Source organism: Formosimonas limnophila, from assembly GCF_014652675.1.
Classification (GTDB): domain Bacteria; phylum Pseudomonadota; class Gammaproteobacteria; order Burkholderiales; family Burkholderiaceae; genus Hydromonas; species Hydromonas limnophila.
Genome location: NZ_BMZG01000007.1, coordinates 57,672 through 113,659, shown reverse-complemented (window position 1 = coordinate 113,659; position 55,988 = coordinate 57,672). Strand labels below are relative to the sequence as shown.

The window sequence follows — 55,988 nt, the reverse complement described above, 5'->3', positions numbered from 1 at the left end:
TGGCCGCACCTGCACAACGCATCATGCTTTAACCGATGCATTGCAAAATGAATTCCCCAAGGCACTGGTGCAAACAAACCGTGTGTTCGTCGAAGACGGCACGCTTTACACCAGTGCGGGCATCACAGCGGGCATTGATTTGGCACTGCATTGGTTGGCGAAGCACTACGGCGAGCAAACTACCATTCAAACTGCGCGTCACATGAGTCTGTATTTTCGCCGCAGCAGCCATGATCCAGAACTCTCGCCATAGCTCGTCGGGCGCAACCACATGCATCGCACAATCCATAAAGTGCAAGACACCATCAGTGCCAATCCCACATCCCCACACGCGCTTGATGATTTGGCAAAACTTGCACTGGCATGACCGTCCATGACTACCAAATCTCGCTCAAACATGCGTTATTCCAGCAATGGCGAGCGTCAGGATTGTCCCAAGAAAAAGCCGCACTCAATGCAGGATTTTCCTCAGCGCAGGCGTGGCGTCGTTCGCGTGTGCTGCATTCACTCTAATTTGACCGCGCCCCTATCTCCGACACGTTGATTGGTCTATTTGCCATATAATGTAGACCAACATTAGGAGAACACATGACCACGCACGACGCCAGCGCAACCATCGCACAACTATTCATTCACCCCATCAAATCCTGCGCCGCTGTCGCGGTAGATGAAGCGGTGCTCACGCCGACGGGTTTGCAATACGACCGTCACTGGATGGTAACAAAACCTGACGGTCAATTCATCACACAGCGCAGCCATGCACTTATGGCTCTGATTGTGCCGAGCATCCAGAATGGTCACCTCATCATCAATGCTCCGAATATGCCACCACTCGCCCTTTCATTAGTAGCCACGGGCGAACTCAAAACCGCACAGGTGTGGAAAAGCACGGTCAGTGCTTTTGATATGGGCGACTTGGCCGCCGAATGGTTTAGCCTGTTCCTCGGCGAGCCACTGCGCCTGATGCGATTTAATGCTGATCAACCACGTCTGTGCAGCCAAGAATGGACGGGCGAGCACACTGCCACCACCGAATTTGCTGATGGCTATCCACTGCTCATCACCACCAGCTCTGCTGTTGACGAACTCAACCAAAAACTCACAACCCAAGGCCACAACGAAGTTGACCAAAGACGCTTTCGCCCGAACATCGTCTTAGCCGACCTACCCGCACATGACGAAGACCTCATTGATGAGTTACACCTTGACTCTGAGAGTCCCATCGTCATCAAGAATGTGAAACCTTGCGAGCGCTGCCCGATTCCCAGTATTGATCCAGATACCGCGGTCTATCAGCCAGAAGCCGTCGGTGACACCCTACAAACCTATCGCCACGACACACGCCTAAACGGTGCCATAACCTTTGGCATGAATGCCATTGTCATCGAAGGCGCTGAACAAATCGTTCGCGTCGGTCAAACTGTCGGTGTTAACTACGCGTTCTGAAATCATTGGCCTGACCTCGCGTGACTGACACCGATGAGCCAATCTATGGCAAAATGCCGCCACTAATCTAAAAGGAGTTTCCATGACACGTCGCATTCTCGTCATCCATGGCCCTAACCTCAATTTACTCGGTACGCGCGAACCCGAAGTCTACGGCTCACAAACCCTGAACGACATCAATCAGCATTTGCTATCTGTCGCCAGCGACTTAGGCATCACACTCACCCACACCCAGAACAACATTGAAGGCGAGTTGGTCAACGCCATTCACGCAGCACGTGGTCAAGTTGACGCCATCATCATCAACCCTGCCGCTTACACCCACACCAGTGTGGCCATACGTGATGCATTGGCAGGCGTTGCCATTCCGTTTGTCGAAGTCCATTTGTCCAATGTGTACCAACGAGAATCATTTCGCCATCACTCCTACTTCTCCGAAATCGCCATTGGCGTAATCAGCGGACTGGGTGCTTACAGTTACGAAGCCGCTTTGAGGTTTTTGGCGCAGCGCAACACCTAAAACCATTCCAAAGACATACACTCAAACCACTAAAACAGCCATGAACACACTTTGAAGGCACCGAACACTCGTTCTTTTTATCGGGTGTTTTGCTTTTTTAACGTGAAATAATCGAAAATTAAACGCAATTACTCAATGTTCGCTTATAATGCGCCACTATTTGAAAGAAGTATGACACCGCAGCACATCTGCCTGTTAACGGGTATTTGAATGTGCGTGGTGACGGCATTTAACTTGAGGCCTGACCAATGGCCTCATCACTCACCAAGTGCTATTTCTACAAACTTTGTCAAGGCCACCCTAACAAAGTTTCCAATTTAAGCCACAGAAAAAGCAACAACTTGCTTTTTCATATTGATTTTTAAGGAGCTTCACATGGACTTACGTAAACTCAAGACCCTGATTGACCTCGTCTCAGAATCCGAAATTTCTGAACTCGAAATCACAGAAGCCGAAGGCAAAGTACGCATCGTCAAAGGCGGCACGCAACAACAAGTCGTTTACACCACCCAAGCCACCGCCCCAGCCGCTGCGGCTGCAACGATGGCAGCTCCAGCTCCCGCAGCCGCGGTAGAGGCAGCACCCGCCGCACCGACGGGACATCAAGTCAAATCACCCATGGTCGGCACATTCTATGGTGCGTCATCACCTGGCGCGGCGCCGTTTGTCGCTGTCGGTGATACCGTTAAAAAAGGCCAAACAGTCTGCATCATCGAAGCGATGAAACTTTTGAACGAAATCGAAGCGGATGCTGATGGTGTAATCAAACAAATTTTGGTTGAAAACGGCCAACCTGTTGAATTCGGCCAGCCGCTCTTCGTCATTGGCTAAACAATCACACGATTGACCCGTCGGGCGGGCACTCATCCCCGCTCACAGACCAAGCACTGAGGCGGTGCATGATTGCCCGCCCGATGTATTACTATCAGGGACAAAAAATGTTCGAAAAAATCCTCATCGCCAATCGTGGTGAAATCGCATTGCGTATCCAACGCGCCTGCCGCGAAATGGGCATCAAAACCGTTGTCGTCCACTCAGAAGCTGACCGCGAAGCCAAATACGTCAAACTCGCTGACGAATCTGTCTGCATCGGTCCTGCCCCCTCCTCACAAAGCTACTTGAATATGACTGCGATTATCGCGGCAGCTGAGGTCACTGACGCGCAAGCGATTCATCCGGGTTATGGTTTTTTATCAGAAAATGCGGGATTTTCAGAGAAGGTTGAGCAATCAGGTTTTGTGTTCATCGGCCCAACCGCTGACTCGATTCGCACCATGGGTGACAAGGTCGCTGCCAAACAAGCCATGATTGCCGCTGGCGTTCCTTGCGTGCCTGGCTCTCCTGATGCGCTCGGTGACAACCCGACCGAAATTCTGAAAATGGCGCGCGAAGTGAAATACCCCGTCATCATCAAGGCCGCAGGCGGTGGTGGTGGTCGTGGGATGCGCGTGGTTCACTCTGAAGAATCTCTGCTCAACGCAGTTGCCATGACCAAGGCAGAAGCACAAGCGGCTTTTGGCAATCCCGAAGTCTACATGGAGAAGTTTCTCACCAATCCGCGCCACGTTGAGATTCAGATCTTGGCCGACACACATGGCAATGCAATTTATCTAGGTGAGCGCGACTGCTCCCTGCAACGCCGCCACCAGAAAGTCATCGAAGAAGCACCCGCTCCCGGCATTCCACGCAAGTTGATTGACAAAATCGGCGAGCGCTGTGCCCGCGCCTGTGAAAAAATGGGTTATCGCGGTGCAGGAACGTTTGAGTTTTTGTACGAAGATGGCGAATTTTACTTCATTGAGATGAATACCCGCGTTCAAGTCGAACACCCAGTTACCGAAATGGTCACGGGCATCGACATTGTTCAAGAGCAAATTCGCATCGCCGCAGGCGAAAAACTGCGCTACAAACAAAAAGACATCGTCCTCAAAGGCCATGCCATCGAATGCCGCATCAATGCAGAAGACCCGTTCAAATTCACACCCAGCCCAGGTCGAATCACGATGTGGCACGTCCCTGGCGGCCCAGGAATTCGCGTGGATTCGCACGTGTTCACCAACTACTTCGTCCCACCACACTACGACTCAATGATTGGTAAGCTCATTGCCTACGGTGACACCCGCGAGCAAGCCATCGCGCGTTTGCGCACCGCTTTGTCCGAAATGGTGGTCGAAGGCATTTCAACCAACATTCCGCTGCACCGTGAAATGATGAATGACCAAGCCTTTAATGACGGTGGTTTTAGCATTCACTACTTAGAGCACAAATTGGAATTGCGTGGGACTGAGCCTTAACATAGCGTTCGGCTGATCACCGCGTTCAAACCATATACTGTCACTAATTATGGATTCACTGTCGCAGCTGGCGTTGGGCGCGGCCTGCGGTGTCGCTGTAATGGGACGCCGCACTGCTGTTTGGAAAGCCGCCATCTGGGGCGGCATTGCTGGCACACTGCCTGATTTAGACGTGATTTGGGACTTCGGTGATGCAGTCCGCAACATGACTTATCACCGCAGTTATAGTCATGGGTTATTGTTGCTCACACTTCTCGCCCCCTTACTGACACTGCTGGTCTGCCATATTCATCGAGAAAAACACCTATTTAAATACTGGTGCCTAGCTCTTTGGTTGGCGCTATTCACACACCCTCTATTGGATGCCTTTACCATTTACGGCACCCAGATATTTCAGCCTTTCTCAAATCACCCTGTTGCCATTGGCAGCATGTTTATTATTGATCCACTTTATACGCTGCCTTTGGTAATAGGACTTGGCTTCACACTGTCTATGCGGCACTTTAGAGGATTGAAATTCAATGCGATGGGTCTATGGATTTCTTGTGCTTATTTAGCATGGAGTGTTTTGGCTCAGGACTTAGTTGAGCGGGCAGTTCACTCACAACTGAGCAAAGAAGGCACTCCAGAAGCCAGATTTTTTGTCACCCCCACCCCGCTCAACACCATCGCTTGGCGTATTGTCGTCATGCGTGAGGATGGTTATCAAGAGGGCTTTTATTCATTTTTTGATAACGACCAAAACATTCACTTTGACTCATGCAGTAGCCAGCCCGAACTGATGCAAAACTTACAAAACAACTGGGCCGCTCAGCGCATGGCTTGGTTCACACAGGGCTTTTACAGCATCAAACAAATTAATGATTTAGCGGTTTTATCAGATTTACGAATGGGGCAAGAGCCAAACTATGTGTTTGAATTCACATTGGCCAAAAACACGAATGGCCAATGGCAAAGCATCACTCCCGTCCAATCAGACCAAGGTCGGAAAGTAACCACCGAAGAGTTGGACTGGCTATGGGCCAGAATCAAGGGCGACGAGACACCGCCACCCCGTTAAAAAAATTTACTGCACCTCCTTAACTGAGACAAAAATTCAGTTGAAGTTCTCTCTTACCATTACCAAGCTTAATCCATCCGCACCACCACTTTGCCGCGAGTTTTGCTATTGGCAAAATATTCGAGTGCTTCTTTTGCTTCATTTAGTGCAAACGTTCGATCAATTCGAGGTAAATATGATTTTTGTTCAGCAATTTTCGCTATAGCTTCAAGTGTTTTACCATCTTGGTAAGTGGCGACGCCATGCAATTGAACGCCTGCTTTGTGGGCCACTTTGGTAAATTTTCGGAACATCAGAGGCATCAGTAGCTTAAAAATCCACGGCACATTCATACCCATGCGTGCCATATCATCGACACCCGTCATGACTTTGAGCGAAATCACCACACCCGTCTTTTTGAGCAATGGCAAAGACTGCAGCAATGTTTCATCGCCCAGACCGTCGAGTACCATGTCGTAGTGCGCTTTCGGCAAACTCGTCAGAGGCTGTGTTTTATAGTCAAACACGATGTGAACGCCCAACGACTTAAGATATTCAGTATCAGCCACATTGGCGGTGGTATCAACTGTTGCGCCCAAATTTTGTGCCAAAACGATGGCCGCAGCACCGACTGCACCACCACCTCCGTGGATTAAGATGTGTTGTCCACTTTTGACTTGTGCGCGATTCAATGCTTGCCTTGCGCACAATAGTCCCAATGCCGCAGCCGCAGCTTGTTCAAATGTCCAGCTGGCAGGCTTGATGGCGCAAGCATTCACATCAACAGCAATATATTCAGCAACTGTACCGCTCCAAACCAATCCTGTATAAAACATGACTTCATCGCCAACCTTGAAATGGCTAACGCCAGAGCCGACAGATTCAACCACGCCTGCACCATCAACGCCCAAGGCAAATGGGGCTTTATTTGGCGACATAGCTTTCATTTCACCACTAATGATGTGCAAATCAGCTGGGTTGAATGCCGCTGCTTTGAGTCGAACTAGGACTTGGCTGTTGGTGGGCTGCGGTTGTGGCAAATCTTTCAAGACAACAGTATCTAAACCTGCCTTTTTATACTGGGTTAAAACGAGTGCTTTCATAAAGTCCTAACAAAATATTAAAATCAAAAGTGAACAATCATGTGTGGTATTTAAAAAGTAACCTGCTACTTGAATTGGTTTAGCCCAGAGTCACGTTGACGCTGCTTTTATCAATGTAATGGCTTTTTCAGGGCAAGCCGCAACACAATCACCACAAGCATGACATTGATCTGCGTTAACAGCGTAAGCTACTTTCCCTCCGTGAACTGCCAGTTTAAAACGTTGCAAAAAATTAAGTCACGACCGATCTTCTGATTTAATCGGTTGCAACTCAAAAACCTGATAAGGACAAACGCGAATGCAGTCGGCTTTGCCCTCACAACGCTTGAAATCAACGACGGGGGTGAATCTTCCAGCCTCATGTTTGCAAACGGTTTGTGTTTTAGTCATAAATCAATTCCTTTGGCATAATGTTTTTCGTACATGCATAACCAAGTCATTATGCTAAGCCGACAACTTGATGCCAAAACCTTCACGGATAGTCCGTCGCAACAACCATACAATGAACACAATATCAATTAGAGATTGGACGCCAGGTCCCATCAATAAACCTTGTATTCGCGCAGACAGGCTATCACTCGCTGGCATATCAAACATCCGTTGAAAAACGCTGGGCGTACCACTAAAAAGTGTCGCTGTGATGGCTCCACCGTGATCAAAAATAGATACAACAAAATACGTCCAACATGCCAACCACACAGCAGGAAGAGGCCGCTGCCACAGAAACCAAATAAGCGGCAATGTCGCCACCGCTACCACCACATCAATGATGGCAGGGTAAAGCCAAGCGTCAGCATCCTGATGCACCAGTACATTTTGAATCAACGGAACGGCAATCAGCCGTCTCAATTGCAACAGCATCCAAAACGTCATCGAGAATAGAAAAACCTTAGGTAAATGCTCAGTCTTGCTCATAAAAGCCCCCCAATTGATCAGGCTTTAAGCTGTTTCATCGCACTCGCCCAGTCTTCGATGTGATAAACATGCTTAATTTGACCGTTCTCGATCGTGTGAATATCTGTGGTATCAATGCAAAATGATTTAGTGCCATCACATTCAATTCCCATGAAATTGCCTTTGGGTGTACCAGAAGCAATGCTGCGAATAACGACAGTGTTCCCTTCAACCACTTTCTGCTTCGGCTCAAACTTCAAATCAGGGATGAGCTTCCACAAAAATTCAAACTGCTTAATTAACGTGGCTTTGTCTTTGACTTCGTTATTGTTTTGCGACTGAAAATCTTCAGCCAATACACCTGTCAGTACCTCAGTAGGAGTGGTTTCGGTATTGACCGTGAGCGCTTGTTTGTAAAAGGGTGCTAAAACGTCGTGTCCAAATGGATTCATGGCCGTATTCCTTGATTGAAATGATTAAGAAGTAAAATAGAAAATTTTTTATTTAGCCCGCAACTGACCCAGCGCACCAGCCCAGTCTTCTAAGTGATTGGTGTAACTAAGTTTGCCATTTTTGACAGTGTGAATGTCAATGGTCATGACTTTGAAGCTCTTACCTGTGTGAGGCACCCCAAAGAACTCACCCGCTGGTGTGCCAGTCATCTCACTACGGACGACGATTTTATTGCCTTGAGTAATGATTTCTTTGATTTCTAACTTCAGATCTGGAATCATTTGTGCCAAACCGCTGAATGATTTAATCGACTCTTCTTGAGCACGACATTTGGTATCGTTGACGCAAGATTGCCAATCGGCTGTCGTACCGGCCTTGACGTTTTCGGCTACATTGCCTTGAGGTACTGTGAAATTTTTATAAAGTGGCGCGATGATAGTGCGTGCCTGTGCCTCAGTCATTGGCTTGGCATGTGCTGTTGCTGAAAAAACACCAACAGCCAAGAGTGCGGCGGCTAAAACAGAGATTCGTTTGTTCATGATGATTTCCTTTAAAAAGTGTGGATAGACAGTAATGAAAACGTGACACGCTGCCATTGTTATCGTACACTCATCATTAATCAAACGAATAAATTTAATACACCATGAACAAAATTGATTTAAGAAGAATTGATCTCAATCTTTTACTCATCTTTGAAGTGCTCATGCATGAACGCAGCGTGACGCGCACCGCCGAAGCCCTAAACCGCACCCAATCTGCCATCAGTCACGCATTGGCACGACTCCGTGAGCAATTGGGCGACCCGCTCTTAGTCAAGGCTGGTGGTGTAATGCAGCCGAGTCCTTTTGCGTTGCAATTGGTCGAAGAGGTTCGCCCGATACTGCGCAATATTGAGCGGGTTTTGCAACCGCATGAAACTTTTGAACCCCACACAAGCAAGCTCAATTTTCGTATTGCGCTGCCAGATGTCGTGCCCAACTTGTTTCCCTTGATTGCACAGAGCTTTATTCAGCAAGCACCCAATGCTCTACTCGAATGGTGCAACGTGGGTGATAAAGTATTGATGCAAATCGCTGAAGGTCAGGTCGATGCTTGCCTTGCTCCAGCGCATCTGCGCACGGTCGATGGCGTAACATCGTGTGACATGGGCGGTTTAGAATGGGCGTGTTACATGCGTCGTCAACATCCAGCGGCATCGCAAACATGGACCGCCGAATTGTGGCAAAGTCACTCGCATATTGCCGTGCGCGTCGGCGACTCACCGCACAACCCTGTTGGAAAGAGCAGTATCAACGCAGGATTAACAAGGCACGTAGCGATTTGGGTACCAAAATTTTCAGCCATCGCGCCAATTTTGGCTCAAACCGACCTCATCGCCACGATGCCAAAAATTTTGATGCAAGACAGTTTGAGAGAACTAGACTTGGTGCAACGCCCTGTGCCCTATGAGCAGCAACCGATTTCTCAGAGGTTGTATTGGGCGGAGCGATACAACAACGACCCAGCCAATCAATGGCTACGCCAGTTAATCAAGCAGCATTTCGAAACTTTGCAAAGTGCTGTAGAGACAGACTAAACCTGAGCTTCATTAAAAATACTTTAGCGGCTAAAAAGTCAGTACACATCTTCAGGAACAATCTGAAACACATACTCAGACAAGGCATCGAGCACCGCTTGCCCGCGATCATCCTGTGTTTCAGCCAGCGTCTCAAGTGCTGTAATGTATGACTCAACGCGTGGATGCAGTCGTTCAAAACAATGTTTCTGCCATTCTTGCGCTTCCTCAGCAGACAAAGACTCAGGGAAATTTCGAGCACGGTAGCGAAACACTAACTCAGCCAGCCGCTCGTCACTAAAGTGCGGATTGGCTCGTGCGATTTCTTCAGCCGTCATCAAGCGCAGCCGCTCCAGTAACCGTCGTTCCTCCGCAGGGACAAAACCCGCGTACAACGCCTCATCTACATCAGGCACATCATCGAACACCCGATGAAACACATCCGCCCAAACACCGCTTAAATCATGCTGTTGTACACCACGCGCAGCTTTCTCAGCATTTACCATACAGGCACTAACATCCAAACCACAGCGTTCTTGTGCCGCCGCATCTAATACCTTGAGATTAGACACCACCACAGGTGATTTATTCAGATGAATGGTTTTAATCGGCAAACGGCTCACGCCATCGGCCAACTCATCGGCTCGCGTGAACATCCGTGTGCGAATCTCATCCGCATTCAAGGCAAACAACACCGTCGGATCAAAAGCACAGTCCCAAACAATCACCTCGTTTTTATTGGTCGGATGCACACCCAGCGGATAAACCAGCGCCATGTGCGCCCGCTCAGCAGGAAACATGCTCGATAAGTGCAAAAACGGCTTGCGCTCAGACAAGTGCAGTCCAATTTCATCAGACACGACATTTTTCTGTCGCAGTTTGAAATAAAACTCAAATAATTTCGGCTGCTTATCCCGAATCAATCGCGCCAACGCGATGGTCGCCCGCACGTCAGACACCGCATCATGCGCTGCTTCGTGGGCGATGCCGTTCGCCTCGGTTAAATCCGTCAGTTTAAAACTGGTAAACCCCGCTTCATTCTTTGGCCACTCAATCCCTTCAGGGCGCAGCGCATACGTCACCCGCGCTAAATCAATGATGTCCCAACGCCCGCAGCCATTCTGCCACTCACGCGCATACGGCTCAATCAGGTTGCGCCAAAACATAAACCGCGTGATTTCATCATCGTAGCGAATCGTGTTATAACCCACCCCAATCGTGTTTGGCTCGGATAATTCTTGCAAAATCCGCTGCGCAAACTCACGCTCAGGCACGCCATTAGCCAAACACTGCTGCGGCAAAATCCCAGTAATCAAACACGCCTCAGGCTCAGGCAAAAAATCAGGCGCAGGCTGACAAAACAGCTCAATCGGCTCGCCCAACTCGTTCAAATCCGCATCCGTGCGAATCGCCGCAAACTGCGCAGGGCGCGCGCTGCGTGTGTCTTTACCAAAAGTTTCGTAATCGTGCCAAAGAAAGGTGTGCATAGCGTCTCAGAATTATTTGGTGATGAGTCGTGCGATTTTTCGCGCGTTAAACAACAAGACCAGAGCGAATATCGCCTGCAAAAAATTCGCGAAAAAAATCGCTGCTTTACTATTATCTTCGATGAGCAGATTAAAAAATGAAATGCCTTTGCCACTTTCCATGATAGAAAATAGCACGACGTACAGCACACTCGGGGTCGAAACGGCAAACAACCACAGCCCCAATAACGCCACACCCGCCACAGCCAGTTGGTTCGTATTCGTTATGATTTTGTCGTTATGCACCGTTTTTGGCAACAATCGATGCGCCACGCTCATCGGGAACAACCACAACCAAACGGCAGTAGTGGCATAAAGCACCGCACTAAAATAAAAAGAAGAAGCATCCTCTAATGAAAACACCAATCGCAGAGACTGCACCACCTGCAGCCCAAAATAAATCGCCACCAAAGGCACCGCCAAACCAATCACCTGCTGAACCGTCATCGCCACTACTCCTTATATCATTAATCCATAAATTTTTACTATCGGACAAATAGACGATAATAACTTTCATCCGTTTGCATTTTGCGGTAAGCTACACCCAAACCCAGCAAAAAGGAGTCCATCATGCTCACCTTACACAGTCTACTACGCCAAAACGCTCAGACGCTCGCCAAAACAGGCACCTACTACCTCATCCACACCACGGTCGCTGCCGCAGTCGCCTACGCCGTCACAGGCGATTGGCTCACCGCCATCACCCTCAGTTTGCTCGAACCGACGGTGCAGGCATTCGCTTTTTTCTTCCACGAAAAGGTTTGGCAACGCTGGCAAAACAAACACCCGCGCCACACATACACCAGTCAACCCAGCTAAACCCGCACCAACCACTTCAGCCGATGCCTCTAAATCACCTCAGGGCAGTGGCCAAATCACCGCGCCTCGTCAATCCAAGCCTGCTGAATCGCCTCTAAAATCTTCTCACCACCACGCGTGTGGTCATCGTCGAAATCAGGCAACCCCACCACCCAATTGTGCAAATCAGTAAACCGCACCGTCGTAGGATCCACCTCAGGATGCGCCTCACACAACTCAATCGCAATATCCAAAGTATCTGTCCACTTCATCACTCACGCTCCATTTGATTGATTATTAACGTACCACTCGACTCATTCCTCAGCCTGTCAGTCATCGGCCTTAACCTACTCAGACTTTCTCAGCCACGGATTATCCACCCCGTCATCAGCGTCATCAACCTCATCAGAGACAACCGCGCCCCGACCACGCCGCACCTCGCGCAGCATAAACCCATACAACCCCTCAACCTTCTCCCGCGCCCAAGGCGTCTTGCGCAACAGCTTCAAACTTGACTTGATGCTCGGCTCATGGTCAAAGCATTTAAGCGGAATCCGCTCAAACAAACCCGCCCAGCCGTAGTACGCCACCAACTTAGTGAGGATGAATTCGAGGGTTAGGCCGTGGAGTGGGTTGTTGCGTTGCGGATTAGATATGGTCATAAGCGTTTCGAGTAAGTTTCCACTGATGTACAGCTTGATGAGTGGAACGCCATGTACGGTAGTTTTAAGCATTGCCTCACAGATCTGCTGAAACGAGACTATACCCCACCTCGGTTATCGAGTTCCATTGTTTGATCTGCTTCTTCGTTTTCAACTCTCTTTTGCACAAATGCGGAAAAACTATAAAGCAAGCCAAACAGCAACAGCCACGTGCCACCCCAGTAATTTTTGTTAGCCGTCCGACGCAAAACTGCCCGATTTGGTTCATTAACTGGATAATGGACAGTCAGACGCTCTCCAACATCATACCTTCTATGGTCTGTAGGCTCTATAAAAACAAAACTCTGGCCTGACAAATCTTCAAATCGAACATGCGCCGAATAACTCTTGTTTTCGCCCTCTACACGAACCACAACGCCATAGGTCACCTCATGTTTTGATCGCTCAATAAATTCGATAACAAAAACGTAAAAAGACATCAGGATCAAGCCAGGACCGATCCATGTAAATATCACAGCAGATGTTTTTAGTTTTTTCGAATTGATATCAATCACCTGTTAATTCGTAGCGCGTAATATGTGATTTTTTGAGCATTGTGAAGCCTATCTAAATCGGCTATTACTGTGACTTTGCCAACGACCATATATACGGCACAATGCGCCCTCGGTTCATTGAACCCCTAACTTTTGCCGCCTCCAATCAATATCGGCCATGCTATTGGTGGCCTGCCATTTACCGCGTTAGGCCTTTTCATATAAAGATGCGTATTCGACTTTTAAAAAAAATTTCATTTTTAAATAGTTCTCAAACTCATCTATTAGCTCAAAAATCCAATTATATATCTGGTCATATTTTTTGGTAATTATATACTTGACTGGACAAATATTTAAGCGTACAATTTAGTCATCGGTTAAACAACGGCGGCTAAAATGTTTCAAGAATTCGATTCTTTATTTTCAATGATACAAGTTTTCTCTGACGAGAAAAAATGTGTTGATCACTTTCGCGCCGTTCGTTGGCCTAATGGCGTTGCTTGCCCACACTGTGGTTCTGTGTCGGTTTACAATTTGAAAGACGGTACACACAAGTGCGGTGAAAAAGAATGCGCAATGAAATTCAGCGTTCGCAAGGGTACAATATTCGATGATTCAAAAGTGCCTTTGACTAAGTGGTTTATGGCTATTTACTTGGCAACAAATCACAAGAAAGGCATTTCAAGCTGTCAATTAGCCCGTGATATTAAAGTCACTCAAAAAACCGCTTGGTTCATGTTGCATCGTATTCGTGAAGCTATAACCGATAGCCGCGACACACAATTAAGCGGCGTTGTAGAAGTTGACGAAACCTATGTTGGCGGCAAAGAAAAGAACAAACATGCAAACAAGCGTGTTAAAGGTGCTCAAGGTGCTGGCTCTGCTAAGTCTAAAACCGTTGTATTTGGTATGGTTGAGCGAGGCGGTGATTTGCGTTTAAATGTTATTGAACGTGCAAGCGAGCCTTCTATTAAACCTGTTATTCGTAGCAATATCAGCAATACAGCAACAGTCAACACAGACGAAGGCCGCCATTTTAAATGGATGCACCGTGAATACGAGCACAAGCAGGTAAAACATGCATTGGGTCAGTACGTAGATGGTGATGCTTACACAAACACAATTGAGGGTGCTTTTGGCCACTTCAAACGTGCGATTGTTGGCATCTACCACCACGCAAGCGATAAACACATAGGTCGTTACACCGAGATGTTTGCATGGCGTTGGAATCGTCGTGAAATGTCAGAAGGTGAGCGCGTTAATTCTCTGTTAAAATCAACTCAAGGGCGTAAATTGACCTATAAAGCGTTAATCAACAAGTGAGGTAATACATGAGCAATAAGCCAGTGGAAGTTCCAAAAGTTGGCTTTAATGAGGCTTTGCAGCGTATAGCAAAGTTTGATAAAGATAGGCTACCTGATAATTTGAAGCAAAATAGTAAAGAAAAAACCGCACCATCAAAAGACGGTGCGCTTAAAGTCACATCAATTAAATAACGCTAACTGATGGGGACGTGAACGATAGTGCTGACAAACAAACTCGATTTTTCCAAATCGAATACGAATGTATGCTCGAACGAACACATCTTTAATTCTTAGGCTATAACTCATGCCAAGCTCCTTAAAGAAGCCCAGAGCACTTTACTATTGCCTACAGCCAGTATCTGCGCTACAATGTAGCCAGACTCTAATCAAGTCTGGCTGTAGGTGGGACAGGTTACCCTGCTTCACCTTGCCAACGTAGCAACGCTTATATTATGAGCAATGCTGCAAACACAACCAACGCAAAACTAATTGCGAGTGCGCCGAGCGACAAACCAGTCATAGGCTAATCTCCTTTCTTATTAGTGCCTTCCTCAAGGCGTTTGGTTACAAAATTGAATCGCCAACAACGCCAATTGTTGGCGATTCGTCTTTAATGAACTGATATTTACCATAACTTACTGATTTAAGTTCTCCGCGATTTTTAAGATTTCCTAACGTGACCTGAACTGAACGTAGGGTTGTTGCCAATTTTTTGCTAACTTCAGAAAATACTTCGTGGCTATCACGCACAGCACCATCCGATAGCACTTCTAAGATTGCTTGCGATAAAGCACCTTTCGGCTTACTTGCTTTTTCAATTCGTTCCAATGCTTTCAAGTAAATATCATCGGCTTTTGTATTGCTTTTTTCTTTTTGCAAACTTACTACCACTTGGCTTGACTTTAACGCGCTCTCAAACAAAGTGGTAGTCCCTAGCATTGCAATAGTCTGTCTGAGTGATTGAATTTGTTGTTTAAGCTCAACAACCTCTTTCTCTGCATACTCTAAAGCCCGCTCTTTTTCCTGCAGGATAATGTTTAAGTCCGCCATATCAGACCTCCATAATTAAGAAACTGGAGTCATTATACACCAAAGAATCAATCTTGCAAGTTAATTGATTCTTTTGTTTGATTGTTGCCAAAATACAAAAGCCAGCCTTTAAACTGGCTTGCGTCAGAAAACTTAAAAAAGATTAATTTTGTCCAATTAAGTATATAATTACCTATTTTTTTCTCAGTTCAGATGAGTTTGTTTTTTCTCCAATACTAATTGGAGAATCTCTGCCATGAGCAATAGCATTTCTATTATCAACTAATTCATTTATTAACACTTTCGCTGGAAGCTCGATCTGATAGTTAACCACGGCGACATAGTCCACTCACTCGGTTTCCACGAAAACAATTCATTTCTGAACACACGCTCAGGATACTGCGTCATGATGAGGACGCGACCATCTGTGGTGGTGAAGCCGTTGTAGCCGTTGTAGCCGTTGGGTGAAATCGATGCGGTCAAGTTAAATTGAAATTTCCTTTAGCGGACTTTAACTGTTTGCCCATGCTTATTCACAATCAATGCCGTATGCGTTTGCTGTGCAACCTCGCGTGCGCGCACAGCGGCGCGTTGCAGTGCAGCTTGAGCATTGCGAATGTCTGCATCTTTGGCTTGCTCTATGGGTTTTTGGTTCATTGCTCGCTCCAATTTTTCAATACAGCTTGTTCACCCGAGTTATCAAAATGTAACCACGCATCCACCAGCGGTTTGTACACTTCGTGAAAATTCTTTAGTCCCGAATGAAAGCGTCGCGTGATGACATCGCTAGGAATATGATGCCCACCTTGCTTGACCCGCTCGGTAACACGTTCAATCGCAAACTCAGGATTAGGTAACTCAAGAAAAATTAACTTAACGTGATAACCCAAAGTGTGCCATTTTTTGATGGCTCGTGCATAACCGACACCACTTAATGTCGTTTCAATCGCAAAACTATCACCACGCTGTACGTGTTCATCTATCAACTTAAGCATGATTCGACCAGCTTGTACTGCCGCAAGCTCAGGTGCGAACGGTGAAATACCTGCCGCGATGAGGTCTGCATTGATAAAAATGGGGCAGTGTGCCTCGTTTGGTAAAAATTCACGGGCAAAAGTTGTTTTGCCCGCGCCATTAGGCCCTGCAATGATGACTACTTTTTTTTCCATTAATTGACCCACTCCCGCGCATTTTGAAACACTTGCAACCACGGCGACGTGCTCCACTCACTCGGTTTCCACGAAAACAATTCATTTCTAAACACACGCTCAGGATGCGGCATCATGATGAGGACGCGGCCGTCGGTGGTGGTGAAACCATTAAAGCCGTTCGGTGCGCCGTTCGGGTTCTGTGGGTAGGTTTCGGTGTTTTCATGCGCCGCGTTGACATAGCTCAGGGCGACTTTTTTATCTAATTGGACGGCACTGACATCTGCGGCAGTGGCGTAGGCGGCGCGGCCTTCGCCGTGGCTGATGACGACAGGGAGGACGGAGCCAGTCATGCCTTTGAGTAAAATCGATGGTGAGTCGTCGATGCGGACTTGCACGAGGCGGGCTTCGTATTGCTCAGAGGTGTTGCGCACGAATTTCGGCCAGTGGTCTGCGCCGGGGATGAGTTCTTTGAGGTTGCTCATCATTTGGCAGCCGTTACACACGCCGAGGCTGAATGTGTCGGGACGGGCGAAAAATTCGGCGAATTGAGCACGCAGATTGTGGTGGTGCAAAATGGTTTTTGCCCAACCCTCACCCGCGCCGAGCACGTCACCGTAGGAGAAACCACCGCAAGCGACGAGGCCACGCATGTCGGCGAGCGACACGCGCCCTGCGAGTAAGTCGCTCATGTGCACGTCCACTGCGTCAAAGCCGACTGACGCAAAGGCGGCGGCCATTTCGACGTGGCCGTTGACGCCTTGTTCGCGCAGGATGGCGACTTTTGGCTTGTTGGCGACGTTGAGGTATTTGGCGTGTGCATCTGCGGACGGCGTGAATGTGACCACGGGCGTGAGCGGCTCAGGTGCGCGGCTGTATTCTTGCTCCACACAGGCTGGGTTATCACGCAGTTTGGCGATGTGAAATGAGGTTTCCTGCCATGCGGCGTGGAGTTTGGCCAGTGGCAGCTTGAGCTGGGCTTCGCCGTCTTGCCAAATACTGAATTCAGCCGCCGATTGCTCCGTCGGGATGACTTGACCGATGACGTGGCTGTGTGCGCCGAGGTGGTGGCTGCGCAAAACGTTCATCACATCGGCGAGCTGGTCTTTGCGTACCTGAATCACCATGCCGAGTTCTTCGTTAAACAATGCTTTGATGAGTGATTCACGACGCTGCACCGCCATTTGTACGCCGTTGATTTTGAAATCACCTGCATCGGCGGTGTTCGGGTCGATGGTGATGAGGTCAGCGTTGATGGCAACCGAGGTTTGCGCGGCGAACGCCATCTCAGCCACGGCGGCGGCCAGCCCACCGTCGGATTTATCGTGGTAGGCGAGCGCGAGGGATTTTTCGTTTAATTCCTGAATCGCGTTGAATGCGTTGCGCAGCATGTCCGCGTCATCCAAGTTGGGGACAGATTCACCAACCTGCTGTGTGACTTGCGCGAGAATCGACAGCGCGAGGCGTTGTTGGCCTTTCGCTAAGTCAATCAAGACAAGCATCGTGCCTGATTCTTTGGCAAGCTCTGGCGTAAGGGTTTTGTTCACATCCGTCACAGCGGCAAATGACGTGACGATGAGCGAGACAGGTGAGCGGACAGATTGGCCATCCCATTTCGTCTGCATTGACAGGGAGTCTTTACCGACGGGGATAGAGATGCCGAGCGCAGGGCATAGCTCCATGCCAACGGCTTTGACCGTGTCGTAGAGTTTCGCGTCTTCTCCCTCGACGCCGCAGGCGGCCATCCAGTTGGCGGATAGTTTGATTTTGCTGATGCCGTCAATCCGTGCGGCGGCGATGTTGGTGATCGCTTCGGCAATCGCCATGCGACCCGATGCAGGCGCGTCGAGCACGGCCAGCGGCGTGCGCTCACCCATCGCCATCGCTTCACCAAGCGTGCTGGTATAATCGCGCAATGCAACGGCGCAATCAGCCACAGGCACTTGGTACGGGCCAACCAGTTGGTCACGCGCTGTTAAGCCGCCAACCGTACGGTCACCAATCGTGATGAGGAACGACTTACTCGCCACCGTCGGGTGACGCAATACATCAAGCAAGGTTTGCTCCAAATCTAAGCCAACCACATCAATCATTTCACCTTTTGAGGCAACACGTTTAACGTCGCGCGTCATTTTCGGCGGTTTGCCGAGCAAAACATTCATCGGCATATCGACAGGATCGCACGGATTTTGCACATCGTCTCGTGTATCCAAAACTTTGAGTTGTTGCTCCGCAGTCGCTGTACCGATAACGGCGAATGGGCAGCGTTCGCGCTCACAGAAGGACTGAAACAATGCCAACGACGATGGCAAAATCGCCAGTACATAACGCTCTTGCGCTTCATTACTCCAAATCTCGCGTGGCGATAAACCTGACTCTTCGAGGTCAACTTTGTTTAAATCAAAAATCGCGCCACGCTCTGCGCCATGAACGATTTCAGGGAACGCATTAGAAATACCGCCCGCACCCACGTCATGAATACTCAAAATCGGATTCGCCTCACCGAGCTGCCAGCAGCGGTCGATGACCTCTTGCGCACGGCGTTGAATCTCTGGGTTGCCGCGTTGAACAGAGTCAAAGTCGAGCGCAGCGGTGTTTGAACCCGCGCCCATCGACGATGCTGCGCCACCGCCCAAACCAATTTTCATCCCAGGGCCACCGAGTTGGATGAGCAACGCGCCTTCGGGAATGTCTTTTTTGCCAATGTGTTGTGCGCTGATGTTGCCAATACCACCTGCAATCATAATCGGCTTGTGGTAACCGTAACGCACGCCACCGATGACTTGCTCAAACGAGCGGAAATAACCATTCAGATTCGCACGGCCAAACTCATTATTAAATGCCGCACCACCAATTGGCCCTTCGAGCATCACGTCGAGCGAGGAGACGATGCGTTCGGGTTTACTCGCGTCGGTTTCCCACGCACGTTTGGCATCGGGTAGATTCAAATGCGATACAGTAAAACCTGTCAAACCGACCTTTGGCTTACTGCCCTGCCCTGTCGCGCCTTCGTCGCGAATCTCACCGCCCGACCCCGTCGCTGCGCCAGAGAACGGTGCAATCGCCGTCGGGTGATTGTGGGTCTCGACCTTCATCAACGTGTGTGTGAGTTGCTCGTGTTTGCGATAAACGCCGTCCGTATCGGGGAAAAATCGCTGCGTCACATCACCCTGCATCACGGCTGCATTGTCGTCATACGCCACCACGTCGCCCGCCGGGTTGAGCTGGTGCGTGTTGCGAATCATTTTGAACAGACTCATCGGCTGCGCTTGTCCGTCAACGATGAAATCAGCGTTAAAAATCTTGTGACGACAGTGCTCCGAGTTCGCCTGCGCGAACATCATCAGCTCCACATCCGTCGGGTCACGTTTTAGGGTTAAATACGCATCGAGCAGATAATCAATCTCATCATCCGACAACGCCAAACCCAGCTCCCCATTCGCCTGCTCTAACGCTTTTTTGCCATCATTTAACACCGCAACGGTGGTCAATGGCTTGCTCGGTAGGTCATTAAACAATGCCACCCCGTCAAACTCACCCTCAATCACCGTCTCGGTCATGCGGTCATGCATCAGTGCTGCCACAGCACTCACATCAACTTTAGAAGACGAAAACAAACCAGATTTGACCGTCAAACCATACTCAATCCCGCGCTCAATGCGGCGTACATTCGACAATCCAGTATTGTGCGCGATGTCCGTCGCCTTACTCGCCCACGGCGAAATCGTCCCGATGCGCGGCACGACGGTCAAAGCCACCGTATCCACCGCCACATCTTGCCCAGCCTCCCCATAAGTCAAAAGGCTTTGTAGCGTGGACAACTCATCCGCTGACAAAGCCTCGTTAGACCAAACATAGTGCACGTATCGCGACGGCACATCAGTAATCTGGGGGAAATCAGTTGCAAATTTCACCAATAATCGAGACACACGAAAATCAGACAACGCACGAGAACCGCGCAAAATGGTGATGACAGACATGTAAAACCTATTCACAAAGGTGGGGGGAATAAAGGCGGTATTATAGCAGAGGCAAGGGGTCAAAACCCGTGAAAAATTGGGGCATATACAACAGAAAAGATAAGTTTACGAGACGTGAATTGATGACTGATCGCTATGACTTCTGCGCAAAAAAAACACCTATTAAAACCATCACGCGCGACAGTGGTCGCTGAAAATTCTTTGGCGAGTGAGATGAACGACATTTCGTTTGAAAAAAACCTCAAACAACAGACTGTGCCACCCAGCGTTGCTGACTTCCCGTACAAAACAAGCTCAATTCGCCCGCTCCCGCCAAAAACTCGCAAACCGTGGCAATCCTTTTTTCGTCAGCCCACGATAGCGATACGTCACCACCGTACCAATCGCAGGGGGATTTTTGCGCACTTCGTCAGAAAATCCCGTACCGATATTAAACTCCCGCCCATCAGCGGCTCGCACTCGCAGTGCGCCGAGCATGTTGGCGTATTTGCCCTGACCTACGATGTGCTTAATGACTGTGGCTTCGGCGTCGGACAATGGTTTGAGTTTGTACAAAACATCAGAGCGACCCGTGATGTAAGGCGCGCCGGACAAATGCAGCATGAGACCTTCACCACCTGCACGGACGATTTTATCCAAGTCGCGTTGTAACTCGGCGCGGGTATTTAGGCGGTACTGTTTGACCGCGATGAGGTGCGGCTGATGGGCAGTTTTGATGATTTGCTCAATCTGTGCAGCACGTGTAGCGAAGTCACCCTCAGCATCGGGTAGCTCAAATACTATGTATTTGATTTGCCGCCAGTCGTTGTCGTTCGGTATGTTTTGACGAACAGTCCCCGACGTTTGTTCAAATGCGCCACGCGCCAACCACAGCTCGCCATCCAATGATTGCTTGGGAAAGCCATCGGTAAACCACTTTGGCGCATTTATCGTACCGCCGCCACGAAACCAGAGTTTGTCGCCATCCCAGTAGGCGCGAACGCCATCGTATTTTTCACTAATCAGGTAATCACCAACCTCTACACGAGCGGGCAACTCTTTCGCCAACAGCAGCTCAGGCGCGGCCAAAGCTGAGCCAAAACCACTCAAAAACAGGGCAAAACCCACTAAAATTCGATAAATCACGTCAATCCCCCTTGCGAAAAGGCAATGCCGCCATCGCTTCATCAAAATACGCTTCAACGCCGACGCGCTCACGCGCGACGAAATCCGACACCGCCGCCATAAACCGAGAATCAGCCAACCAATGCAGCGAGTACGTCAAAACAGGCTCGAAGCCCCGCACGAGCTTGTGCTCACCTTGCGTACCGGGGTCAAGAAACCGCAAGCCATGAGCAATCGCGTATTCAATCCCTTGGTAATAACACACTTCGAAATGCAGACAATCTATATCCGCCAACGCACCCCAATATCGACCGTATAACGTCTGTGCATCCTTAAAAAACAACGCAGCCGCCAATCGCTCACCCGCAGCATCCACAGCCACCTCCAGCACAATAAAACCAGACATGGTTCGGCCAATCTGCTCAAAAAACGCCAATGATAGATAAGGCCGCTGCCCGCGCACATGGTAGGTTCGCTCATAGCATTGGTAAAAAAACAGCCAATCCTCATGCGTCACATCCGCACCTTCGATGAATTGGCAGACAATGCCCTGCGCTGCGATTTTTCGCCGCTCTGCCTTCACATTTTTTCGTCGTTTCGCGGTGAATGTCTCAATAAACGCATCGAACGAGTCATAAGCCTGATTGCGCCACAAAAACTGACAACCCGAGCGAGTCGCTAACGCAATCGGCAAATCCGCCTGCGCCACCACCGACAAAGTCAACTCATCAACAAACAAACCATGCCAAGACGAAGCCTCCAGCCCAACCGCCAACTGACGCACAGCCTCTAATAAATAAGGCAGGACTTCAACAAGCGCCACACCATCAGCCAACCAAACCCGCTCACCGACCACTGGAGTGAATGGCACAGAACTGACAAAGCGCGGATAGTAATCAAGCCCATGCTCCGCATAAGCCTGCGCCCAACCGTGGTCAAACACGTATTCGCCACGATGATGATTCTTCACAAATAGCGGCAAACACGCACGCGGCACACCATTCTCAAGTAGCAATACATGTCGCGCTGCCCAGCCCGTTTGCACGGAAACCGCCCCACAGGCCTCTAACGCCAGCCAAAACGCCCGCGACAAAAAAGGTGAAGTGACTTTGCCCCACAAGGCCTCGTCCACTTCACCGATAGAATCCAAAAATCTAATCTCAAAAGTCATCGCTGTGCTCAATGCTCATTGGTGTTGTTGATCATCCATGAGTAGCAGAATAACACTTTTGAGCGCAAAACACAGGCTCGTTACCACGCCATCATTTTGCTAATTTGGCCACTTGTCCCGACAAATACGTCCACACAATCTGCGCGGCAGCATTGCTGGTCAGCTCCGCATGGTCATACGCAGGTGCGACTTCCACACAGTCCATGCTAACCCACGGCAAATCATGGGTCTGCTCCAAAATCGTGAACGTTTGATTCGTGGTCATACCCGCAGGCTCTGGCGTGCCAGTACCGGGCGCAAATGCAGGATCAAGATGATCAATATCAACAGTCAAGTACACCGGCAAGCCTTTCGCCGTCAGTCGTGCTCTGATGACGCTCAACACCTCTGACAATTCGCCCAAAGTCTCCAAACCACGCATATCTCTTGCAGTGTAAATCACACCGCCCTGCTCTTTCACATAGTCACGCGCTTCGCGAACCCCAGCCGAGCGAATACCGATTTGGATGAATGATTCAGCATCGACCAGACCCTCTTGTATCGCTTCATAAACCCATGTGCCATGACCCGAAGGTTCGTCAAAATGGGTGTCCCACGTATCGCAATGCGCATCGAAATGCAGCACCGCCAATGGCTTTTGATAATGCGCCCGATAAGCCCGCAATAAACCCAATGTAATCGAATGATCACCACCCAGCCAACACACATGGTGTTTGGCAATGATGTCAGGTATTTGGGCGGCCAATGAGACCCGCATCCCTTCAATACTGGTATTGGGCATCATCAAATCACCGTAATCCGTCACTTCATCAAACGGCGAGACGTCAAAGTACGGATGCGTGCCATCACACAGCATTTGGCTTGCCTGACGAATTGCCGACGGGCCAAAGCGCGCACCGGGGCGATTAGTCACCGCACCGTCATAAGGAATGCCGACCACCGCAAAAGGTTTGTCAGTGACACCATGAGGGATGGCCAAGAAAGTCTGACTGCTTTGATAAGCATAAGGCATAGAATCGCTCCGTGATTCGTTAGGATATGAGCATTGTGAAACCATGCAAGCGCAAGGGCAAGAAAAATTGAAAAAATCACAGAAAGTGGATGGATGACCGTCGTATAACTGGCTGGTTCACCAGACCAATTTATCAGAGACAATACAGCCGTCGCTTTTTGAGCGATATTTTTAATGCAATGGCTATTCAATTATTTTTAAGGAGTACTTTATGACCACACCCACGATTTCGCGCGACCGTATCAAAACGATCGCGCAACGCGAAGCTGCCGCATTTCTCGCCGCTCGCCCAAAATCAAAAGAACTCGCTGAACAAACAGAGCAACATTACCTTTTTGGCGTACCGCTGCATTGGATGGCGGATTGGGGCACGCCAGTGCCGCTGTTTGTTGAGCGTGCTCAAGGCGCGCACTTTACCTGTGTAGACGGCCACTCGTACTCAGATTTTTGCTTGGGTGACACAGGTGCGATGTTTGGCCACAGCCCTGCTGCAGTCGCTGCCAAACTCGCCGAAAAATCCACAGAAGGCTACACCGCCATGCTGCCGACCGCTGCTGCGGCTGTAGCAGGCAAAGCATTGACAGAACGTTTTGGCTTGCCGTTTTGGCAATTGGCCACCACCGCCACCGATGCGAACCGCTTTGTGGTGCGTTGGGCGCGTGCGATCACGCAGCGCAAAAAAATCTTGGTGTTCAATGGCTGCTACCACGGCACGATTGACGACGTGTTTGTGGATTTAGACCCGAACAATCCCGATGCACCACCGACGACTCGTGCCAGTTTACTTGGTCAAGTCTATGATTTGACCCAGTATTCTGACGTGGTGGAATTCAACGACATCGACGCCGTGCGCGCCAAACTAGTGTCCAAAGAATTCGCCTGCGTCCTCACAGAACCCGCCCTAACCAACTGCGGCATGGTAATGCCTGCCGATGGCTTTCTCAAGCAATTGCGCGACGCCTGCAATGAAACCGACACGTTGCTCGTTTTCGACGAAACCCACACCATCAGCGCGGGTTATGCAGGCTACACGGGCTTGTGCGACTTTTTGCCAGACATGATTGTCGCGGGTAAAGCGATTGCAGGCGGTTTGCCATGCGCCGTGTATGGTATGTCTGCTGAAGTGGCCGCAAAAATGCGCGCCGCCAAAGAAGCCGCGCCCCCTGGTCATTCAGGCATTGGCACGACTTTATCGGGCAACATGATTACCATGTCACTGCTCGCCACCAACCTGACAGAAGTCGCGACCAAAGAGGCATTTGAGCAAATCATCGCACAACAAAGCAAACTCTCGGATGGTTTACGTGCGGTGATTGCCCGATACAACTTGCCATGGAACGTCACACAGCTCGGCGCACGCAGTGAGTTTCAGTTTTGCCCCGAATCCCCAAAAAATGGCAAAGAAGCAGAAGCGGCGATGGATGCCGAATTAGAACAAGCCGTTCACCTTTATCTGCTCAACCGTGGCGTGATGATTACCCCGTTTCATAATATGACACTGGTTTGCCCTGACACATCAGATGCAGATATTGAGAAGTTTTTAACAGCATTTGAAAGCTGCGTGAAAGAACTGATTATCTGACGGGCGACACATGTCACCGAGTAAATGAAACCGAGTTCAACCGCCACCAAATATCTGACATGGTGTCTCTAACCTTTGGTGGCGCGGACTTGTCTTTTTCGGCCAGTGGGCTTCTAATCATTGCATCAGAACCATGCATAGCCTCTTTACCATTGTGATCGGATTCGGCTAAAATAAACCACATTATTTTCAAAGGCACTTATTATGAAACCCATCTTAGTCCTCCAACACGCACACTATGACTGGCCTGGTTACTTCACAGACTGCCTCGTGAATTGGGAAATCCCTCATGTGGTCGTCAACATTGAAGCAGGCGACCTTTTGCCTTACTCCATTCTCGACTACAGCGGCTTTGCCATTATGGGTGGCGCGATGAGCGCAAATGACGATGCAGTTTACCCACACCTCGCTCAAGCCTATGGCCTGATTCACGAAGCCATCTCACACCGCATCCCTGTCATCGGTCATTGCCTCGGCGGTCAGATGCTCGCACGAGCAGCAGGTGGCATCGTCATCAAAGCCCCAGCCTCAGAAATTGGTTGGCACAAAATCAGTCCCTTGCACACCGCTGCTGCTTATGAATGGTTTGGCGGACTAAACCCCGTGACATTGTTCGAATGGCACAACGAAACCTACCTGCCGCCGCCACAAGCACAGCTACTCGCAGGCAGTTTGTATTGCTTAAACCAAGCATTCGCACTCGATGGCATCCACCTCGGCATGCAGTTTCACGTCGAGGCGTTGCCCGAAAAAATCAACCACTGGCTGGACACCGCTCGCAGCGACATCGAGCTTGCCAATGAGCAAAACATCCACTCCGAAGAAAAGATCCGCCACGATAACTGGGTTTATACCGAAGGCGCACAAGCCGTCGCAAGACATCTGTACACGCGTTGGTTACAGAATGTCTCAAAATACTGAGTCAAAACGTTTCACTTAGGTGCTTTCATGGAGAACTCGGTACTGGCCACTTGTCAACCTCTCTCCACATTCGTGTATTAGCATGTGGTATCTTTTCACACATCACCCACAAGGAGCGACATGAAGATCAAAACCACTTTAGCCATTGCAACGACTTTGATTAGCTCAACAGCATTCGCAGATACCAGCGTGTTTGTCCAGCAAGAGCAAAGCGTCGGTAAAGACAGTTACGTCGGAGTCAGACTCGAAGCGCCCCTCTCTGACAGCGACAAAGCCGTAGCCCGTATGTTTAAACGTGATAGTGCACAACCCGAGAAAAGCTCCGTGCAACTTTACGGTCAGATTGACCTCGGCTATCAGTACAGCAAATGACGAAAAAAGACGCATTCATCGCGTCTTTTTTATATCAAACACAAACACTTAAAGGCCTGCGTAACTGTTAATCCCGCTATTCGCCGCAAATAGTATTAATAATGTTATCGCTCAAAAGGCTCAGGTTTGAGCATTGACAGCCTGCTTCATCAGGTGTCATATAAGGTGCAACACACCTTGGATGCCATTAATAATCTGGTGCATTTGGCATAAACACCAGATGGTCGATACAACATGCTTGAGGTCAATGCCGTCACCCTGCTGCAATTAGCCATGAGTCAAATACAAGCACAAGCGACAGCCAAAGACATTCGCCTCGAACTCAATCGCACCATGGATAATCTATTCGAGCACACATGGGTTTGGGGTGATGCGGGAATGCTGACGCGTGCCTTCATGAATTTACTCACCAATGCGGTGCGTTACAGTGACTCAGGCCGGCGTCTTCATATCACTGTCAGTGGACACGAGCACCAATCGAGTGCATTGTGTCATCCGTGATAAAGGCATCGGCATGTCTGAGAAGCAAATCGCTGGACTCAACCAAACGCTGATGGGACTAACCGCCACGCAACAGAATCAAAGCAGCCAAGGCACCACCGACGCAGCAGGCAGCTTAGTGGTCGGCCTGCGCATGGTCTCAACCGTTATACGCAATCACAATGGCATAGTGGTATTTACAGGCTCAAAGACACAAGGCGATGCACAGGGTACCATCGTCCGTGTCACCTTACCTGCACTACCGCGTGAGGGTGAAAATTGAATTTTACTCAAGCACAATGTCCTTATCGACGAATCGTGAGCTTGTACTGACTCATCAGAATCGCTCAAGCAACCTACAAAAAACGGTAAAAACCAAATTTCTCAATCCAATCAAAGCCTTATTTGACAGACAGGGTGGCTTTGGGTACAATGCTCCCTTTGAAACTTGGCGCACAGGTTTCGCCATGTCATCCCACAGGATGACATTTGGCACGAAAGACCTTTTACCTGACGCCCAACCTATTCACTGATGATACTGAAGTTCAGTGGATGATTGCTAAAAAGGAAGCACATGTTTTTTTCGATTGACCTCAAACGCGCTGTGACAACTCGATTCACACGCACCCTCAAACGCATGATTGCCGTCACCATCGGCACCAGTTTAACCATCGCCAGTATTTCTGCTTCTGCTGATGACTCATTCACCCAACGCTTGGTATCCAAAGCCATGGACTTGGTCGGTGTTAAGTACCGCTTTGGCGGTACGTCGCCTTCGACAGGACTCGATTGCAGTGGATATGTTCAATATGTATTCAAAAGCGCAGGCATTAATCTGCCACGCATTGCGTCTGATATGGGTCGCACAGGGGAAGCCGTTGGTAGTGGTAGCATGGCTCCTGGTGATTTGGTGTTTTTTAACACACGTGGCTTTGCAAACTCACATGTCGGCATTTATTTAGGAAACAGCATGTTCATTCACTCACCACGCTCTGGTCGCTCTGTGAGTGTTGAAAGTTTGGACATTCCTTACTGGAAGTCCCGCTTCAACGGTGCACGCCGCGTCAGTGGCAGCAGCGTCAACCCCAACAGCTTTTCTGGTAACGCCCCACAGGGGATGTAAACCACACCAAAAAACCCCAGCAGCGTGCTGGGGTTTTTGTTTTCTATTATTTTTATCTTTATTTGGTAACTTGGCGCTGGCCTATTTTACACACACTATGCCGCACTATACTTTTGTCTCCCGCTCATTTATCGCCTTGCTGTCCTATCGGTTATTTGTCATCTTGTGTTACCAAATCACAGCGGTGGTGGTTGGCTGGCAAATCTACCAACTGACAGCTGATGCTCTAGCTTTGGGCTTGATCGGCTTGGCGGAAGTAATCCCTTATTTCGCCAGCGCTTTGTTTGCAGGTTATGCCGTTGATCGGTACAACAAACGTCGCTTAGGCCTCATGGCTTGCTCGCTACTGGTGCTCATGACATCGGCTTTATTGGTTTACTCGCTTCTGCCCTCTGAGCAGGTGCAAAGCTGGGGAACAGTCCCCATCTATGCGGCCATTGCGCTGTCTGGCTTCGCTCGCGCATTTTTAAGCCCTGTCTACAATACATTGCTGGTGCAGCTGGTTGAGCGCAGTGACTATGCACGCGCGGCAGGTATCGGCTCATCCATCTTTCAGTTGGCTCAAATTGGTGGCCCTGCCATTGCTGGCGGTTTATTGTACTTTGGCAGTGTGTCCATGGTTTATGGAGTGACAGTTGTATTCGCTGTGCTGTCTGTCGTGGCTTTGTGGCTCATTCCAAACGTCGTTGCCGCCCCAGCCAAACTGCCACATGCTGGCGATGTGCGTGCTGTTTTCTCAGACATTGGCCAGGGGTTGCGGTTTGTGTTTGGCCATCAGATTTTGCTTTCCGCCTTGGCTTTGGATATGTTCGCCGTTCTGTTTGGCGGTGCGATGGCACTGTTACCCGCCTTCGTAGCCGATGTGCTGCACAGCGGCCCAGAAACACTCGGCTTACTGCGTGCAGCACCCGCCATCGGCGCTTTGTCCATGGGGTTGTATTTGACCAAACACCCAATTGACCGACATGCGGGGAAGATTTTACTCGGCGCTGTCACTGGTTTTGGCGCATGTATGATGGTGTTTGCCCTGTCCAAAGTACTTTGGCTCAGCGTTTTGGCTTTGGCAGTATCGGGTTTGTTTGACAGTGTGTCGGTGGTGCTTCGCTCAACCATCCTGCAATTGTCCACGCCCGATGACATGCGTGGTCGTGTTTCTGCCATCAATGGTTTATTCATTGGCTCGTCAAACGAGCTGGGTGCTTTTGAGTCAGGATTAGCTGCCAAATGGCTGGGATTGATTCCTTCCGTGCTCACAGGCGCGGGGGTGACGTTCTTGGTCGTTGCAGTAGCCACAAAAGTCGCACCACGACTGCGCGCATTGCACATGAAAGACTTGATTTAAAAGCGAAGAATCTTCTTACCCCAGCAAACAGACAAAAGCAAGTTGTGGGTGGGTGTATTCTACAGCTCAATCTCACCGCCAATATCACGCACTGCCTGCACGAGTGTTTGCCATGCGGGTGATAAATCATCGCACGCAGCACCACTAGCTTTGACGCCCAGCTCAATCTGATAGACTTTCACAGAGACCCCGTTTTTCAATTGAGCACCTACAGTGGGCAAACTGTAGGTTTTTACACCCGCGAATCGCTGCTCAATCATCACCATCAGTGGTGAAATTTGGGATTCTTGCAAACCGAATACCTGTGCAGATATGTGCTCGTGCCGCGCTCGCAAAGATTGTTCAGCATAGTAAGTATCCAGCACCCACGCCAACATCGGGTGCGCCATGACAGGAAAACCTGGGACAAAATAATGCGCTCGAATGCTAAAACCCGCAATGCGATTAAATGGATTTGGGATGATGTCTGCACCTTCTGGGAAGTTCGCCATCTGCAAACGCTGCTTTTGTAATGGGCTGTCTAAATCATCACCGCGCTCTAACCCAATCTGATTAATCAGCTTGGCCGCCTCAGGATGCTCAACCAGCGGCAAGTTCAGCGCAGCAGCAGCGGCTTGGCGTGTGTGATCATCAGGTGTGCCACCAATGCCGCCCGTGACAAATACCACCTCTCCCGCCGCAAAACTGCGCTGCAACGACGCGACAATCTGTTCAGGCTCATCCGCAAGATAGGTGACCCATTTTAAACGCAGGCCACGATCAGCCAACATCGACTTCACCGCTGAAAAATGCGCATCAACCCGTGTACCATGCAAAATCTCATCGCCAATAATCAACAAACCAAAGTCCATCAGATTCCTATTTCTTTAAAATGGGCGTTTGCGCACGCAAATCACGCAAAGCCTCTAAACAATAACAACTATAAGCCAAACCACAAAAAGTAAACAATGCCGTAAAAGTCAACACAGACAGCAAGGCCGTGAGTGGAATCAACACCACCCCAATCACCGAGCCCATCCAAATAAACGTCGGCACAGCCCCCATCAATGTCACCGCGACACCCAGCAAAAATAAATTCATATTGTGTCCACGACCAATCCGCTCGTACTCCTCAGATGTCGCATGGTTGGCCAAGGCATCGAACGCAAACACCTTTTGATTATAACGCGCCATCACACCCGTCTGAATCACAGCGCCAATTCCTGCGAGGAAATATGCAGGTGTCGTCACCAACCAAAAAAATGCGAACCAAAACGTCCAGCCCACCATGTGGCGAATACTGTGCCAAGTCGATAAACCCTTATGCGACATCAATTCAGGGAAATGTCGTTCGGCAACGGCTTGGTTGATGTGACTCATGCCAAACACACTAATCAAAAACATTGACGAGAATACCACAGCCATCAACCACAACAAAGAAATCAGCAAAAATGTCCCTGCACCAATTAACCAGTCCAAGGCTCGAGACCACCAGCCTTGCGTTGATGTGGCAGATGTCTGCCAATCGTTGAGTCGCAGGCTGATTGCGTCGCCCATCAGCCACCAACCCACACCAATAATCACGCCCCAAAACAGCAACGACACCAACACAGGACGCCACACCAAACCCCAAACGCGTGGCGTCAACATCATCACAGCGGCACGTGTCAGTGCTTTTATCACTTTATCCATCTCTCACCCATTATTGACTGAACCACGATGACTCAAAAACCGTTGTTCCAAAACATCCACATTCAAACGGCCATGACACAATTCACACCCCATCTCATCCAACAACACAGGGATTTTCATTGCCCATAACTCTTGCAAAGCCACATCGTCTTCAATATCAAGCCACATTAAATCAAAGGCAAATCGTTTTTGCAACACCTGCAAATCAGCCACCATGTCATGACACAAATGGCAGTCTTCTCGCCCAATCACACGAAGCTGCAATACCATCATTAATCACGCACCTCAATGCCCACAAACTGGCGTGTGGCACCACGCACGACATACACAAAGACACTCTGACCTGTCGCAAAGGTTTTGGCTGCTTGATTAAATCCTTCCACACTTCTGATATCCTGTTGATTCAAAGAGAGCAAAACATCACCAGCCTGTAAGCCAGCCGCCTGTGCAGCTCCTTGAACAAAGGCAATTTGCACACCATTGTCTGAGGACACTTGGCTTTTTTGAGCAGGCGTTAGCCCGCGAACTTTCAGTCCCAATCGCTGCCATGCAAAGAAATTGGCCTCATCAAAAGCATTCGTCGCCTTCGGAATCGACATGCGCAACTCTCGACGGTCACCACCACGCCAAACGGTCACTTCAACTTCATCGCCTTGACTCAAAAAGTCACGCAACGCACTCAAATCCGACACATCAATCACCCGCTGAGACTCCAGAGCCACAATCACATCGCCTTTAAGCAATCCGGCGCGAGCTGCAGGGCTGCCTGCATCGATGTTTCGCACCCATGCACCTGTGGCGTTCGGTAAACCCAGTTCCGTTTGTGTTTTTTCGGTCACATTCTCAGCTTGAAAGCCAAGCTGTTGCCATGTTTGCGGTAGCTTTTGTGCCAAATCTTTGCTGCTCACCAGTTTTGACACCATGACATGGCGTGTTAAACCCTGCTGCGATTTAAGCAAGTTTGAGTTCAGCGCAAGCACTTCACCCTGAGTGTTTAAAAGTGGGCCGCCCGTGTTTGACTTGTCAATGTCCACATCAGTGAGCAAACCCAGTGATTTGGTCAGAGCCAAATCCGCACGCACCACACCTGCAGACACGCCTTTTTGATTCGCCCCAACGGCCAAGACGAACTCACCCTCAGCCACATTGTCCGCCATGGGTAAAGCGGGTAAGCTACCTGCTGCGACTTTGAGCACGGCCATGTCACGTTTCGAGTCACTACGCAGCAATGTCGCTTTGAGTCGTCGCTTGTCAGAGAGCTGCACATAAATCTCGTGAGCGCCCACCACAATGTGATAATTCGTCAAAACCACCCCATTTGGAGCGATGATGAAGCCGCTGCCTTGCGTTTTTTTCTTCACCACAGGTGCGGCGTCTGCTTTTACAGGTGGCTCATCGCCATCACCGAATACCCGTGTAAAGACCTGATAGACAGGGTCACTTGTGATGTTTTTGTATTCTTCAGGCACTTTCACTTTGACCCACTGAACTGCCTGTACCGTTACCACACTCGGCGCACTGGTGCGCACAATTTGCGCAATATCAGGCGCTGCCGACACCACAGGCAACGACAACATCAAACAAACGCTTAAAAACACACGAACACCAATCAAACGCATCATCCATCCCAAAAAATCAAAAAATAAGGCAATAAAAAGCCAATTGACAGCACAGACCCACAAGCGCTATTAAACCACAAAAAAAAGCCAGCGCGAGACTCGCTCGGCTGGCTTTGTTCATGAATGCGATAAATTAGATTTTTCGCATCAAAATCGAACCATTCGTGCCACCAAAACCGAATGAATTGCTGATGGCCACTTTAATTGCCAAATCACGTGCGGTGTGTGCACAATAGTCCAAATCACACCCCTCACCAGGATTGTCCAAATTAATGGTCGGTGGTGAAATTTGGTTCGCAATCGCCAAAGCCGAAAACACCGCTTCAACACCACCAGCACCACCGAGCAAATGCCCCGTCATGGACTTGGTTGAGTTGACAACGACCTTCGTCGCATGATCCCCCAAAGCGCGTTTGACCCCAATCGTCTCAGCCACATCACCCAGCGGTGTGGATGTGCCATGCGCGTTGATGTAATCAACTTCATCAGGGTTCACACCCGCATCACGCATGGCATTGACCATGGCACGTCGTCCGCCATCGCCATCTTCGGCAGGTGCTGTCATGTGGTTGGCATCAGCCGACATGCCATAGCCTGCCACCTCTGCATAAATTTTTGCACCACGCGCCAAAGCATGCTCGTATTCTTCGAGCACCAATACACCCGCGCCTTCGCCGAGTACGAAGCCATCACGGTCTGCATCCCACGGACGAGAAGCCGCCGCAGGGTCATCATTGCGTGTAGACAAAGCACGCATATTGCCAAAACCCGCAACCGCCAAACGCGACACGGTCGCCTCCGCACCGCCAGCCACCATCACATCAGCATCCCCGTACTGAATCATGCGAGCCGCCTCGCCTATGCAGTGCGTGCCTGTGGTACAAGCGGTTACGATGGCGATATTCGGTCCTTTTAGACCGTATTTAATCGACATGTGACCCGAAATCATGTTGATAATCGAGCCGGGAATCATGAAAGGCGAAACGCGACGCATCCCTTTATTGATCATGGTTTCGGCATTTTCTTCAATCATCGGCAAACCACCAATGCCTGAGCCAATCGCCACACCAATGCGCTCAGCATTTTCTTCGGTGACCGTGATACCCGCATCAGTAAACGCCTGAATACCTGCAGCCAAGCCATAATGAATGAAGGTATCCATGGTGCGCGCTTCTTTGCTGCCCAAGTATTGCTCGACGTCAAAACCCTTAACTTCACCAGCGATATTGACACTATAAGCCGATGCATCAAACTTGGTGATATGGGTGATACCCGAACGACCTGCGATTAAATTATCCCATGCTGTAGCCACATCATTGCCCACAGGCGAAACAATGCCCAAACCTGTGACAACCACTCTGCGTCGGCTCATGATTTTTTTCCTTATTGGTAACAGTGCATTTATCCGACATCGAACAAACCACCTTAAAACAACAAAGAGACCTGCAAGTGAGGTCTCTTTGTGTTCAATCTTGATTCAAAACGGACCAAAAATTGGGAAACTGCAATTACTTAACGTTGGCAGTCACGTAATCAATCGCTTGTTGAACCGTGGTGATTTTTTCTGCGTCTTCGTCAGGGATTTCACATTCAAATTCGTCTTCCAAAGCCATGACCAATTCAACGGTATCCAATGAGTCAGCGCCCAAGTCATTCACGAATGATGATTCGTTTTTGATTTCGGCTTCGTTCACGCCCAATTGTTCTGCGACGATTTTGCGGACGCGTTGTTCGATGTTTTCCATGCTGTAATCTCCATTTAAAAATAAAGTTGCCTATATCAGGCCTTGCTGATGGGCGTCATTGTAACAGCATTTAATGCCATTGCAAGTTTTGCAGCAAAAATCGTCAGCACGCCCGTTCGATTTTAAAACACTGATTTGGGCTAAAAGAGCCCCCAGCAGTTGCTCATGACGCCCCCCCCCAATGAAACAAGAGTACGACTCAGCGCCAGCCACGCAGCAGAGTACGACTCAGCGCCAGCCACGCAGCACAACCATCAATCAAATAGCCAAAATATCCGATACACGAATATCGTAATGCGGATAGCGCGCTAGCACATGCTTGACGATTTCGTACACACTGCCTTCTTCACCTTCTGAAACCACGATGATGGATGACGACTTGCCCGCGTCGTAACCGTGATTGAGCACGGCATATAGCTTTTCTAAGTCCGTTGCTCCTCGAGAATCAAATATCCTGCGCACCTGACCCAACTCCGCCATTTAAGGCAATGAAACCCGCGTCATGCCCCCACCTCAACGAAAAACAATCGATTGTGCGACGTTGCTGTATCGCGAATTTTATCAATCGCTTCCACCACCGTATTGAGCGCCGTATCACAGCCAATCGTGTAGTCTGTGCCAAAAATGTCATTGTCAATCGTCGCAGGAAAGCCCACCAGAGGTACACCAAACTCAGACTCAAATGCCAAGGCACCCGTGAAGGTGCCATCACCACCAATCACGACCAAGGCATCTAAGAAGTTGGACTTATAACTTTTAAACGATTTTTCTCGACCAGCCGCATCATAAAAAACCATACAGCGTGCACTTTTGAGAATCGTGCCACCACGGTGAATGATGTTTTTGACATCACGCGCGCCCATGTTCGCCATTTGGTTATCAATCAAGCCTTGATAACCCATTTCGATTCCGACAGCAGTAATACCGTGGTACGCGCATGCGCGTACCACGGCACGAATGGCAGCGTTCATACCAGGAGCGTCACCACCCGAGGTCAATAAGCCAATGCGTTTAAGAGTTTGCGTCATATAGAAAGGTGATTGATTAATATGCCTGCATGATAACGTCAGCTGTGAGAACACGCAAATCAGTTCTGACTCACCCCATCAACCGCTGTTGCGCAAACCCGCCGCTAAACCATTAATGGCGATGTGAATGCCATTGGTCACCTCTATCGACTCATCCCCCGCTCGATAGCGTTTGAGCAGCTCAACTTGCAAGTGATTGAGTGGATCCAAGTACGGCAAACGATTGCGCAGACTACGTGCCAATGTGGGGTTGTCGGCAAGCAAGACGTCTTGACCCGTGATTTTGGTCAACATAGTAAATGTTCGTTGCCATTCGCCAACAATTTCCCCAAAAATTCGTTGAGACAGCTCGCTATCGACCACCATTTCGGCATAACGAGACGCAATCGCCAAATCAGTTTTTGACAAAATCATGTCCACATTGGAAATCACTGATTTAAAAAACGGCCAATCACGGTACATATTCTGCAAAATCGCCAGACGCGCCGCATCATCGGCGACCCACTGCGTGAACGCCGAACCCACGCCATACCAACCAGGCAGCATGATTCGCGCCTGTGACCATGAAAAGACCCAAGGAATCGCCCGCAAGTCCTCTATCCGAGCCGATGGTTTACGTGCTGATGGACGTGAACCGATGTTGAGTTGGGCAATTTCGTTGATCGGTGTGGCAGCACGAAAAAACTCTGTGAAGCCTTCTGTTTCATAAACCAATTTTCGATAGGCTTTAAAGCTCAAATCTGACATTTCACGCATGGCCAATTCAAACACTTGCCAATCTTTGGCATCGGAGACATGCGCAGCACCTGTCTCTAACCCGGCTGCAACCAGCGTTTCAAGGTTGCGCAACCCCAAATCAGGATCACCATATTTCGCACCAATCACCTCACCTTGTTCAGTGAGGCGAATCTTGCCTTGCACACTGCCCGCAGGCTGAGCAAGAATGGCGTCATAACTCGGCCCACCACCACGCCCCACCGAACCACCACGTCCGTGGAAAAACGACATCGCCACATTCGCCTGTGCAGCGACTTGGGTCAAAGCCTGCTGCGCTTCGTAAAGCGACCAATTTGAAGTGAGAAAACCGCCGTCTTTATTGCTGTCTGAGTAGCCAAGCATGACCTCTTGTGTGCGACCACGCGCATCGAGCCATTGATTGACGACAGGTAACTCAAACCATGCTTTCATGACTTCTGGTGCCGCTTGTAAGTCCTCAATGGTTTCAAACAGCGGCACAATGTCAAACGCGCAAAACGCCTGCTCACCACCTGCTGCGAGACCCGCCTCTTTCATCAACACCGCCACTTCGAGCATATCAGAAACACTGGTGGCTTTAGAAATGATCGCCTGCTCAATCAACGGCGCACCAAATCGCTCACGCAGCTCACGCGCTTTGTTAAAAATCGCCATCTCCCCGATGAGCAACTCGCTTTTATCCACCCATGGATTAACCAAGAGACGTGTGCTGTTTAACTCTTTGAGTAACAATTCACAACGCTGCACTTCAGACAACGCCAAATAATCAGGGGTAACTTGTGCGGATTGAAGCAACTGGGCCACACACGCCTCATGCACATCAGAGTTCTGCCGCAAATCAATGGTCGCCAAATGAAAACCAAACACATGCACCGCTTCAATCAAATGATTCAAACGACCGCTCACCAGCGCTTCGCTGCGATTAGCCACCAAAGAGTCGGCAATCACGCGCAAATCCGCTGCTAACTCATCCGCATGCAGATAAGGCTGTGCCGTCACCTGCGAGGCGGGAGTCGCCACCAAGCCACACAAATCATGCGCCGTCTGTGCCACACGGCCATACAAGCCAATGATGGCGCGACGATACGGCTCATTCGCTCGGTGAGGAGATAAGTCCCCCGATACATCCGCCAATGCCAATACCTCATCACTCACTTGCACAATGGTTGATGCGAGAGGCAATTCAGCACCGAGCGCATGTAATTGTTCCAAATAATGCTCAAACACCGCCGTCGCCTGCGCATGAGCACAGTAATCAAGCGTCTCAGCAGTCACAAACGGATTGCCATCACGATCACCGCCAATCCACATGCCCATACTGATGGGACGCAAAGCACGTGTCTGATCTTCATTGGCACCGAGTGCTCGAGCCGCAGCTTGATAGCGTGCGACCAAGGCAGGAATGCGCTTGAGAAAAGTCACGGGATAATAACTAATCGCATTGGTGATCTCATCAGCCACTTTGAGTTTCGATGTGCGCAAAATCGAGGTCTGCCAAAGCGTCTGCACCAAACGATCTAACTCAGTGATCCATTCCTCTTCCTCTGACTCATCCATCGCACCATGATCACGCTTGGCCAATAGATGTGCGACAGAGCGGGTTAAATCCAGCATACTTTTTCGCTGAACTTGTGTCGGGTGTGCAGTCAACACAGGCACAACAGCAACGCGGCTCATGGCGGCCAAAGCATCTTTGCTCGAAATACCTTTTGCCTGCAAATTTTGCAGCGCCCGCGCTAAAGTACCTGTTTGCGGTGCAGCCCCTTTGAGCCGATAGGCACGACGGCGGCGATTTTGATGGACATCCTCAGCAATATTGGCCAGCAAGGAAAACAAGCTAAACGCCCGAATCACGCGCAAGGCTTCACCGTCGTCCAAACTGGCGCATAAGTCAGTCAATGACTGACGTGCCAAATTGGCCATATCGTCTGGGGCATCAGACGCTTCACTTTTACGAAAATGCACGGCTGCTTGGCGGATATTTTCGGTGTGGTCAAATGCTTGCACGCCAGCATGCATGCGCAAGGCATCACCCAGCAAGCGCCCCAGCAGCCGAGTATCCTCGACCAGTGGCTGTTGTTTTTCATCAACAGGCGGTGCCAAAAATGGTGTGGCTGGTAAACTCATCTTTCATCCTCTTCTCATCACGTTATTTTTTTATGAACAAAAACAATGCGTTGCATGATGCAAAGCATTGTTGTCTTTTTTACTCGTGTGATGAATGGGGAGAACCACTCTTATGTTTTGTGGTTTTTACAAACCTTGAGGCAAGTGTACCGCGCGACGCGAGCAAAAACAAGGTGAAAATGATGCGGTGCAGCGCTTACAACATTCATCATCAAAAAACCTCAGGCGTACTACCTGAGGTTTTTTTGGTGTGCACAGTCTAGGATAAAATGCCCATTACACCACCTGCAGCTCCATGTCTTCTGGCACTGCGGTTTCTTGGCTCATCAATATGAGCAACTGCCCAAAGTGGCTGATTTGAGTAATTGAGGCATCCGACAGTGCAGGATGCTTTGGCTCAATCGTGAACGCTCTCTGTGCTAATTTGAGCAAACAAACGTCATTGAGATTATCACCGACAGCAACCACGTTGGCTTGCTGCAAGACAGGCTCTTGTTCAAAAATATAACGCAGCACATTGCTTTTACAGCATTCATGTTCTGCACAACCATCAACATGATAAAACGCCCGATTAACCAGCAAACTCCCCTGACACACGCCCGCATCAAAACTCAAAGTATGCGCCAAGGCAAAATCCGCAAAAATCCGTCGACGCACAATCTCCGCAGCCACAAAATAACTGTCGCTGACCACTCCGACCTTGTAACCACGTCGGCGAAGCGCATTCACCACAGCAATCACATCGTCGCGAATCGGTATCGCACGCGCCACCTGCTTAAATTGTGATTTATGTACGAAACGAAACAGCGCCGCGATGTCTTGACTGCGAGTCGCCGCGTCCACATTCTCGGAGTCAAGCAAAGCCATTAATTGCTCCGTCTTTCCCGTCGCTTTGGCCAGCTCACTGACAAAACGCTCTGTGGTAATCGTACCATCCATATCCAGCAAAACCAGCTTAGTACAGCCTTCGAGCTTGGTCAACACGCGGTCAATATCGGTTTGATTTTGACGCTCCAATTCAAAAATCGACATGATTTGATCCACACTTAAGCGCCCTACTGATTTAGCACGCTCCAAAATCACGCGGCTAATCTCCTGCGCCATCAAGCTCAAACCATGTAATGATTGACTGACATCAAAACACGATAAAAAAGAGGATATCAAACCTAAAGAGATACACCCAAAAAACTAAAGAGAAAACACATTTCCAGCAATCTACTTCAATCCAAAACTCTCTAAACAACTCATAAACAGTGCATGACTGGCGTTTTCACCCATTAAGACTTATAATGACATCCTTTGCTTTTCGGCGACATTTGTTGTCAACGCGCCCCCAAACCCATATTTTTTTATACCGTCATCATCATGGAAATCGAACGCATCAACGCCCTATCCAACCAACTCAACGATTTGCGCGACCGCATCGAAGCGCTTTGGGGGTATCTTTGACTACGCTGGCAAAGCAGACAGATTAGCCGCGGTCAATGCCGACCTTGAGGATCCGAACGTTTGGAATGACTCCAAACGCGCACAGGATTTGGGTAAAGAAAAAAAATTATTAGAGAGCACCGTTCACATGCTCGACCATGTCAAACAACATCAGGCAGATACTGCCGAATTGTTTGAAATGGCGCAAATGGAGGACGATATAGACACCATCATGGTGCTTGAGTCAGACATTCATGCTTTAGAGGACGAAATCGCCAAAGCAGAGTTTCGTCGCATGTTCTCCAATCCGATGGATCCGCAACCATGCTTTATTGATATTCAGGCTGGTGCAGGCGGCACGGAAGCCTGTGACTGGGCATCCATGCTGTTGCGTCAATACGTGCGCTACTGCGAGCGCAAAGACTTCAAGGTTGAGATTCTCGAAGAGTCCGCAGGTGATGTCGCGGGCATTAAGTCAGCCTCTATGAAGGTTGATGGCGAATACGCTTATGGCATGCTGCGTACCGAAACAGGTGTTCATCGCCTTGTGCGCAAATCACCGTTTGACTCTTCAGGTGGTCGCCACACATCGTTTGCGAGTATTTTCGTTTACCCTGAGGTAGATGACTCGATTGAAATCGACATCAATCCAGCCGATTTGCGCATCGACACGTACCGAGCCTCAGGCGCGGGTGGTCAGCACATCAACAAAACCGATTCAGCCGTGCGCATCACGCATTTACCAACTAACACAGTCGTACAGTGCCAAAACGACCGCTCACAGCACAAAAACCGTACAGAAGCGATGTCAATGCTCAAATCGCGTTTGTATGAGCTTGAGCTGCGCAAACGCCAGTCCGAGCAAGACAAGCTCGAAGCGACCAAGTCCGACGTGGGTTGGGGACACCAAATTCGCTCTTATGTCCTTGACCAGTCACGAATTAAAGACTTACGTACCAATGTCGAGGTCTCTAACACCACCAAAGTACTTGATGGCGATTTAGACATGTTCATCGAAGAAAGTTTAAAACAGGGAATCTAAACAATGCTAAAAAAAATATCAGCCGTCACATTGTTCGTCAGCCTACTGGGGTTATCTGTACCAAATGCACAGGCTGTGCAAATAACCAAGTTTGAGACATTGACCCAAAAGCAGATTGAGCAGTCTTATTATTTTGACTGGAACCGCAACTCAACATTTCGTGCGGCCATTTACAAGGCATTTAAAACATCAAAAATCACAGTACCTTCATGGGTTAGACAAGGGGCAGGTCCTGCAGCACCCGCTCGAGTCATCACCAGTGGCGCCACCAAATTTGTTTTACTCAACACCTGCAAAGCACGCGAATGTGATAAAAATGAATTGTTTGTCGTATTCGATCCCGTCACAAAAGCAGCCTTTGCCGTGGGTCAACTCGATGGCAAAACCACGTGGATTGGCAACCCCAACGCCACTGTGAAGCAGATTTTAAGCACGGCCAGCGGACTTCGTTAAATCAACATCTTTCTCAAGCGCCGTGAATGTGACCACGGCGTTTTTTATTTTTTAACCATTGACTATCATGACCGACCAAAATCAAAGCACCGACCCCATCATTGACGAAAACAGCATCATCGCTGAACGACGCCAGAAACTCACCAAATGGCGTGAGCAAGGTGCAGCCTACCCCAATCATTTCACACCCTCTCACCGAGCAGGTGCACTCCAAACCGAGTTTGAGGCTCTGGACAAAACAGAGATAGAGGAGCGCGCAATTGAAGTATCAATCGCTGGTCGCATGATGCTCAAGCGCGTGATGGGCAAAGCCAGTTTCGCCACGGTGCAAGATGCAACCGGTCAAATCCAGTTTTACATCAATGATGAAGGCATCGGCGCGGACACACATGAGTCGTTCAAACACTGGGATATGGGCGACATCATTGCAGCAAGCGGAACCTTATTCAAAACCAACAAAGGCGAGTTATCCGTGCGTTGCTCTGAGCTACAGCTCATCAGTAAATCATTGCGCCCTTTGCCAGACAAATTCCACGGCTTGGCCGATCAAGAGCTCAAATATCGCCAACGTTATGTCGATCTGATCGTCTCAGAACAAACCCGTGACACATTCATCAAACGCAGCAAAGCCATGAATGCGCTGCGCGAATTCATGATTGACAATCAATTCATGGAAGTTGAAACGCCGATGTTGCACCCGATTCCGGGTGGCGCGTCGGCTAAACCATTCAAAACCCACCACAATGCACTTGATATGGAAATGTTCTTACGCATTGCGCCTGAACTCTACCTCAAGCGTTTGATTGTTGGCGGTTTTGAGCGCGTGTTTGAAGTCAACCGCAACTTCCGCAACGAAGGCGTTTCGCCCCGTCACAACCCTGAATTCACCATGATGGAGTTCTACGCGGCTTATACAGACTACGAATGGATGATGAACTACACCGAGTCAGTCATCCGCGAAGTCGCCACTCGCGCCACGGGCAGCGCCGTGTTAACCTACCAAACGAAAGAGTTGGACTTATCCAAACCATTTGACCGTCTCACCATCACGGGCGCCATTGAAAAATACGCGCCAAACTATGTTGGTACGGCTTTGGACGACCTCGAATTCTTGCGCAGTGAGCTTAAGAAAAAGGGTGTGGACATGAATGCCGCACCGATGAAAAACGCAGGTTTGGGCGCATTGCAATTGGCATTGTTTGAAGAAGTCGCTGAACATCTGCTGTGGAATCCGACATTCATCATCGACTACCCTGTCGAAGTCTCACCATTGGCGCGTGCTTCTGACAAAGATGCCAATATAACAGAACGTTTTGAGCTGTTTATGACAGGTCGAGAAATCGCCAATGGCTTCTCCGAGTTGAATGATCCAGAAGATCAAGCCGCTCGTTTCCTCGCCCAAGTCGCGGCCAAAGATGCGGGTGATGACGAAGCCATGTATTTCGATGCCGACTACATCCGCGCTTTGGAATACGGTATGCCTCCAACAGGTGGCTGCGGTATTGGCATTGATCGCTTAATGATGCTCATTACTGACTCACCCAATATTCGCGATGTGCTGCTGTTCCCGCATTTGCGTAAAGAAGAGTTTTAAGCAAATCTTTTAAGTAACCTGCAATCACATAAAAGGCCGACTCACATGAGTCGGCCTTTTAATACTCTATACTTCAGATACTTTTATAGCACCCATCAATGCTTAGCAGAATCATCCGCCAACATCTCTTTGCCTCCCAAAGCCCATTTAGTAATCGGTTTAGCGAGCAAGAGCAACACCACACCAAACACCGTGCTGGTGATGAACATTTGGTTGAATGCATCAGGCAAGCCCGTTGGACTTTCAGTATCCATACCCGCCACCAGCAAACCCGCCAATAAATTACCCAATGACGCTGCGACAAACCAAAAGCCCATCAACTGATTGGTAAAGCGCTCAGGTGCCAAACGTGAAAACGTACTCAAACCAACTGGGCTTAACATCAACTCAGCCACGGTGTGAATCAGGTAAGTCATGGTTAAAAACATAAACGAGACTTTCTCACCCGTCACAGCGATTTTCGCCGCAGGAACTAAAATCCAATAACCAACTCCCATCAGAATCAACGCCAAACCAAACTTAGTGAACACTGAAAAGTTGCGTCCCTTGGCTTGTTGCCGCATCCAAAACCATGCGATAAAAGGCGTTAATGTGAGGATAAAAAAGGGGTTTAAGTTTTGAAACCACGATGCAGGAACCTCTGTATCACCAAACTGCCGTTGTGTCATGTCGCTGGCAAAAATACTCAATGACGAGCCAGCTTGCTCAAAGCCTGACCAAAACAATGCAGCACCAAAAAACAGCACAGCCAATACAATCATGCGCTTTTTCTCATCAGTCGTTAAACCACCAGCTAAGTAAATATTGATGAAAAACGCCACCGCAATACCGACAATGATAACCCCCATCGCACCAGCCCAGCCAACCGCGTTGGATAAATCAATTTTACCAAGTACAGCCAAAACACCGACCAGAGCGACAAATGCTGCGCTAATCATGAGCGTCAAACCACGGTGAGTAGGTGGTTTGGCAATTAATGCTGCGGTAGGCTGGCGCATTGGGGCTTCGCCTTTACCTGCTAAGGAGCGTTTGCTGGCGTACATAAAGTTAACCAAGCCCAAAAACATAGCGACGGCTGCCGCTCCAAAACCCAAGTGCCAATTAATAGACTCGCCCAAATAGCCGACCACAAAGCCACCTAAAATGGCACCTAAATTGATGCCCATGTAAAAAACAGAGAACCCCGCATCGCGTCCACCCACATCATTCTTATCGTACAAACTGCCGACAATGCTTGAAATATTGGGCTTTAATAAACCCGTACCGACCGCAATGCAAAATAAACCAAAATAAAAAATACTTTGTACGTCTGACGAAACGGCCAATAAAATATGACCAATCATGATAATCACGCCGCCCAGAATGATTGACTTTTTCGCCCCTAAGAATCGGTCTGCCACCCAGCCACCAGGCAGCGCAAAAATATAGACTGCCGCTGTATAAAGGCCATAAATCGCAGCAGCCTCACTCTTTTCGAGCCCCATACCGCCGTTATTGACCTGATCAACCAAGAATAAAACCAAAATGGCGCGCATGCCATAGTAACTAAAACGCTCCCACATTTCTGCGAAAAAGAGCGAGCCCAAACCTGCTGGGTATCGAACGCTGGTGTTCATATTGTCTCCTTGAGTTTATTTTTGAACCCGTTTTTAATTAGAACCTTCAGTTTGAATCATAGGCTGGATAACTCATAAAATCTAATTATTAAAACTTATGTGACATATGTAAATGTTATAAACTAACTTTTTTATGCCAAGGGGTGGATTATGAGTTTTAAGTTCAGGCAACTCGAAGCCTTTCGCGCCGTCGTCAGCGCAGGCTCAGTCCAAGAGGCCGCCACTCAACTGTTTATTACACAGCCTGCCGTGAGCCGCTTGGTCAAAGACCTTGAGCATGAACTTGGATTCATGCTGTTTGACCGAGCTAAAGGGCGATTGGCTTTAACAGAACAAGGCTCATTATTTTTCGAGTCAATGGAAACTCATTTTTTAGGCATAGAGCGACTGAGCAACACGGCCAAAACCATTCGACAGAACACTGTTCAAAAAATCACACTGGCATGTTCGCCGACGATTTCCAGCACATTGCTTCCCGAATGTATTGCCGCCATTCAAAAAACATACCCACAGCTGCATATAGATATTCACACCACAGAACTGGCCAACATCCGCAGCATGATGCAACGAGGTGTTGCCGATATGGCTATGTGCCTCGACTTTCCCGTGACATCTGGCGTGAACCGCAGGCGACTCGGCTCTGTCGATGCCTTGTGCGCCATGCCACATGGGCATCGATTAACTCAAAAAGAACAAGTTAAACTCGAAGATTTAGAGGGCGAATCCATCATTGAATGGCTTCCCATCAGCCCCTTCGTTCACTCAGATGAACATGCACTGCTCGAGCGTCACCACATCACCAACACATGTCTTCTCAGAACACAAACGGCTCATACTCGCTACGCTCTGATTGCCGCAGGTTTGGGCCTATCCATCACAGAACCCTTTACCGCTAAGAATTGGCTTGGCTTAGGTGTCTCCACGCGCCCCATTACACCAACAGTACAGTTTGATTACATTGTTGCTTATCAAAAGAACCTTGAGTCTTCAGAACTCATACAATCGACGCTTTCAATCATCCAAACCATTTATGAGCAATACGCCGCCAAAATGTGACACTCCTAAAATCTTGCCTCTGTCTGTAAATCGCCACCAAAAGAAAACCCGACTCTCAGGGAGTCGGGTTTCTTATTGTGTCACAGTCGCTTAATCTCAGGCGATGGATCAGACAAAACCCGCTCCCAACCAATCAAAGCCGCTTTACGCTCAGGACGCCAACGATAGTGATTGAGCACGCCGCTGCTGCGAATCACGCGGTGGCAAGGTATCAAGTACGCAATGGCATTGGCCGCCACACAACTCGCGACAGCCCGCACCGCCGCAGGCCGATTCACTTGTTTAGCCAATGTTTGATAAGTCACCACCTTGCCAAATGGCACGGTCAACAAAGCGCGCCAAACCTGAATTTGCAAATTCGTTCCTTTAACCAAAACAGGCAATGCTCGCCTCGGCTGTGCACGCATGACACCATCCAACAAAGCGGTCAAATCATCACGAAAATCACTGTCGCCTTGAAGCAGTTGTGCCTGCGGAAAACGCTCTAAAATCAAAGTCTCTGGCTTTTGCTCTGCATCCACAAACGCTAGCACACAAATCCCACGAGTCGTCTGCGCCACCACCATGTCACCGAATTTGGTTGCAAACACATCCCACCTCAGCGTCAGGTTTGCACCTCCATCACGATACTCCACTGGTGTCATCGCCTCTAAGCCCACAAACAAATCATGCAGCCGCCCACCACCAGACAAACCCGCATCAAACGCATGATTTAACAAAGCTCCTGTTGCATCGTGACGCAATCCCGATTTCAAACGTTCAATGGTCAACTGCTGTAAAAACCGCTTGGGGCTCACACCGACCCAATCAGAGAACAAACGTTGTAGATGGAACTCGCTCACCGACATTGCTTTGGCCAGCTCAGTCAAACTCGGTTGCTCATGCTGGTGCTCAATCAGCCACTGCATGGCTTGAGCTGCTCGCTCAAAATGATTCATTTAGTTACCCTCGCGCCAATAAAAATGTTTGATTTTAAAATGACTCATCCTATCAAGCGACCCGATTCTTGCGAAACACATCAAATACTCACCACGCCAGTCCCATGCGTTATAATTGCGCACCCTCATCAACCAATCGTTAGTATGCCACTCATTCGCCGCCTCAGACCACACCATGCATGTATCGCGCGTGCCGTCACCATCGGCAACTTTGACGGCGTTCACCTTGGTCACAGTGAAATACTCAAAGAGCTGGTCAGCGTCGCAAAGCAGCGCGAACTCACGTCCACCGTCATCACTTTCACCCCTAATCCCAAAGCTTTTTTTGCCAAAAAAGCCAACCACCCTATTCCCAAACAAATTCTGACATTGAGAGATAAAGTTCGTTTATTGCAGAGTCATGGCATCAATGATGTGGTCATCTTGCCGTTCAATACTCATTTGGCCAAAATGAGCGCACAAGATTTCATCAAACAAATTCTGATTGACGCCCTCAACACCCAACATTTAATGGTCGGTGATGACTTTCGATTCGGCGCAAAACGCCAAGGTGACTTCGCACAACTGACTCAAGAGCAAAAGACCCATGGTTACACTCTGGCCAGCTCACCAACTGTGACACTCGAAGGCGAGCGTGTCTCCAGTTCAGCGATCCGCGCGGCTTTAGCGATTGGGGATTTGACTCAAGCAACGCAGCAGCTTGGCCACCCACTCACATTGTCAGGCCACATTATCTACGGACAACAATTGGGACGCACCATCGGCGTCCCCACAATTAATCTAAAAATGCCAGAGCACCTCGCAAGTCATGGCATCTATGCTGTCACCGTCGCTTTGGGTACGCGAACCTTTCAAGGTGTTGCCAGCATCGGTCACAGACCATCCGTCAAAAACAACGGTCAGTGTTGGTTAGAGGTGTTTATTTTTGATTTCAACGAGCAGGTTTATGGGCAAATCGCTCAGGTTACGCTGCATCACAAAATCAGAGACGAAGCGCATTTTGACAACCTCACCACACTGATGGATGCAATTCAACAAGACGTTGACGATGCCAAGTCGTTTTTCATTAAGAACCAAATGTAAAAAACCGCCCAGATGAGCGGTTTCTTATTGCATACAACCTATCAATTGTCGCATAAAGCTGCTGCAACACATTCTCCGCTAACACTCCATGATATCGCTGAACCAGAGTCTGCTGGTTTTTGAACGTAGGTCATATCTTCTGTTTTACCCGCAGACTTAAATTTATCAGCCGCAGTTACAGTGATAACACCATCAGCTACACTGACCGACTTCACATTACTCTTTGTGGTAGTTGTATCATTGGTCGTTTTGGGAGGAACACCGTTTGTGGCTTCATCACAATCTGTGTAGGAGCCAGTTTTTTGACGGCATAGTTCAACAGCTGCTTTGTAAGGACCAGCCGCATTCACTACCTCAACAAACTGGGCTTTTTGCAAACTATTTTGAAATCGTGGCACCGCAATCGCTGCCAAAACCCCCACCACAGCGATGACCACCAACATTTCAAGCAACGTAAAACCTGCTTGTGAGGCTACTGCGCTTGATTTACGCACTTTTAAAAGTTTTGATAAAAAATCACAAACGTTCATTTTTGCCACACCTTGTGTATAAATACGAATAACGCGGCGATTATAACCGACTTTTCTCAAAAAGTACATCCCAAACACCATGCCCAAGGCGATTACCGCGATTTTCGTACTTCGTCAAAGGACGAGCATCGGGTCGGGGGATATAGCCACCCAATGATGTATCTTGGGCCGTATTATTCAAAAGCATCTCTTGCGACAAGACTTCCAACATTTGTTCCGCATAATTTTGCCAGTCCGTCGCACAGTGTATATATCCACCTACTTTCAACCGCAATGCCAGTTCATGAACGAAAGGCGACTGAATGAGGCGACGCTTGTGATGTCGCGCTTTGTGCCACGGGTCGGGAAAATAGACATGAACACCTTGCAGCGTTTCAGGCACAATCATATCGCGGATGATTTCAACTGCATCGTGTTGAATGACGCGTAGGTTTTTAAGATCGCGTTCTTGAATGCGTTTGAGCAGTGCGCCAACGCCTGCGGTAAATACCTCTACCCCGATGTAGTTGGTATCAGGGTTGGCGGCGGCGATACTGGCGGTGGTTTCGCCCATGCCACAGCCGATTTCGAGCACGACTGGGTTGTTGTTACCAAATATCGTCGCCCAGTCGGCTTCAGTTTTTAACTGTTTTTCATAAGGGACACCGTAAATAGGGGTGAGCGTTTCGTAAGCGCGTCGCTGCGCTTCTGAAAAATGGCCTTTTCGGTAGACAAAACTTTTGATGTGGCCGTAAATCGATGAATTTTCTTCTTGGGTCATAAGGTCAACTTCATTAACTTGATTAATATTGGACTTCAACGGGGTCTAAACTGCGCCAGAGAAACCAAGTGGCGACGGTGTTCCATGGCGAAAATTGCTCAAAAAATTGGTGTTTGGCCGCAGCAGGCGTGAGCCGTCCAACGCCGTAATGTTTTTCTAATCCACGCAACAACCCGATGTCATCAGTGGGAAAAACATTCGGGCGCAACAGAGTGAACATGAGAAACATCTCAGCACTCCAGCGACCGATGCCGCGAATACTGGACAACTCGGCGATGATCTCATCATCTGTGCGACGTGCCCAATAAGCAGGCCCAACACGGCGCGTATCAAAAAACTCGGCAACTGCGTGGATGTATTCGACTTTACGCACGGACAAGCCAACACTGCGCAACTCATCATGCGTGAGTGCCAAAACATGCCTCGGCGTGATACACGGACACAACACACAAAACCGTGTCCAAATCGCATCGGCAGCCTTAACCGAAATTTGTTGCCCCACCACCGAGCGTACCAGCGTGACGAACGGCTGACCGCGACTGACAATGCGCGAGCCTTTGAACGTACGAATCAGCTCTTTCATGACTGGGTCGCGGCGCGATAACTCACGGCAGGCACTCGCCCATTGCGCGTCATCCATGATTAAATCACCATTGGCTCTGGTGAAATACGCACGCCGAACTGCGTAAAAACCGCTGCCGAAATTCGCTGTGCCAGCGCCATTAATTCAGCACCAGTTCCGCCGCCATGATGCACGAGCACCAATGCTTGCTTCTCATACACACCCACCGCGCCATCTCGCAAGCCTTTAAAACCCGCTTGTTCAATCAACCAACCGGCTGCGATTTTGACGGTGCCATCGGGTTGTGGGTACATGGGTGCATTCGGATGAGTCGTTTTCAGTTGAGCGGCAAGTGCTGCATCCACAATGGGATTTTTAAAGAAACTTCCCGTATTACCCAAAACTTTAGGGTCAGGGAGCTTAGTGCTGCGAATCTCGATGATGGCCTGCGCAACATGCACAGCTGTAACCTCACCGCCTGCTGCCAAATCAGCCACACGTGTCGCAACGTCGCCATAACCGATTTTCGGTTGCCACTGCGTTTTGTCTTTGAGCAGTTTAAAAAACACTTTACTAATCACGTAACGCGACTGTGTACAAGCCTCATCCAAAAACGCATGTTTAAACACACTGTCTCGATAGGAAAATTCACACTGCGCATTGTCAAACCACACCCACGACTGGGTCAGTCTGTCCCATGCTTTGACTTTGTGTAACGCATCTTTGATTTCAACGCCATACGCGCCGATGTTTTGCACAGGACATGCGCCCACCGTACCTGGAATCAGCGCCAAATTTTCTAAGCCGAACCAACCTCGCGCCACACTCGCCATCACAAAGTCATGCCAGATCTCACCCGCCTGAACACCGACAACGACGTGAGTATCTGTCTCCTCGTACACTGCCACACCACGGCTTTGCATGTGCAACACAGTCGCATCGATGTCGCGCGTGAGGACGAGATTACTACCACCACCGAGTACAAAGCAATCCTCATCGGGATACGCTTTGAAATACGACGATAACTCCCGTGCCGAACGTATCGCCACATAGCGATGTGCGCACACAGAGAAGCCCAACGTATTGAGCGATGTCAAATCCACATCACGCTGCGGCAAAAACTCATTCATACAAAGCACTTATTTAAGTTAAGTAAAGAAAACGCGACATTATAGCAACACAGGTATAATTACCCACTATTTTTCGCAACAGGAGAACCACATGCCCTCATTTGACACAGTTTTAAAAGCCGACGCGGTAGAACTTCGCAACGCTGTTGACCAAACCAACAAAGAAATCACAGGCCGTTTTGACTTCAAAGGCTCAAATGCCAAAGTCGATCAAAAAGAATTCGACTTAACCATCCACGCTGACTCTGATTTTCAGCGCGAGCAAGTCCTCGACATCTTACGCAACAAATGCACCAAGCGCGGCGTCGACGCGAAATTTCTCGTTGAAGAAAAAGTCGAGAAAGTCAGTGGTGATAAAGTCAAACAACTGATTAAAGTCAAAAACGGCATTGCTCAAGAAGATGCCAAAAAAATCGTGAAAGTCATCAAAGACGCCAAGCTCAAAGTCCAAGCCGCCATCCAAGGCGATACCGTGCGAGTCACAGGTGCCAAACGCGATGATTTACAAGCGACAATGGCACTGCTGCGCAAAGACTTGGCTGATTTACCTTTGTCATTTGACAATTTCCGCGATTAAGAAGCTTTATGAACCGACTTGACGACATCACCACACGAACAGGCGACGATGGCACAACCGCACTAGCCGATGGCTCGCGTCACCCAAAATCCGCCCCGCGATTTGTCGCAATGGGAGACGTGGACGAGCTCAACGCCCACATCGGTTTACTGCGCTCGCGCCTGCGCGTCCACGCATCTGACGATGACAAAGCCATTGATGAGTTTCTCATCGTCGTGCAGCACCATTTGTTTGAAGTCGGCTCAGAGCTGGCCGTGCCAGGAATGACGTTTTTGGCAGCAGGTGCATTAGACACGCTGGACGGCTGGGGACAACGGTACAATGCGCAGCTATCAGCACTCAAAGAATTCATTCTGCCCAGTGGTACACTCGCCGCCAGTCAAGCACACGTCTGCCGTACTGTGGCACGTCGTGCGGAGCGCAGTCTGGTTGCATTGAATCAACTCGAACCCATCAACGCCACTGCAATACAATTTCTCAACCGTTGCTCAGATGTGTTTTTTATCATGGCACGTGTCCTCAACCAAAACGCACAGCACCCCGAAACTTACTGGCGTGGTAATCAATAAACCGCAACGCTTTATCCAATAAACTATGCAAACCTACCTCGACTTCATGCGCCATGTGTTTGAGCATGGCACCGACAAAACAGACCGTACAGGCACCGGCACGCGCTCGGTTTTTGGGCATCAGATGCGTTTTGACCTCACAAAGGGCTTTCCGCTATTGACCACAAAAAAAGTCCACGTCAAATCCATCATTTACGAATTACTCTGGTTTATCCAAGGCAACACCAATGCCAAATGGCTACAAAAACACGGCGTGACGATTTGGGACGAATGGGCACGTGAAGACGGCAATCTCGGCCCCGTCTACGGCCACCAATGGCGTTCATGGCCAGACGGTCAAGGCGGCCACATCGACCAGCTCGCCCAAGTCATCGAGCAAATCAAAACCACGCCCGACTCGCGCCGCATCATCGTCTCGGCATGGAATGTCGCCGACATTCCGCGCATGGCACTACCACCTTGCCACGCTTTTTTTCAATTCTACGTTGCTGATGGCCAGTTATCGTGCCAGTTGTACCAGCGCAGCGCAGATATATTTCTCGGCGTACCGTTCAACATCGCTTCGTATGCTTTGCTGACGCACATGGTCGCGCAACAAACAGGGCTAAAGGTCAAAGACTTCATCTGGACAGGCGGCGACTGCCATCTGTACAACAACCACTTTGAGCAAGTCCAAACCCAACTCGCCCGTAAGCCGTTACCATTGCCTCAGCTAAACATCAAACGCACACCCGACTCTATTTTTGACTATGCGTTTGAGGATTTTGAATTTTTGAATTACCAACACCATGCGCCGATTAAAGCGCCAGTGGCAGTGTAATGATGAATCAGCCCCGCATCACCCTCATCGCCGCCGTCGCCGCCAATCGCGCCTTGGGCAAAGACAATCAACTGCTTTGGCATTTGCCGAATGACTTGCAGTTTTTTAAAAAAACCACGCTGAACCACCCCATTATCATGGGGCGAAAGACTTATGACTCGATTGGCCGCCCTTTACCCAAACGATTAAACATCGTCATTTCGCGCCAATTGGACTTGACGATTGAGGGTTGTGTAGTGGTGCCGACGTTGCAGGCGGCGATTTCGCTGGCCAGTCATGTCGAGCACCAACCAGAAGGTATCACACCCGAAGTCTTTGTCATTGGTGGCGCGCAAATTTATGCGGCAGCATTGCCGTTGGCACAACGACTGGTTTTAACGGAGATTAAGCACAAATTTGAGGCAGATGCTTTTTTCCCTGAATGGCACCGAGCAGAGTGGGTGGAAATATCTCGAGAGACAAATCATGACGATATGAGTGGTTTGGATTATGATTTTGTGGATTATCGACTCGATAATCAAGAAGCGTCGCACGGATAAAGCCATCTAAGCTGCTCAATTGAATAGGCAACACCAATCAGGACTTTGCGTTAAAATGCCGAGCAATTTGTCATAAACCACACGAGACTTCATTCAATCATGACCCAACCAAACAAAACCCAAAAGAACGGATACCAAAACAGCCCCTTTCTAACCCATGGTCTGAACCGCGCAGGTTTGTTCGCCGTCGCACTGCTCGCAGGCTGCCTGATGAGCGGTACAACACTGGCCAACGAGCAAATCGCACGTGATCAACAGTGCTTTAAATGCCATGCCATCGACAGCAAGAAAAAAGCGCCATCGTTTCGTACCATCGCCCAACGCTCAGATGCCTCCGAAATCAAAGATGTGGTGCGCAACGGCATCACTTCGCTGTTTGGCCAAGAAAAAATGCCCGCGAACCGCCGTATTTCTGAGAGCGACCTCAATGCCTTAACCCAATGGATTTTGGCGCAATAACCCATCTCCGCTGTCAACCAAACTGACCACCCAAGACTTTAGAGCTTGCAGGTTCGGACTTTTTAACCGGAACATTGATTTTTTGGGATAAACGCCATGAGTATTCAACGCACGCTCACCACAACAACCTTATTAACCACATTGGCACTCACCAGCCTCAATGCATCAGCCAATCCGCAAATCGCCAAAGCCAACGACTGCTTTCGCTGCCACTCACTCGACAAAAAAATCATCGGCCCTTCATTCCAAGACATCGCCAAGCGTTACAAAGATGAACCCGGTGCAGCCACCAAAATCGCTGACAGAGTGCGCCGCGGCGTAGTCGGTGTCTGGGGCTCAACCCCGATGCCTGCACAACCGAACATCTCAGACGCGGACATGAATGCGCTGGTTAAATGGATGCTGACTCAGTGAGACAAACCATCAAACCAGGCTATCTGACGAAAAACGCAGCACGCACCACGCGAGCTGCGTTTTTTCTCACAACAACTCTGCTCTCTGGATGCGCCACTTACCCTGCACTACCCAGTGTCGAGCGTCCCTCTCATTGGGCACAACCTGTAACCAACCCTCCACTGGGATTATTCAATGTTCATCAGGTTTCACCCACGCTGTTTCGCAGTGCACAGCCACCTCTGTCAGGTGTGGTCACACTCAAACTCAATGAACCATTGGTGCTCAACGGCCAAACCATCAAGACACTGATTAACCTACGTGCGGCACACGACGAAGCGGACGCACTACTGACCACACAATCACAACTGAACTACCACCACATTCGATTCAACACGTGGCACGCCGAGGACGAAGATGTGATTCGATTTCTCAAAGCTGTGACTGACCCAGCGCAGCAGCCTATTTTGCTCCACTGCAAGCACGGTGCAGACCGCACAGGGATGATGGTGGCGATTTATCGAATCGTGGTGCAAGATTGGGACAAAAAAACCGCCATTGCAGAAATGAAGCAAGACGGCTTTGATTATCACATCATTTGGGCGAATTTAGAGCGTTACATCATGAATTTGGATGTGGCGAAACTAAAAGAACAAGTCAAAAATTGAGCCATCATCACTCACATGCGTCACGTATTTTAACGACGAATCAGGCGAATCACAAAACCCAAAGTGACAAAAAGCAGAGCAATCAACGCCCACAAAGGAATTTGTAAACCCAAAAATGGCTCTAATGGTGCAGTGCATGAACCAGATACTTTAAACATCTCCGGCCACCATTGAGCTGTGGGTAAATCATTGACGAAATTTTTGTGTGGATCATCCATCACGCAAGTGGCGGATGGATTTATGAGTAACCAATTTTGGTATCCAGCAACAGCGACCGCCACAGCCCCCCCAAAAGCCGCCAAAGCATTTCCCAACCAGCCCAATCGCCCACGCAACAGACCACACAAAGCAAAAACAGCCAACCACATAAAACCAAATCGCTGAATAATGCACAGAGGGCAAGGTGCTAATCCTTGGGCGCTTTGTAGATAATACGCCACAACCAACGCCCCAACGCACAACACCAACAGTAGCGCATAAAACAAACGAAAATTTTGAACTTTCGGACCAAACAGTCTTTTTTTCTGAACCATTGACGACCCCATGTAATATTTTAAATTGTCATGCCCATTTTACTGTTGTTTCGCGTTATTTTGTGATGAACGCGCTATATTTATTGGCATTTCTTAATGACTTTCATAGTTTAACAGCAGTCACACAAGTCGCGTTCGGACTGGAATTTCATGGACTGCTTTTCTACCGACTCCGCCAATAATCAGAAGAAAATTCAGTCTCATAAAGTCTAAGTCAGGTAAAATATCAAATTAATGTCAACCGCACAGGATTACCCGTGCGTTTACTTGCGAAAGCCGCTGTCACACTTTGCTTACTGAGCAATGAACTAGCCTTTGCACAAAATTCACACAACTCCCTCGTAGAAAATAAATCACTGATGGCTTTGTACAAGGCTCTTATCGCCACTACACTCAATGAGTCGACACAAGAAAACTCAGAAGAGATGAATAAATGTTTGTCTGACGTCATGACGAGCCCAATCATGCTGGAGTCTTTTTGTCAAGACTTCATCAAAAAACTGCCTGCCAAACAGCTCAACGAGGTCGGTACTTCTTCAAGAGAGTTAGCAAAACAGAACATTAATTACGACGCCCAAAGCATTGATGAGATTACCGATATCCTCGCCAGTCATCTGTCCGTCGATAGTGAAAAGGGTCTCACTGCTTTTGCCGACACCATCGGGGCAGTTGAACCAAGTAAAGAGCTGCTTGAAAAGCAAATCACTAAAACCCCTTCTTGTAAAAACATTACAGAGTAAACACATCATGAACATCCTAATTATTGGCTCAGGCGGCCGTGAACACGCCCTCACTTGGAAAATGGCACAATCCGCCCAAATCTCTACTGTTTTTGTCGCACCAGGCAATGCGGGCACAGCTCAGATGAAAAAAGTCCAAAACATCACACAGGTAGACAACG

General features: G+C 49.1%; 66 protein-coding genes and 1 pseudogene (2 of these 67 cut by a window edge). 32 read left to right on the top strand and 35 right to left on the bottom strand.

The genetic code is table 11. The annotated features are described in order from the left end of the window. The 7 genes from IE082_RS07800 to IE082_RS07770 all read left to right on the top strand — a co-directional run. Positions 1-253, top strand: the 3' portion of a protein-coding gene (locus IE082_RS07800; RefSeq protein ID WP_189493354.1) for a GlxA family transcriptional regulator. It extends 362 nt beyond the left edge of the window; the window shows 253 of its 615 coding nt (coding positions 363-615); its start codon lies beyond the left edge, outside the window; its stop codon occupies positions 251-253. Positions 254-363: 110 nt separating this feature from the next. After that, positions 364-513, top strand: a complete 150-nt coding sequence (locus IE082_RS07795) for a hypothetical protein (RefSeq protein ID WP_189493353.1) — start codon at positions 364-366, stop codon at positions 511-513. Between the two features lie 75 nt (positions 514-588). Further along, on the top strand, positions 589-1,446 hold the full coding sequence (locus IE082_RS07790; protein WP_189493352.1) for an MOSC domain-containing protein: 858 nt from the start codon (positions 589-591) through the stop codon (positions 1,444-1,446). Positions 1,447-1,528: 82 nt separating this feature from the next. Beyond that, on the top strand, positions 1,529-1,966 hold the full coding sequence (aroQ, locus tag IE082_RS07785) for a type II 3-dehydroquinate dehydratase (RefSeq protein ID WP_189493351.1): 438 nt from the start codon (positions 1,529-1,531) through the stop codon (positions 1,964-1,966). A gap of 375 nt (positions 1,967-2,341) precedes the next feature. Next, positions 2,342-2,797 carry an acetyl-CoA carboxylase biotin carboxyl carrier protein gene (gene accB, locus IE082_RS07780; RefSeq protein ID WP_189493350.1) on the top strand — a complete coding sequence of 152 codons (456 nt, stop codon included), beginning with the start codon at positions 2,342-2,344 and terminating at the stop codon, positions 2,795-2,797. 107 nt (positions 2,798-2,904) lie between these two features. Beyond that, positions 2,905-4,260 carry an acetyl-CoA carboxylase biotin carboxylase subunit gene (gene accC, locus IE082_RS07775; RefSeq protein ID WP_189493349.1) on the top strand — a complete coding sequence of 452 codons (1,356 nt, stop codon included), beginning with the start codon at positions 2,905-2,907 and terminating at the stop codon, positions 4,258-4,260. Between the two features lie 49 nt (positions 4,261-4,309). Further along, positions 4,310-5,320, top strand: coding sequence for a metal-dependent hydrolase (locus tag IE082_RS07770; RefSeq protein WP_189493348.1), 1,011 nt, complete (start codon positions 4,310-4,312; stop codon positions 5,318-5,320). Between the two features lie 68 nt (positions 5,321-5,388). Here IE082_RS07770 and IE082_RS07765 read toward each other — a convergent pair whose 3' ends face one another. From IE082_RS07765 to IE082_RS07745, 5 genes and pseudogenes are all read right to left on the bottom strand, one after another. Next, positions 5,389-6,402: an NADP-dependent oxidoreductase gene (locus IE082_RS07765; protein WP_189493347.1), complete on the bottom strand. Its 1,014-nt coding sequence runs from the start codon at positions 6,400-6,402 to the stop codon at positions 5,389-5,391. Positions 6,403-6,492: 90 nt separating this feature from the next. Next, positions 6,493-6,792, bottom strand: a pseudogene (locus IE082_RS07760) (4Fe-4S dicluster domain-containing protein). Positions 6,793-6,846: 54 nt separating this feature from the next. After that, on the bottom strand, positions 6,847-7,317 hold the full coding sequence (locus IE082_RS07755; protein WP_189493346.1) for a hypothetical protein: 471 nt from the start codon (positions 7,315-7,317) through the stop codon (positions 6,847-6,849). A 17-nt stretch (positions 7,318-7,334) separates the two neighbouring features. Next, complete coding sequence (locus IE082_RS07750) at positions 7,335-7,748, bottom strand: ester cyclase (RefSeq protein WP_189493345.1); 414 nt, start codon at positions 7,746-7,748, stop codon at positions 7,335-7,337. A 48-nt stretch (positions 7,749-7,796) separates the two neighbouring features. Further along, entirely contained in the window at positions 7,797-8,288 is a 492-nt protein-coding gene (locus tag IE082_RS07745; RefSeq protein ID WP_189493344.1) for an ester cyclase, read from the bottom strand. A 104-nt stretch (positions 8,289-8,392) separates the two neighbouring features. Between IE082_RS07745 and IE082_RS07740 the strand changes: the two genes are divergently transcribed. Beyond that, a complete protein-coding gene (locus IE082_RS07740; RefSeq protein WP_189493343.1) occupies positions 8,393-9,325 on the top strand; it encodes a LysR family transcriptional regulator in 933 nt (310 codons plus the stop codon). Between the two features lie 38 nt (positions 9,326-9,363). Here IE082_RS07740 and sbcB read toward each other — a convergent pair whose 3' ends face one another. Beyond that, a complete protein-coding gene (sbcB, locus tag IE082_RS07735) occupies positions 9,364-10,791 on the bottom strand; it encodes an exodeoxyribonuclease I (protein ID WP_189493342.1) in 1,428 nt (475 codons plus the stop codon). A 12-nt stretch (positions 10,792-10,803) separates the two neighbouring features. Further along, the gene (locus tag IE082_RS07730; RefSeq protein WP_189493341.1) at positions 10,804-11,277 is read right to left on the bottom strand and encodes a hypothetical protein; all 474 of its coding nucleotides are present in this window, start codon (positions 11,275-11,277) and stop codon (positions 10,804-10,806) included. Between the two features lie 123 nt (positions 11,278-11,400). Here IE082_RS07730 and IE082_RS07725 point away from each other — a divergent pair, with 123 nt between their 5' ends. Further along, positions 11,401-11,649 (top strand): DUF2061 domain-containing protein, encoded by a 249-nt coding sequence (locus IE082_RS07725; RefSeq protein ID WP_189493340.1) that lies wholly within the window; start codon positions 11,401-11,403, stop codon positions 11,647-11,649. 56 nt (positions 11,650-11,705) lie between these two features. Here the strand turns inward: IE082_RS07725 and iscX are convergent, their stop codons facing one another. From iscX to IE082_RS07710, 3 genes are all read right to left on the bottom strand, one after another. Further along, positions 11,706-11,900 (bottom strand): Fe-S cluster assembly protein IscX, encoded by a 195-nt coding sequence (iscX, locus tag IE082_RS07720; RefSeq protein ID WP_189493339.1) that lies wholly within the window; start codon positions 11,898-11,900, stop codon positions 11,706-11,708. A gap of 75 nt (positions 11,901-11,975) precedes the next feature. Next, positions 11,976-12,290 (bottom strand): VF530 family protein, encoded by a 315-nt coding sequence (locus tag IE082_RS07715; RefSeq protein ID WP_189493428.1) that lies wholly within the window; start codon positions 12,288-12,290, stop codon positions 11,976-11,978. A gap of 98 nt (positions 12,291-12,388) precedes the next feature. Beyond that, positions 12,389-12,844: a DUF3592 domain-containing protein gene (locus IE082_RS07710; protein ID WP_189493338.1), complete on the bottom strand. Its 456-nt coding sequence runs from the start codon at positions 12,842-12,844 to the stop codon at positions 12,389-12,391. Positions 12,845-13,219: 375 nt separating this feature from the next. On the opposite strand from IE082_RS07710, the gene IE082_RS07705 reads away from it, so the two are divergent. Both IE082_RS07705 and IE082_RS07700 read left to right on the top strand, forming a co-directional pair. Continuing rightward, entirely contained in the window at positions 13,220-14,146 is a 927-nt protein-coding gene (locus IE082_RS07705) for an IS1595 family transposase (protein WP_189493337.1), read from the top strand. Positions 14,147-14,154: 8 nt separating this feature from the next. Continuing rightward, positions 14,155-14,319 (top strand): hypothetical protein, encoded by a 165-nt coding sequence (locus IE082_RS07700; protein ID WP_189493336.1) that lies wholly within the window; start codon positions 14,155-14,157, stop codon positions 14,317-14,319. 372 nt (positions 14,320-14,691) lie between these two features. Here the strand turns inward: IE082_RS07700 and IE082_RS07695 are convergent, their stop codons facing one another. The 8 genes from IE082_RS07695 to speB all read right to left on the bottom strand — a co-directional run bounded on the left by IE082_RS07695 (position 14,692) and on the right by speB (position 23,571). Further along, positions 14,692-15,177: a hypothetical protein gene (locus IE082_RS07695; protein WP_189493335.1), complete on the bottom strand. Its 486-nt coding sequence runs from the start codon at positions 15,175-15,177 to the stop codon at positions 14,692-14,694. 273 nt (positions 15,178-15,450) lie between these two features. Next, positions 15,451-15,639: a phosphoribosylformylglycinamidine synthase subunit PurQ gene (locus IE082_RS07690; protein ID WP_189493334.1), complete on the bottom strand. Its 189-nt coding sequence runs from the start codon at positions 15,637-15,639 to the stop codon at positions 15,451-15,453. A gap of 18 nt (positions 15,640-15,657) precedes the next feature. Further along, on the bottom strand, positions 15,658-15,813 hold the full coding sequence (locus IE082_RS07685; RefSeq protein WP_189493333.1) for a hypothetical protein: 156 nt from the start codon (positions 15,811-15,813) through the stop codon (positions 15,658-15,660). Then, a complete protein-coding gene (locus tag IE082_RS07680; RefSeq protein WP_189493332.1) occupies positions 15,810-16,325 on the bottom strand; it encodes an ATPase in 516 nt (171 codons plus the stop codon). Before IE082_RS07680 ends, IE082_RS07685 begins: the two co-directional genes overlap by 4 nt. Continuing rightward, positions 16,325-20,284, bottom strand: a complete 3,960-nt coding sequence (gene purL, locus IE082_RS07675; RefSeq protein WP_189493331.1) for a phosphoribosylformylglycinamidine synthase — start codon at positions 20,282-20,284, stop codon at positions 16,325-16,327. The genes IE082_RS07680 and purL overlap by 1 nt, the downstream gene beginning before the upstream one ends. Before the next feature lie 294 nt (positions 20,285-20,578). After that, positions 20,579-21,409 carry a DNA ligase gene (locus IE082_RS07670; protein WP_229809770.1) on the bottom strand — a complete coding sequence of 277 codons (831 nt, stop codon included), beginning with the start codon at positions 21,407-21,409 and terminating at the stop codon, positions 20,579-20,581. 1 nt (position 21,410) lies between these two features. Continuing rightward, positions 21,411-22,559 (bottom strand): GNAT family N-acetyltransferase, encoded by a 1,149-nt coding sequence (locus tag IE082_RS07665; protein ID WP_189493330.1) that lies wholly within the window; start codon positions 22,557-22,559, stop codon positions 21,411-21,413. Between the two features lie 91 nt (positions 22,560-22,650). Further along, complete coding sequence (gene speB, locus IE082_RS07660; protein WP_189493329.1) at positions 22,651-23,571, bottom strand: agmatinase; 921 nt, start codon at positions 23,569-23,571, stop codon at positions 22,651-22,653. 211 nt (positions 23,572-23,782) lie between these two features. On the opposite strand from speB, the gene IE082_RS07655 reads away from it, so the two are divergent. From IE082_RS07655 to IE082_RS07625, 7 genes are all read left to right on the top strand, one after another. Then, the gene (locus tag IE082_RS07655; RefSeq protein WP_189493328.1) at positions 23,783-25,153 is read left to right on the top strand and encodes an aspartate aminotransferase family protein; all 1,371 of its coding nucleotides are present in this window, start codon (positions 23,783-23,785) and stop codon (positions 25,151-25,153) included. A gap of 204 nt (positions 25,154-25,357) precedes the next feature. Further along, entirely contained in the window at positions 25,358-26,074 is a 717-nt protein-coding gene (locus tag IE082_RS07650) for a type 1 glutamine amidotransferase (protein WP_189493327.1), read from the top strand. Between the two features lie 120 nt (positions 26,075-26,194). Next, complete coding sequence (locus IE082_RS07645; protein ID WP_189493326.1) at positions 26,195-26,446, top strand: hypothetical protein; 252 nt, start codon at positions 26,195-26,197, stop codon at positions 26,444-26,446. A 234-nt stretch (positions 26,447-26,680) separates the two neighbouring features. Beyond that, complete coding sequence (locus IE082_RS07640) at positions 26,681-26,947, top strand: hypothetical protein (protein WP_189493325.1); 267 nt, start codon at positions 26,681-26,683, stop codon at positions 26,945-26,947. Then, positions 26,859-27,209 (top strand): ATP-binding protein, encoded by a 351-nt coding sequence (locus IE082_RS07635; protein WP_229809769.1) that lies wholly within the window; start codon positions 26,859-26,861, stop codon positions 27,207-27,209. The genes IE082_RS07640 and IE082_RS07635 overlap by 89 nt, the downstream gene beginning before the upstream one ends. Positions 27,210-27,500: 291 nt before the next feature. Next, positions 27,501-28,049, top strand: a complete 549-nt coding sequence (locus tag IE082_RS07630; protein ID WP_189493323.1) for a C40 family peptidase — start codon at positions 27,501-27,503, stop codon at positions 28,047-28,049. Positions 28,050-28,146: 97 nt separating this feature from the next. After that, on the top strand, positions 28,147-29,391 hold the full coding sequence (locus IE082_RS07625; protein ID WP_189493322.1) for an MFS transporter: 1,245 nt from the start codon (positions 28,147-28,149) through the stop codon (positions 29,389-29,391). A 59-nt stretch (positions 29,392-29,450) separates the two neighbouring features. Here IE082_RS07625 and IE082_RS07620 read toward each other — a convergent pair whose 3' ends face one another. The 10 genes from IE082_RS07620 to IE082_RS07580 all read right to left on the bottom strand — a co-directional run bounded on the left by IE082_RS07620 (position 29,451) and on the right by IE082_RS07580 (position 39,441). Further along, entirely contained in the window at positions 29,451-30,242 is a 792-nt protein-coding gene (locus IE082_RS07620; protein ID WP_189493321.1) for a competence/damage-inducible protein A, read from the bottom strand. Positions 30,243-30,249: 7 nt separating this feature from the next. Beyond that, positions 30,250-31,062 (bottom strand): EI24 domain-containing protein, encoded by an 813-nt coding sequence (locus tag IE082_RS07615; RefSeq protein ID WP_189493320.1) that lies wholly within the window; start codon positions 31,060-31,062, stop codon positions 30,250-30,252. Between the two features lie 3 nt (positions 31,063-31,065). Further along, positions 31,066-31,335 carry a glutaredoxin family protein gene (locus tag IE082_RS07610; protein ID WP_189493319.1) on the bottom strand — a complete coding sequence of 90 codons (270 nt, stop codon included), beginning with the start codon at positions 31,333-31,335 and terminating at the stop codon, positions 31,066-31,068. Then, entirely contained in the window at positions 31,335-32,684 is a 1,350-nt protein-coding gene (locus IE082_RS07605) for a PDZ domain-containing protein (RefSeq protein ID WP_189493318.1), read from the bottom strand. Before IE082_RS07605 ends, IE082_RS07610 begins: the two co-directional genes overlap by 1 nt. A 130-nt stretch (positions 32,685-32,814) precedes the next feature. Continuing rightward, complete coding sequence (gene fabF, locus IE082_RS07600) at positions 32,815-34,053, bottom strand: beta-ketoacyl-ACP synthase II (RefSeq protein ID WP_189493317.1); 1,239 nt, start codon at positions 34,051-34,053, stop codon at positions 32,815-32,817. Between the two features lie 136 nt (positions 34,054-34,189). Next, positions 34,190-34,426, bottom strand: a complete 237-nt coding sequence (gene acpP, locus IE082_RS07595; protein ID WP_189493316.1) for an acyl carrier protein — start codon at positions 34,424-34,426, stop codon at positions 34,190-34,192. A gap of 258 nt (positions 34,427-34,684) precedes the next feature. Then, a complete protein-coding gene (locus IE082_RS11280; RefSeq protein WP_229809768.1) occupies positions 34,685-34,906 on the bottom strand; it encodes a hypothetical protein in 222 nt (73 codons plus the stop codon). A 20-nt stretch (positions 34,907-34,926) separates the two neighbouring features. Further along, on the bottom strand, positions 34,927-35,454 hold the full coding sequence (locus IE082_RS07590) for a 6-phosphofructokinase (protein ID WP_229809767.1): 528 nt from the start codon (positions 35,452-35,454) through the stop codon (positions 34,927-34,929). A gap of 78 nt (positions 35,455-35,532) precedes the next feature. Next, positions 35,533-38,337: a phosphoenolpyruvate carboxylase gene (ppc, locus tag IE082_RS07585; RefSeq protein WP_189493315.1), complete on the bottom strand. Its 2,805-nt coding sequence runs from the start codon at positions 38,335-38,337 to the stop codon at positions 35,533-35,535. Between the two features lie 276 nt (positions 38,338-38,613). Then, the gene (locus tag IE082_RS07580; protein WP_189493314.1) at positions 38,614-39,441 is read right to left on the bottom strand and encodes an HAD family hydrolase; all 828 of its coding nucleotides are present in this window, start codon (positions 39,439-39,441) and stop codon (positions 38,614-38,616) included. Between the two features lie 261 nt (positions 39,442-39,702). Here IE082_RS07580 and prfB point away from each other — a divergent pair. The 3 genes from prfB to lysS all read left to right on the top strand — a co-directional run bounded on the left by prfB (position 39,703) and on the right by lysS (position 42,854). After that, positions 39,703-40,807 (top strand): peptide chain release factor 2 gene (gene prfB / locus IE082_RS07575; protein WP_189493313.1). Its coding sequence is split into 2 segments (ribosomal slippage): positions 39,703-39,783 and positions 39,785-40,807, totalling 1,104 coding nucleotides; the frame shifts between segments, so codons are not numbered across the junction. Between the two features lie 3 nt (positions 40,808-40,810). Next, positions 40,811-41,260, top strand: a complete 450-nt coding sequence (locus IE082_RS07570) for an Ivy family c-type lysozyme inhibitor (protein ID WP_189493312.1) — start codon at positions 40,811-40,813, stop codon at positions 41,258-41,260. A gap of 67 nt (positions 41,261-41,327) precedes the next feature. Next, positions 41,328-42,854 carry a lysine--tRNA ligase gene (gene lysS, locus IE082_RS07565; RefSeq protein WP_189493311.1) on the top strand — a complete coding sequence of 509 codons (1,527 nt, stop codon included), beginning with the start codon at positions 41,328-41,330 and terminating at the stop codon, positions 42,852-42,854. A gap of 95 nt (positions 42,855-42,949) precedes the next feature. Here the strand turns inward: lysS and IE082_RS07560 are convergent, their stop codons facing one another. After that, positions 42,950-44,470 (bottom strand): peptide MFS transporter, encoded by a 1,521-nt coding sequence (locus IE082_RS07560; protein ID WP_189493310.1) that lies wholly within the window; start codon positions 44,468-44,470, stop codon positions 42,950-42,952. A 150-nt stretch (positions 44,471-44,620) separates the two neighbouring features. Here IE082_RS07560 and IE082_RS07555 point away from each other — a divergent pair, with 150 nt between their 5' ends. After that, complete coding sequence (locus IE082_RS07555) at positions 44,621-45,526, top strand: LysR family transcriptional regulator (protein ID WP_189493309.1); 906 nt, start codon at positions 44,621-44,623, stop codon at positions 45,524-45,526. Positions 45,527-45,606: 80 nt separating this feature from the next. Here IE082_RS07555 and IE082_RS07550 read toward each other — a convergent pair whose 3' ends face one another. Continuing rightward, positions 45,607-46,464: a bifunctional transcriptional activator/DNA repair enzyme AdaA gene (locus IE082_RS07550; RefSeq protein ID WP_189493308.1), complete on the bottom strand. Its 858-nt coding sequence runs from the start codon at positions 46,462-46,464 to the stop codon at positions 45,607-45,609. A 144-nt stretch (positions 46,465-46,608) separates the two neighbouring features. On the opposite strand from IE082_RS07550, the gene IE082_RS07545 reads away from it, so the two are divergent. Then, on the top strand, positions 46,609-47,547 hold the full coding sequence (locus IE082_RS07545; protein ID WP_189493307.1) for a bifunctional riboflavin kinase/FAD synthetase: 939 nt from the start codon (positions 46,609-46,611) through the stop codon (positions 47,545-47,547). A gap of 41 nt (positions 47,548-47,588) precedes the next feature. On the opposite strand, the gene IE082_RS07540 is transcribed toward IE082_RS07545, so the two are convergent. From IE082_RS07540 to murB, 4 genes are read right to left on the bottom strand one after another with little or no spacing between them, the layout of a single operon-like run. After that, positions 47,589-48,146, bottom strand: coding sequence for a pilin (locus IE082_RS07540; RefSeq protein ID WP_229809766.1), 558 nt, complete (start codon positions 48,144-48,146; stop codon positions 47,589-47,591). After that, positions 48,118-48,837: a tRNA (guanosine(46)-N7)-methyltransferase TrmB gene (gene trmB / locus IE082_RS07535; RefSeq protein WP_189493305.1), complete on the bottom strand. Its 720-nt coding sequence runs from the start codon at positions 48,835-48,837 to the stop codon at positions 48,118-48,120. Before trmB ends, IE082_RS07540 begins: the two co-directional genes overlap by 29 nt. A 22-nt stretch (positions 48,838-48,859) precedes the next feature. Then, positions 48,860-49,477: a DNA-3-methyladenine glycosylase family protein gene (locus IE082_RS07530; RefSeq protein ID WP_189493304.1), complete on the bottom strand. Its 618-nt coding sequence runs from the start codon at positions 49,475-49,477 to the stop codon at positions 48,860-48,862. A 2-nt stretch (positions 49,478-49,479) separates the two neighbouring features. Beyond that, positions 49,480-50,529 carry a UDP-N-acetylmuramate dehydrogenase gene (murB, locus tag IE082_RS07525; RefSeq protein ID WP_189493303.1) on the bottom strand — a complete coding sequence of 350 codons (1,050 nt, stop codon included), beginning with the start codon at positions 50,527-50,529 and terminating at the stop codon, positions 49,480-49,482. Between the two features lie 91 nt (positions 50,530-50,620). On the opposite strand from murB, the gene IE082_RS07520 reads away from it, so the two are divergent. The 7 genes from IE082_RS07520 (at position 50,621) to IE082_RS07490 (ending at position 54,554) form a co-directional block, all read left to right on the top strand. Continuing rightward, positions 50,621-51,106 (top strand): YajQ family cyclic di-GMP-binding protein, encoded by a 486-nt coding sequence (locus IE082_RS07520; protein ID WP_189493302.1) that lies wholly within the window; start codon positions 50,621-50,623, stop codon positions 51,104-51,106. Positions 51,107-51,114: 8 nt separating this feature from the next. After that, a complete protein-coding gene (locus IE082_RS07515) occupies positions 51,115-51,675 on the top strand; it encodes a cob(I)yrinic acid a,c-diamide adenosyltransferase (RefSeq protein ID WP_189493301.1) in 561 nt (186 codons plus the stop codon). A gap of 25 nt (positions 51,676-51,700) precedes the next feature. After that, positions 51,701-52,495 (top strand): thymidylate synthase, encoded by a 795-nt coding sequence (locus IE082_RS07510; protein ID WP_189493300.1) that lies wholly within the window; start codon positions 51,701-51,703, stop codon positions 52,493-52,495. Next, on the top strand, positions 52,495-53,034 hold the full coding sequence (locus IE082_RS07505) for a dihydrofolate reductase (RefSeq protein WP_229809765.1): 540 nt from the start codon (positions 52,495-52,497) through the stop codon (positions 53,032-53,034). The genes IE082_RS07510 and IE082_RS07505 overlap by 1 nt, the downstream gene beginning before the upstream one ends. Positions 53,035-53,133: 99 nt before the next feature. Further along, positions 53,134-53,493 (top strand): c-type cytochrome, encoded by a 360-nt coding sequence (locus IE082_RS07500; protein ID WP_189493299.1) that lies wholly within the window; start codon positions 53,134-53,136, stop codon positions 53,491-53,493. A gap of 96 nt (positions 53,494-53,589) precedes the next feature. Then, the gene (locus tag IE082_RS07495; RefSeq protein ID WP_189493298.1) at positions 53,590-53,907 is read left to right on the top strand and encodes a c-type cytochrome; all 318 of its coding nucleotides are present in this window, start codon (positions 53,590-53,592) and stop codon (positions 53,905-53,907) included. Next, on the top strand, positions 53,889-54,554 hold the full coding sequence (locus tag IE082_RS07490) for a fused DSP-PTPase phosphatase/NAD kinase-like protein (protein ID WP_189493297.1): 666 nt from the start codon (positions 53,889-53,891) through the stop codon (positions 54,552-54,554). The genes IE082_RS07495 and IE082_RS07490 overlap by 19 nt, the downstream gene beginning before the upstream one ends. Before the next feature lie 29 nt (positions 54,555-54,583). On the opposite strand, the gene IE082_RS07485 is transcribed toward IE082_RS07490, so the two are convergent. Then, complete coding sequence (locus IE082_RS07485; protein ID WP_189493296.1) at positions 54,584-55,087, bottom strand: disulfide bond formation protein B; 504 nt, start codon at positions 55,085-55,087, stop codon at positions 54,584-54,586. Positions 55,088-55,344: 257 nt separating this feature from the next. Here IE082_RS07485 and IE082_RS07480 point away from each other — a divergent pair, with 257 nt between their 5' ends. Both IE082_RS07480 and purD read left to right on the top strand, forming a co-directional pair. Further along, the gene (locus tag IE082_RS07480) at positions 55,345-55,827 is read left to right on the top strand and encodes a hypothetical protein (RefSeq protein ID WP_189493295.1); all 483 of its coding nucleotides are present in this window, start codon (positions 55,345-55,347) and stop codon (positions 55,825-55,827) included. A 7-nt stretch (positions 55,828-55,834) separates the two neighbouring features. Continuing rightward, on the top strand, positions 55,835-55,988 hold the 5' portion of the coding sequence (gene purD / locus IE082_RS07475; protein WP_189493294.1) for a phosphoribosylamine--glycine ligase. It continues 1,115 nt past the right edge of the window; the window shows 154 of its 1,269 coding nt (coding positions 1-154); the start codon lies at positions 55,835-55,837; its stop codon lies beyond the right edge, outside the window.

Bases quoted from the DNA above. Each gene is read 5' to 3' on its own strand.
- IE082_RS07590 (WP_229809767.1), bottom strand. From the start codon at position 35,454: ATGACGCAAACTCTTAAACGCATTGGCTTATTGACCTCGGGTGGTGAC.
- IE082_RS07685 (WP_189493333.1), bottom strand. From the start codon at position 15,813: ATGAACCAAAAACCCATAGAGCAAGCCAAAGATGCAGACATTCGCAAT.
- ppc (WP_189493315.1), bottom strand. From the start codon at position 38,337: ATGAGTTTACCAGCCACACCATTTTTGGCACCGCCTGTTGATGAAAAA.
- purL (WP_189493331.1), bottom strand. From the start codon at position 20,284: ATGTCTGTCATCACCATTTTGCGCGGTTCTCGTGCGTTGTCTGATTTT.
- IE082_RS07700 (WP_189493336.1), top strand. From the start codon at position 14,155: ATGAGCAATAAGCCAGTGGAAGTTCCAAAAGTTGGCTTTAATGAGGCT.
- IE082_RS07605 (WP_189493318.1), bottom strand. From the start codon at position 32,684: ATGATGCGTTTGATTGGTGTTCGTGTGTTTTTAAGCGTTTGTTTGATG.
- IE082_RS07650 (WP_189493327.1), top strand. From the start codon at position 25,358: ATGAAACCCATCTTAGTCCTCCAACACGCACACTATGACTGGCCTGGT.
- IE082_RS07580 (WP_189493314.1), bottom strand. From the start codon at position 39,441: ATGGCGCAGGAGATTAGCCGCGTGATTTTGGAGCGTGCTAAATCAGTA.
- IE082_RS07705 (WP_189493337.1), top strand. From the start codon at position 13,220: ATGTTTCAAGAATTCGATTCTTTATTTTCAATGATACAAGTTTTCTCT.
- murB (WP_189493303.1), bottom strand. From the start codon at position 50,529: ATGAATGAGTTTTTGCCGCAGCGTGATGTGGATTTGACATCGCTCAAT.
- IE082_RS07745 (WP_189493344.1), bottom strand. From the start codon at position 8,288: ATGAACAAACGAATCTCTGTTTTAGCCGCCGCACTCTTGGCTGTTGGT.
- IE082_RS07485 (WP_189493296.1), bottom strand. From the start codon at position 55,087: ATGGTTCAGAAAAAAAGACTGTTTGGTCCGAAAGTTCAAAATTTTCGT.
- IE082_RS07615 (WP_189493320.1), bottom strand. From the start codon at position 31,062: ATGGATAAAGTGATAAAAGCACTGACACGTGCCGCTGTGATGATGTTG.
- trmB (WP_189493305.1), bottom strand. From the start codon at position 48,837: ATGACCCAAGAAGAAAATTCATCGATTTACGGCCACATCAAAAGTTTT.
- IE082_RS07765 (WP_189493347.1), bottom strand. From the start codon at position 6,402: ATGAAAGCACTCGTTTTAACCCAGTATAAAAAGGCAGGTTTAGATACT.
- accB (WP_189493350.1), top strand. From the start codon at position 2,342: ATGGACTTACGTAAACTCAAGACCCTGATTGACCTCGTCTCAGAATCC.
- iscX (WP_189493339.1), bottom strand. From the start codon at position 11,900: ATGAAGTGGACAGATACTTTGGATATTGCGATTGAGTTGTGTGAGGCG.
- IE082_RS07635 (WP_229809769.1), top strand. From the start codon at position 26,859: ATGCGGTGCGTTACAGTGACTCAGGCCGGCGTCTTCATATCACTGTCA.
- IE082_RS07645 (WP_189493326.1), top strand. From the start codon at position 26,195: ATGAAGATCAAAACCACTTTAGCCATTGCAACGACTTTGATTAGCTCA.
- IE082_RS07740 (WP_189493343.1), top strand. From the start codon at position 8,393: ATGAACAAAATTGATTTAAGAAGAATTGATCTCAATCTTTTACTCATC.
- IE082_RS07515 (WP_189493301.1), top strand. From the start codon at position 51,115: ATGAACCGACTTGACGACATCACCACACGAACAGGCGACGATGGCACA.
- speB (WP_189493329.1), bottom strand. From the start codon at position 23,571: ATGCCTTATGCTTATCAAAGCAGTCAGACTTTCTTGGCCATCCCTCAT.
- IE082_RS07530 (WP_189493304.1), bottom strand. From the start codon at position 49,477: ATGGATGACGCGCAATGGGCGAGTGCCTGCCGTGAGTTATCGCGCCGC.
- IE082_RS07625 (WP_189493322.1), top strand. From the start codon at position 28,147: ATGCCGCACTATACTTTTGTCTCCCGCTCATTTATCGCCTTGCTGTCC.
- IE082_RS07640 (WP_189493325.1), top strand. From the start codon at position 26,681: ATGCTTGAGGTCAATGCCGTCACCCTGCTGCAATTAGCCATGAGTCAA.
- IE082_RS07500 (WP_189493299.1), top strand. From the start codon at position 53,134: ATGACCCAACCAAACAAAACCCAAAAGAACGGATACCAAAACAGCCCC.
- fabF (WP_189493317.1), bottom strand. From the start codon at position 34,053: ATGAGCCGACGCAGAGTGGTTGTCACAGGTTTGGGCATTGTTTCGCCT.
- IE082_RS07790 (WP_189493352.1), top strand. From the start codon at position 589: ATGACCACGCACGACGCCAGCGCAACCATCGCACAACTATTCATTCAC.
- IE082_RS07755 (WP_189493346.1), bottom strand. From the start codon at position 7,317: ATGAGCAAGACTGAGCATTTACCTAAGGTTTTTCTATTCTCGATGACG.
- lysS (WP_189493311.1), top strand. From the start codon at position 41,328: ATGACCGACCAAAATCAAAGCACCGACCCCATCATTGACGAAAACAGC.
- IE082_RS07505 (WP_229809765.1), top strand. From the start codon at position 52,495: ATGATGAATCAGCCCCGCATCACCCTCATCGCCGCCGTCGCCGCCAAT.
- IE082_RS07620 (WP_189493321.1), bottom strand. From the start codon at position 30,242: ATGGACTTTGGTTTGTTGATTATTGGCGATGAGATTTTGCATGGTACA.
- accC (WP_189493349.1), top strand. From the start codon at position 2,905: ATGTTCGAAAAAATCCTCATCGCCAATCGTGGTGAAATCGCATTGCGT.
- acpP (WP_189493316.1), bottom strand. From the start codon at position 34,426: ATGGAAAACATCGAACAACGCGTCCGCAAAATCGTCGCAGAACAATTG.
- IE082_RS11280 (WP_229809768.1), bottom strand. From the start codon at position 34,906: ATGGCGGAGTTGGGTCAGGTGCGCAGGATATTTGATTCTCGAGGAGCA.
- IE082_RS07610 (WP_189493319.1), bottom strand. From the start codon at position 31,335: ATGATGGTATTGCAGCTTCGTGTGATTGGGCGAGAAGACTGCCATTTG.
- IE082_RS07680 (WP_189493332.1), bottom strand. From the start codon at position 16,325: ATGGAAAAAAAAGTAGTCATCATTGCAGGGCCTAATGGCGCGGGCAAA.
- IE082_RS07750 (WP_189493345.1), bottom strand. From the start codon at position 7,748: ATGAATCCATTTGGACACGACGTTTTAGCACCCTTTTACAAACAAGCG.
- IE082_RS07510 (WP_189493300.1), top strand. From the start codon at position 51,701: ATGCAAACCTACCTCGACTTCATGCGCCATGTGTTTGAGCATGGCACC.
- IE082_RS07560 (WP_189493310.1), bottom strand. From the start codon at position 44,470: ATGAACACCAGCGTTCGATACCCAGCAGGTTTGGGCTCGCTCTTTTTC.
- IE082_RS07520 (WP_189493302.1), top strand. From the start codon at position 50,621: ATGCCCTCATTTGACACAGTTTTAAAAGCCGACGCGGTAGAACTTCGC.
- IE082_RS07550 (WP_189493308.1), bottom strand. From the start codon at position 46,464: ATGAATCATTTTGAGCGAGCAGCTCAAGCCATGCAGTGGCTGATTGAG.
- IE082_RS07495 (WP_189493298.1), top strand. From the start codon at position 53,590: ATGAGTATTCAACGCACGCTCACCACAACAACCTTATTAACCACATTG.
- IE082_RS07630 (WP_189493323.1), top strand. From the start codon at position 27,501: ATGTTTTTTTCGATTGACCTCAAACGCGCTGTGACAACTCGATTCACA.
- IE082_RS07730 (WP_189493341.1), bottom strand. From the start codon at position 11,277: ATGACGGTTCAGCAGGTGATTGGTTTGGCGGTGCCTTTGGTGGCGATT.
- IE082_RS07655 (WP_189493328.1), top strand. From the start codon at position 23,783: ATGACCACACCCACGATTTCGCGCGACCGTATCAAAACGATCGCGCAA.
- IE082_RS07795 (WP_189493353.1), top strand. From the start codon at position 364: ATGACCGTCCATGACTACCAAATCTCGCTCAAACATGCGTTATTCCAG.
- IE082_RS07490 (WP_189493297.1), top strand. From the start codon at position 53,889: ATGGATGCTGACTCAGTGAGACAAACCATCAAACCAGGCTATCTGACG.
- IE082_RS07570 (WP_189493312.1), top strand. From the start codon at position 40,811: ATGCTAAAAAAAATATCAGCCGTCACATTGTTCGTCAGCCTACTGGGG.
- sbcB (WP_189493342.1), bottom strand. From the start codon at position 10,791: ATGCACACCTTTCTTTGGCACGATTACGAAACTTTTGGTAAAGACACA.
- IE082_RS07540 (WP_229809766.1), bottom strand. From the start codon at position 48,146: ATGTACTTTTTGAGAAAAGTCGGTTATAATCGCCGCGTTATTCGTATT.
- IE082_RS07770 (WP_189493348.1), top strand. From the start codon at position 4,310: ATGGATTCACTGTCGCAGCTGGCGTTGGGCGCGGCCTGCGGTGTCGCT.
- IE082_RS07695 (WP_189493335.1), bottom strand. From the start codon at position 15,177: ATGGCGGACTTAAACATTATCCTGCAGGAAAAAGAGCGGGCTTTAGAG.
- IE082_RS07715 (WP_189493428.1), bottom strand. From the start codon at position 12,290: ATGACCATATCTAATCCGCAACGCAACAACCCACTCCACGGCCTAACC.
- IE082_RS07555 (WP_189493309.1), top strand. From the start codon at position 44,621: ATGAGTTTTAAGTTCAGGCAACTCGAAGCCTTTCGCGCCGTCGTCAGC.
- aroQ (WP_189493351.1), top strand. From the start codon at position 1,529: ATGACACGTCGCATTCTCGTCATCCATGGCCCTAACCTCAATTTACTC.
- IE082_RS07545 (WP_189493307.1), top strand. From the start codon at position 46,609: ATGCCACTCATTCGCCGCCTCAGACCACACCATGCATGTATCGCGCGT.
- IE082_RS07725 (WP_189493340.1), top strand. From the start codon at position 11,401: ATGCTCACCTTACACAGTCTACTACGCCAAAACGCTCAGACGCTCGCC.
- IE082_RS07665 (WP_189493330.1), bottom strand. From the start codon at position 22,559: ATGACTTTTGAGATTAGATTTTTGGATTCTATCGGTGAAGTGGACGAG.